45 protein-coding genes, 1 pseudogene and 1 riboswitch (2 of these 47 cut by a window edge) are annotated in these 57671 nt (G+C 71.9%); of the genes and pseudogenes, 13 read left to right on the forward strand and 33 right to left on the reverse strand.

Annotated elements, in window-relative coordinates; translation table 11 throughout:
- Positions 1-536: the 3' portion of an N-acetylmuramoyl-L-alanine amidase gene (locus PZB77_RS08450; protein WP_275491946.1), read on the forward strand. The gene continues 151 nt to the left of window position 1, outside the view; the window shows 536 of its 687 coding nt (coding positions 152-687); its start codon lies beyond the left edge, outside the window; it ends in the stop codon at positions 534-536.
- Positions 537-558: 22 nt separating this feature from the next.
- Here PZB77_RS08450 and PZB77_RS08455 read toward each other — a convergent pair whose 3' ends face one another.
- The 3 genes from PZB77_RS08455 to PZB77_RS08465 all read right to left on the reverse strand — a co-directional run bounded on the left by PZB77_RS08455 (position 559) and on the right by PZB77_RS08465 (position 2324).
- Positions 559-1728: a cysteine desulfurase family protein gene (locus tag PZB77_RS08455; RefSeq protein WP_275491947.1), complete on the reverse strand. Its 1170-nt coding sequence runs from the start codon at positions 1726-1728 to the stop codon at positions 559-561.
- Positions 1729-1741: 13 nt separating this feature from the next.
- On the reverse strand, positions 1742-2092 hold the full coding sequence (locus PZB77_RS08460) for a DUF4190 domain-containing protein (protein ID WP_275491948.1): 351 nt from the start codon (positions 2090-2092) through the stop codon (positions 1742-1744).
- 85 nt (positions 2093-2177) lie between these two features.
- Positions 2178-2324: a hypothetical protein gene (locus PZB77_RS08465; RefSeq protein ID WP_275491949.1), complete on the reverse strand. Its 147-nt coding sequence runs from the start codon at positions 2322-2324 to the stop codon at positions 2178-2180.
- A gap of 183 nt (positions 2325-2507) precedes the next feature.
- Between PZB77_RS08465 and PZB77_RS08470 the strand changes: the two genes are divergently transcribed.
- On the forward strand, positions 2508-3140 hold the full coding sequence (locus PZB77_RS08470; RefSeq protein ID WP_275491950.1) for a TetR family transcriptional regulator: 633 nt from the start codon (positions 2508-2510) through the stop codon (positions 3138-3140).
- A 126-nt stretch (positions 3141-3266) separates the two neighbouring features.
- Here PZB77_RS08470 and PZB77_RS08475 read toward each other — a convergent pair whose 3' ends face one another.
- From PZB77_RS08475 to PZB77_RS08525, 11 genes and pseudogenes are all read right to left on the reverse strand, one after another.
- Entirely contained in the window at positions 3267-4733 is a 1467-nt protein-coding gene (locus PZB77_RS08475) for an MFS transporter (protein ID WP_275491951.1), read from the reverse strand.
- A 225-nt stretch (positions 4734-4958) separates the two neighbouring features.
- Complete coding sequence (locus tag PZB77_RS08480) at positions 4959-5858, reverse strand: thioesterase family protein (RefSeq protein WP_275491952.1); 900 nt, start codon at positions 5856-5858, stop codon at positions 4959-4961.
- A 123-nt stretch (positions 5859-5981) separates the two neighbouring features.
- Positions 5982-6653, reverse strand: coding sequence for a trimeric intracellular cation channel family protein (locus PZB77_RS08485; protein ID WP_275491953.1), 672 nt, complete (start codon positions 6651-6653; stop codon positions 5982-5984).
- Between the two features lie 18 nt (positions 6654-6671).
- The gene (locus PZB77_RS08490) at positions 6672-7964 is read right to left on the reverse strand and encodes a dipeptide ABC transporter ATP-binding protein (RefSeq protein WP_275495966.1); all 1293 of its coding nucleotides are present in this window, start codon (positions 7962-7964) and stop codon (positions 6672-6674) included.
- Between the two features lie 80 nt (positions 7965-8044).
- Positions 8045-9142: an ABC transporter ATP-binding protein gene (locus PZB77_RS08495; RefSeq protein WP_275491954.1), complete on the reverse strand. Its 1098-nt coding sequence runs from the start codon at positions 9140-9142 to the stop codon at positions 8045-8047.
- A complete protein-coding gene (locus PZB77_RS08500) occupies positions 9139-10137 on the reverse strand; it encodes an ABC transporter permease (protein ID WP_275491955.1) in 999 nt (332 codons plus the stop codon). Before PZB77_RS08500 ends, PZB77_RS08495 begins: the two co-directional genes overlap by 4 nt.
- Before the next feature lie 116 nt (positions 10138-10253).
- Positions 10254-12050, reverse strand: a complete 1797-nt coding sequence (locus tag PZB77_RS08505; RefSeq protein ID WP_275495967.1) for an ABC transporter substrate-binding protein — start codon at positions 12048-12050, stop codon at positions 10254-10256.
- 57 nt (positions 12051-12107) lie between these two features.
- Positions 12108-13109, reverse strand: a complete 1002-nt coding sequence (locus tag PZB77_RS08510) for an ABC transporter permease (RefSeq protein ID WP_275491956.1) — start codon at positions 13107-13109, stop codon at positions 12108-12110.
- Positions 13110-13640: 531 nt separating this feature from the next.
- Positions 13641-14426 carry an enhanced serine sensitivity protein SseB C-terminal domain-containing protein gene (locus tag PZB77_RS08515; protein WP_275491957.1) on the reverse strand — a complete coding sequence of 262 codons (786 nt, stop codon included), beginning with the start codon at positions 14424-14426 and terminating at the stop codon, positions 13641-13643.
- 176 nt (positions 14427-14602) lie between these two features.
- Positions 14603-15382 (reverse strand): enhanced serine sensitivity protein SseB, encoded by a 780-nt coding sequence (locus PZB77_RS08520; RefSeq protein ID WP_275491958.1) that lies wholly within the window; start codon positions 15380-15382, stop codon positions 14603-14605.
- 185 nt (positions 15383-15567) lie between these two features.
- Positions 15568-16212, reverse strand: a pseudogene (locus PZB77_RS08525) (AAA family ATPase); the annotation flags it as partial.
- Positions 16213-16382: 170 nt separating this feature from the next.
- Positions 16383-16480: riboswitch (glycine riboswitch) on the forward strand.
- Positions 16481-16628: 148 nt separating this feature from the next.
- Between PZB77_RS08525 and gcvT the strand changes: the two are divergent.
- The 4 genes from gcvT to PZB77_RS08545 all read left to right on the forward strand — a co-directional run bounded on the left by gcvT (position 16629) and on the right by PZB77_RS08545 (position 21087).
- Complete coding sequence (gcvT, locus tag PZB77_RS08530) at positions 16629-17744, forward strand: glycine cleavage system aminomethyltransferase GcvT (protein ID WP_275491959.1); 1116 nt, start codon at positions 16629-16631, stop codon at positions 17742-17744.
- Between the two features lie 112 nt (positions 17745-17856).
- Positions 17857-18234, forward strand: a complete 378-nt coding sequence (gene gcvH / locus PZB77_RS08535) for a glycine cleavage system protein GcvH (protein WP_275491960.1) — start codon at positions 17857-17859, stop codon at positions 18232-18234.
- An 18-nt stretch (positions 18235-18252) separates the two neighbouring features.
- The gene (glyA, locus tag PZB77_RS08540; protein WP_275491961.1) at positions 18253-19515 is read left to right on the forward strand and encodes a serine hydroxymethyltransferase; all 1263 of its coding nucleotides are present in this window, start codon (positions 18253-18255) and stop codon (positions 19513-19515) included.
- 189 nt (positions 19516-19704) lie between these two features.
- Positions 19705-21087 carry an L-serine ammonia-lyase gene (locus tag PZB77_RS08545; RefSeq protein WP_275491962.1) on the forward strand — a complete coding sequence of 461 codons (1383 nt, stop codon included), beginning with the start codon at positions 19705-19707 and terminating at the stop codon, positions 21085-21087.
- Between the two features lie 537 nt (positions 21088-21624).
- On the opposite strand, the gene PZB77_RS08550 is transcribed toward PZB77_RS08545, so the two are convergent.
- The 3 genes from PZB77_RS08550 to PZB77_RS08560 all read right to left on the reverse strand — a co-directional run bounded on the left by PZB77_RS08550 (position 21625) and on the right by PZB77_RS08560 (position 26163).
- Positions 21625-23184 (reverse strand): MFS transporter, encoded by a 1560-nt coding sequence (locus PZB77_RS08550; RefSeq protein WP_275491963.1) that lies wholly within the window; start codon positions 23182-23184, stop codon positions 21625-21627.
- A gap of 110 nt (positions 23185-23294) precedes the next feature.
- Positions 23295-23768 carry a MarR family transcriptional regulator gene (locus tag PZB77_RS08555; RefSeq protein WP_275491964.1) on the reverse strand — a complete coding sequence of 158 codons (474 nt, stop codon included), beginning with the start codon at positions 23766-23768 and terminating at the stop codon, positions 23295-23297.
- 214 nt (positions 23769-23982) lie between these two features.
- Complete coding sequence (locus PZB77_RS08560) at positions 23983-26163, reverse strand: SpoIIE family protein phosphatase (RefSeq protein ID WP_275491965.1); 2181 nt, start codon at positions 26161-26163, stop codon at positions 23983-23985.
- A 670-nt stretch (positions 26164-26833) separates the two neighbouring features.
- On the opposite strand from PZB77_RS08560, the gene PZB77_RS08565 reads away from it, so the two are divergent.
- From PZB77_RS08565 to PZB77_RS08575, 3 genes are all read left to right on the forward strand, one after another.
- The gene (locus PZB77_RS08565; protein ID WP_275491966.1) at positions 26834-27811 is read left to right on the forward strand and encodes a terpene synthase family protein; all 978 of its coding nucleotides are present in this window, start codon (positions 26834-26836) and stop codon (positions 27809-27811) included.
- A gap of 341 nt (positions 27812-28152) precedes the next feature.
- A complete protein-coding gene (locus PZB77_RS08570; protein ID WP_275491967.1) occupies positions 28153-30513 on the forward strand; it encodes an N-acetylmuramoyl-L-alanine amidase in 2361 nt (786 codons plus the stop codon).
- A 359-nt stretch (positions 30514-30872) separates the two neighbouring features.
- On the forward strand, positions 30873-32360 hold the full coding sequence (locus PZB77_RS08575) for a carboxylesterase family protein (protein ID WP_275491968.1): 1488 nt from the start codon (positions 30873-30875) through the stop codon (positions 32358-32360).
- A gap of 137 nt (positions 32361-32497) precedes the next feature.
- Here PZB77_RS08575 and PZB77_RS08580 read toward each other — a convergent pair whose 3' ends face one another.
- The 5 genes from PZB77_RS08580 to PZB77_RS08600 form a co-directional block, all read right to left on the reverse strand.
- A complete protein-coding gene (locus tag PZB77_RS08580) occupies positions 32498-32713 on the reverse strand; it encodes an EF-hand domain-containing protein (protein WP_275491969.1) in 216 nt (71 codons plus the stop codon).
- 468 nt (positions 32714-33181) lie between these two features.
- The gene (locus PZB77_RS08585; RefSeq protein ID WP_275491970.1) at positions 33182-33709 is read right to left on the reverse strand and encodes an ATP-binding protein; all 528 of its coding nucleotides are present in this window, start codon (positions 33707-33709) and stop codon (positions 33182-33184) included.
- A gap of 257 nt (positions 33710-33966) precedes the next feature.
- Positions 33967-34734, reverse strand: coding sequence for an enoyl-CoA hydratase-related protein (locus tag PZB77_RS08590; protein WP_275491971.1), 768 nt, complete (start codon positions 34732-34734; stop codon positions 33967-33969).
- Between the two features lie 358 nt (positions 34735-35092).
- The gene (locus PZB77_RS08595; RefSeq protein ID WP_275491972.1) at positions 35093-36358 is read right to left on the reverse strand and encodes an Ig-like domain-containing protein; all 1266 of its coding nucleotides are present in this window, start codon (positions 36356-36358) and stop codon (positions 35093-35095) included.
- Between the two features lie 210 nt (positions 36359-36568).
- On the reverse strand, positions 36569-37792 hold the full coding sequence (locus PZB77_RS08600) for an Ig-like domain-containing protein (RefSeq protein WP_275491973.1): 1224 nt from the start codon (positions 37790-37792) through the stop codon (positions 36569-36571).
- A gap of 151 nt (positions 37793-37943) precedes the next feature.
- Between PZB77_RS08600 and glgX the strand changes: the two genes are divergently transcribed.
- From glgX to PZB77_RS08620, 4 genes are all read left to right on the forward strand, one after another.
- Positions 37944-40238 (forward strand): glycogen debranching protein GlgX, encoded by a 2295-nt coding sequence (gene glgX / locus PZB77_RS08605; protein ID WP_275491974.1) that lies wholly within the window; start codon positions 37944-37946, stop codon positions 40236-40238.
- A 200-nt stretch (positions 40239-40438) separates the two neighbouring features.
- Positions 40439-42253, forward strand: a complete 1815-nt coding sequence (locus tag PZB77_RS08610) for an ABC transporter ATP-binding protein (protein WP_275491975.1) — start codon at positions 40439-40441, stop codon at positions 42251-42253.
- The gene (locus PZB77_RS08615; protein ID WP_275491976.1) at positions 42250-44163 is read left to right on the forward strand and encodes an ABC transporter ATP-binding protein; all 1914 of its coding nucleotides are present in this window, start codon (positions 42250-42252) and stop codon (positions 44161-44163) included. Before PZB77_RS08610 ends, PZB77_RS08615 begins: the two co-directional genes overlap by 4 nt.
- An 81-nt stretch (positions 44164-44244) precedes the next feature.
- A complete protein-coding gene (locus PZB77_RS08620; RefSeq protein WP_275491977.1) occupies positions 44245-45576 on the forward strand; it encodes an aminotransferase class I/II-fold pyridoxal phosphate-dependent enzyme in 1332 nt (443 codons plus the stop codon).
- 98 nt (positions 45577-45674) lie between these two features.
- On the opposite strand, the gene PZB77_RS08625 is transcribed toward PZB77_RS08620, so the two are convergent.
- The 11 genes from PZB77_RS08625 to PZB77_RS08675 form a co-directional block, all read right to left on the reverse strand.
- On the reverse strand, positions 45675-46922 hold the full coding sequence (locus PZB77_RS08625) for an MFS transporter (RefSeq protein WP_275491978.1): 1248 nt from the start codon (positions 46920-46922) through the stop codon (positions 45675-45677).
- On the reverse strand, positions 46919-48178 hold the full coding sequence (locus PZB77_RS08630) for an ATP-grasp domain-containing protein (protein ID WP_275491979.1): 1260 nt from the start codon (positions 48176-48178) through the stop codon (positions 46919-46921). The genes PZB77_RS08625 and PZB77_RS08630 overlap by 4 nt, the downstream gene beginning before the upstream one ends.
- Positions 48179-48546: 368 nt before the next feature.
- Positions 48547-49539 (reverse strand): asparaginase, encoded by a 993-nt coding sequence (locus tag PZB77_RS08635; RefSeq protein ID WP_275491980.1) that lies wholly within the window; start codon positions 49537-49539, stop codon positions 48547-48549.
- The gene (locus PZB77_RS08640; protein ID WP_275491981.1) at positions 49536-50345 is read right to left on the reverse strand and encodes an HAD family hydrolase; all 810 of its coding nucleotides are present in this window, start codon (positions 50343-50345) and stop codon (positions 49536-49538) included. Before PZB77_RS08640 ends, PZB77_RS08635 begins: the two co-directional genes overlap by 4 nt.
- Before the next feature lie 174 nt (positions 50346-50519).
- On the reverse strand, positions 50520-51782 hold the full coding sequence (locus PZB77_RS08645) for an ATP-grasp domain-containing protein (RefSeq protein ID WP_275491982.1): 1263 nt from the start codon (positions 51780-51782) through the stop codon (positions 50520-50522).
- Positions 51783-51784: 2 nt separating this feature from the next.
- The gene (locus PZB77_RS08650) at positions 51785-53416 is read right to left on the reverse strand and encodes a thiamine pyrophosphate-dependent enzyme (protein WP_275491983.1); all 1632 of its coding nucleotides are present in this window, start codon (positions 53414-53416) and stop codon (positions 51785-51787) included.
- The gene (locus PZB77_RS08655) at positions 53413-54621 is read right to left on the reverse strand and encodes a pyridoxal-phosphate dependent enzyme (RefSeq protein ID WP_275491984.1); all 1209 of its coding nucleotides are present in this window, start codon (positions 54619-54621) and stop codon (positions 53413-53415) included. The genes PZB77_RS08650 and PZB77_RS08655 overlap by 4 nt, the downstream gene beginning before the upstream one ends.
- Positions 54621-55031: a hypothetical protein gene (locus PZB77_RS08660; protein ID WP_275491985.1), complete on the reverse strand. Its 411-nt coding sequence runs from the start codon at positions 55029-55031 to the stop codon at positions 54621-54623. Before PZB77_RS08660 ends, PZB77_RS08655 begins: the two co-directional genes overlap by 1 nt.
- Before the next feature lie 49 nt (positions 55032-55080).
- The gene (locus tag PZB77_RS08665) at positions 55081-55227 is read right to left on the reverse strand and encodes a hypothetical protein (RefSeq protein WP_275491986.1); all 147 of its coding nucleotides are present in this window, start codon (positions 55225-55227) and stop codon (positions 55081-55083) included.
- Between the two features lie 15 nt (positions 55228-55242).
- The gene (locus tag PZB77_RS08670) at positions 55243-57081 is read right to left on the reverse strand and encodes a carbamoyltransferase (protein ID WP_275491987.1); all 1839 of its coding nucleotides are present in this window, start codon (positions 57079-57081) and stop codon (positions 55243-55245) included.
- Positions 57081-57671 carry the final stretch of an iron-containing redox enzyme family protein gene (locus PZB77_RS08675; protein WP_275491988.1) on the reverse strand. It continues 1563 nt past the right edge of the window, so only the last 591 of its 2154 coding nucleotides appear in the window; its start codon lies off the right edge, out of view — the gene reads right to left on this strand; it ends in the stop codon at positions 57081-57083. Before PZB77_RS08675 ends, PZB77_RS08670 begins: the two co-directional genes overlap by 1 nt.

The raw sequence follows: 57671 nt of genomic DNA on the forward strand, positions 1-57671 counted from the left end.
TGCCGGGCGCGCAGCGGGCGCGTACACCGGGGGAGCTCGACTACGCGGGCGCGCTCTGGACGGCCGCCTCCGAGGCGAACTGGCGCCGTGCGGACCGCCCCGACGACTACGCCATAGACCGGGTGGTCGTGCACGTCACCCAGGGCAGTCTGGCGAGTGCGGTGCGGGTCTTCCAGGACCCGTCGCACCGGGCGGCGGCGCACTACCTGGTCGGCAAGGACGGGTCGGTGACGCAGATGATCCGGGAGCTGGACGTGGCCTACCACGCGGGTGACCGGGCGTACAACGAGCGCAGCGTGGGGATCGAGCACGAGGGGTTCGTGGACCGCCCGGCGGACTTCACGGCCGCGATGTACGCCGCGTCGGCCCGGCTGACGGCGTCGGTCTGCGGGCGCTACGGCATCCCCGTCGACCGCGAGCACGTCGTCGGGCACGTGGAGGTGCCCGGGACCGACCACACCGACCCCGGCCCGCACTGGGACTGGGACCGCTACATCGAGCTGATCCGCCGGGCGTCCGCCGCGCGCCCGGCCTGAACCGCGCCGGGGCCCGGGTTCCTCAGCTGAGTCCGGCGGTGCGGGCGCGTTCCACGGCGGGGCCGATCGCCCGCGCCACGGCGGCGACGTCCTCGGCGGTCGAGGTGTGGCCGAGCGAGAAGCGCAGGGTTCCGCGCGCCAGGTCGGGGTCGGTGCCGGTGGCCAGCAGGACGTGGCTGGGCTGGGCGATCCCCGCCGTGCAGGCGGATCCGGTGGAGCACTCGATGCCCTGCGCGTCCAGCAGCAGCAGGAGGGAGTCGCCCTCGCATCCGGGGAAGCTGAAGTGGGCGTTGGCCGGGAGGCGGCCCCCCGGGGCCGGGTCGCCGCCGAGGACGGCGTCCGGGACGGCCCCGAGCACCGCCGCGACCAGGTCGTCGCGGAGCCCGCCGACCCGGCGGGCGAACTCCTCGCGGTGACGGGCCGCGTGCTCCCCGGCGACCGCGAAGGCGCTGACGGCGGGCACGTCGAGGGTGCCGGAGCGCACGTGCCGCTCCTGGCCGCCGCCGTGCAGCACGGGCACGGGGGTGTGGGCACGGCCCAGCAGCAGGGCGCCGATGCCGAACGGTCCGCCGATCTTGTGGGCGCTGACCGTCATGGCGGCGAGCCCCGAGTCGGCGAAGCCGACCTCCAGCTGGCCGAAGGCCTGTACCGCGTCGGCATGCATCGGTACCCCGAACTCGGCTGCCACAGAAGCGAGTTCCCTGACCGGCATGATCGTGCCGATCTCGTTGTTGGCCCACATCACGGTGATCATCGCGACGTCGTCGGGGTCGCGGAGGATCGCCTCGCGCAGCGCCTCGGGGTGCACCCGGCCGTAACGGTCGACGGGGAGGTACTCGACGGTCGCGCCCTCGTGTTCGGCGAGCCAGTCGACCGCGTCGAGCACGGCGTGGTGCTCGACCGGTCCGGCGAGTACCCGGGTGCGGCGCGGGTCGGCGTCCCGGCGGGCCCAGTACAGGCCCTTGACGGCGAGGTTGTCGGCCTCGGTGCCGCCCGAGGTGAAGACCACCTCGCTGGGGCGGGCGCCGAGGGCGTCGGCGAGGGTCTCGCGCGACTCCTCGACCGTACGGCGGGCCCGGCGGCCGGCGGCGTGCAGGGAGGACGCGTTGCCGGTCGCGGCGAGCTGCGCGGTCATCGCCGCGATCGCCTCCGGAAGCATCGGCGTGGTCGCGGCGTGGTCGAGGTAGGCCATGGTGCGTCCGATTCTACGAGCCCCAGGCGACCACCCCGTGAGCGGTGACCACCAGCGCGAGGACGGCCAGGTCGGCGACGCCCAGCGCGAGGCCCAGGAAGGCCCGTCCGCGCCGCGATGTGGAGCGGGCGAGGGCGAGCAGCGCCATGACGACGGCGGTGGGACCGAGCACCAGGTTGAAGGCGAGCAGCCCCACCAGTCCGAGGACGAACGAGGCGACGGCGAGGCTGTCGGCGTCACGGGTGCGCACCCGGGCGGCCGTCCGCTCGTCCGGGGCGACCGGCGCGGCTTCGGTGCGCCGGGTGGGGTGGGTTTCCGGGCGGCGCGGGCGGAGGACCGGGGCGACGAGCGAGGAGAGGGCCATGGGGTGAGCTCCTTCGGTCGGACGGTGGATCTCTGCGGGCGGGTGCGGGCGGTGTCCGGTGAGACGTACCGGCACCGGCCCCGTCTCAGTGGGACCGGCGCTCGCGGACGGCGAAGCCGATCAGCCAGCAGCCGATGGCGGCTGCGAACACCAGGGTCAGCTCGACCGGGAGGTGCGCGACCGGGCCGAGCAGGATGCCGAAGAGGAGCAGTGCGGCGACGAGGGCGAGCATGGCGGCCTTTCTGGTCGTCGTGGGCGATGCGCCCGGGGAGCACCATCCGCGGGAGCGGGAGGCGGTCGCCGGGTCACGCGGGTGCGGGCGACGGATCCTGTGGGAGTACGACTGTTCACTGACCATCCAGTCTAAACCTCTCCTCCCTTCCGCCAGTCGGAGAACAGTTGTTTACTGAATGGCATGAGTCACACCCCGGGGGCCCGCCAGGCCCAGAAGTTGAGGACGCGTCAGGCCCTGCTGGACGCCGCCCTCCTGCTGCTGGAGCACCAGAGCCTGAGCGGTCTGGGGCTGCGGGAGGTGACCCGGGCGGCGGGAGTGGCGCCCACCGCCTTCTACCGCCACTTCGAGGACACGGCGGCGCTCGGCGTGGCCCTGGTGGAGCAGACGCTCGGGAGCCTGCACGGGATGATCGGCGCGGTCCTCGCCGAGGCCGGCGAGAGCGAGGAGCGACTGGAGCGGAGCATCGCGGTCATCGCGGGCCACGTGGCGGCGCATCCCGCGCACTTCCGTTTCCTCGCCCGCGAGCAGCACGGCGGGGTGGCCCCGGTGCGCGCGGCCATCGCCGCACAACTCGCCCTGTTCGCAAGGGAGGTGGCCGACGCGCTGGCCGGCGAGGCGGAGTCGGCGGGGTGGAGCCGCGAGGACCTGCTGATGCTGGGCGGGCTCCACGTCGACCATATGGTGGTCACCGCCTCCACCCTGCTGGACGCGGCGCCCGGCACCGGGGAGGAGGTCGTCCGCACGGCCCGGCGGCGCCTGCGCCTGATCACTCTGGGGCGCCGCCACTGGCTGGACGGAACGGCGCCGGGGTGAGCCGCGCGACGGGGCGGCTGCCGGGCCGGGTCACGGGGCCGCGCCCGGAGGCGGCCGCCCGGCCGGGTCGCTCGCGGCCGGGCGGTGAGGACCGTCCGCGCCGGACGGCGGCCGGACCGCGACGCGTCAGCCCTTCTCCGGTTCGCGCGCGGAGAGCGGGGTGGCGATGTCCTCCAGCGACTTCTGCTCGGCGGGCACCGCGCAGAAGACCGCGACCAGGCCGGCGACGACCATCAGCGCGGCTCCGATGCAGAACGCGATGACCGCGTCGCCCACGACTCCGCTGGCGGTGAGCCCGGAGAAGATCAGCGGGCCGGAGATGCCGCCGGCGGCCGTACCGATGGCGTAGAAGAAGGCGATCGCCATCGCCCGGGTCTCCATCGGGAAGATCTCGCTGACCGTCAGGTAGGCCGAACTCGCCCCGGCCGAGGCGAAGAAGAGCACCACGCACCAGCACAGGGTCATGGTGGTGGCGGTCAGCACGCCCGCGCCGAACAGCGCCGCGGTGCCGAAGAGCAGCAGCCCGGAGAGGATGTAGGTGCCCGAGATCATCGGGCGGCGGCCCCAGGTGTCGAAGAGCCGGCCGAGCAGCAGCGGGCCGAGGAAGTTGCCGAAGGCGATGACGGCGAAGAAGTACCCGGTCGTGCCGCTGGAGACGTCGAAGAACTTCACCAGGATCGAGCCGAACCCGAAGGTGATGGCGTTGTACAGGAACGCCTGGCCGATGAAGAGCGCGAAGCCGAGCGTCGCCCGCTTCGGGTAGTCGCGGAAGAGGGTACGGGCGATCTCCACGAATCCGATGCTGCGGCGCTGCTCGATGGTGATCGCGGTCTCCGCCTCCGGGAGCGGGTGGCCCTTCTCCTCCTCGATCTCCTTCTCCACGCCGTCGACGAGCTGTTCGGCCCCTTCGGAACGCCCGTGGATGAACATCCACCGGGGGCTCTCGGGCACGTGGCGCCGCACCAGCAGGATGACCAGGCCGAGTACCACGCCGAGGCCGAAGGTGAGCCGCCAGCCGATGTCCTTCGGGAAGATGTCGGTGTCGAGGGCGAGGACGGAGAGCAGCGCGCCGCCCATCGCACCCAGCCAGTAGCTGCCGTTGATGATCAGGTCGACGCGGCCCCGGTACTTGCTCGGGATCAGCTCGTCGATGGCGGAGTTGATGGCCGCGTACTCCCCGCCGATGCCGAAACCGGTGAAGAAGCGGAAGAGGAAGAACCACCAGACGGAGAAGGAGAGCGCGGTCAGCGCGGTGGCCACGAGGTAGACCGCGAGCGTGATGAGGAAGAGCTTCTTGCGGCCGAAGCGGTCGGTGAGCCAGCCGAAGAAGAGGGCGCCGGTGCACGCCCCGGCGACGTAGAGGGCCGCGGCGAGGCCGGTGACCTGGGAGTCGGAGATCGGCAGTCCGCTGCCGTCCTCGGAGAGCCGGCTGGCGATGTTCCCGACGACGGTCACTTCCAGACCGTCCAGGATCCAGACGGTACCGAGGCCGATCACGATCATCCAGTGCCATCGTGACCAGGGCAGTCGGTCGAGGCGGGCCGGGACCTTGGTGGTGATCGTCCCGAGACCTGTGCCGTCGCTGTGGTTCATGGGCATTGCCTCCTGGGGTGCGGCGTCGCTGCACCGCCGCTCGGCGCGGAGTCCGGGTACCCGGGAGCGCCAGGGGCAAACGGCACGTCAGGACGGTGCCCGGCGTGCTCTCCCCGCGGGGCGGCGTCCGGCGGTTCAGGAACCCGGCCATGATCCGCCGGACACCGCCCGGAGCGCGCGCGACCCGCCCGGTGCTCCACCGGACGGGTCGCGGGTGGGCGCGGATCAGCCCCGCGGTGCCCGGGCGAGCTGGCGGGACTGGGCGACGAGCCGGTCCGCGCTGTCCCACACCTCGGCGTCCTCCTCCAGCAGGCCGCCCGCCAGGTTGCGGGTGGTGATGGAGACCCGCAGCGGGCCGGGGGCCGGGCGGCAGCGGACGTGGGTGGTGAGTTCGACGGTGGGGGTCCACCCCTGGAGGCCCAGCTCGAACGAGGTCGGCGGCAGCGCGTCGACGGTGAGCAGCAGCGAGAGCGCGTCCGCGTCACGGCCGTCCGCCAGGCCGAACCAGCCGCGCATCTCGCCCGTGCCGGACGGCTTCCCGAGGGCCCAGCCCACGGTCGCGGGATCGAGCCGGATGTCGAGCCGCTCGGTGATGGCGGAGCTGCCGGGGATCACGTCGCCGCCCGCCTCGGTGCCGAGGCACCGGTCGCGCGGCGGGATCGCCGGCGGGAGGGCGGTGGTGCGCACCTCGTCGGTGAGGGCGTCGAGGTCGCCGTAGGTGGCGAGCACCCGGATACGGGCGACCTCGCTGCCGTCCTCGGCGTACTGGTAGAGGGTCGCCTGGCCCGTGGAGAGGGTGCGGCCGGCCCGGACCACCTCGGTGCGGATGACGGCGGGACCGGGCACCGAGGCGGTGAGGTAGTGCGCGGTGACGGAGAACGGGTCGGGGTGCGGGAGCGCGTCGCCGAGGGCGCGGCCGAGGAGGGCCAGCAGGTAGCCGCCGTTGACCGCGTGGATGATGGTCCACCCGGCGGAGAGCTCCGCGTCGTAGACGCCTTCCTCGCGCCGGACGACCGCGGTGTCCCGGTCGAACTCGCTGTCCCCGATGGTCGCCCGGCGGAGGATCGCCGCCTGCCCGCCGGTCGTCTGCCCGGTCGGTGCCGGGTGCGCTGCTGCCTGTGCCATGGGGTGCAGGCTACACCGGAGCGTTACTGAGCGGTAGCTTTCTAGGTGGGGAATGCCTGCCCGGGCCGGGCCCGCCGGCCGATGGCCGGCCACTCCCCCGGGCCGCCGCCACCGGCAGGCGCCTCAGGTGGCCGCCGACCGGCTCTCTCCCCGGGCCGAGCGCCGGTTGTACGCGCGCGGCGCCCGCCAGTGGAAGCGCATCGCCAGCAGCCGCAGGACGAACCCGGTGACGACGGCGACGCCGCTGGTCCAGCCGTCGAGGACGCCGAACTGGATGCAGAGCGCGGCCATGGAGGCGCCGACGATCGCGGGCACCGCGTACAGGTCCCGGTCCCAGCGCAGCAGCGAGGGCACCTCGTTGGCCAGGACGTCCCGCAGCACACCGCCGCCGACCGCCGTGACGAGCCCGAGTGCGACGGAGGAGGTCAGGGAGAGTCCGTAGTCGTGCGCCTTGATCGTGCCGCTCACGCAGAAGAGGCCGAGCCCCGCCGCGTCGAAGACGTTGACGCCGACCTGGATGCGCTCGACGTGCGGATGGAGGAAGAAGACCAGGACCGCGGCGAGCAGCGGGGTGAAGAAGTAGCCGAGGTCGCTGAAGGCGGCCGGCGGGATCGCCCCGATGATCACGTCACGGAAGAGCCCTCCGCCCAGCGCGGTCACCTCGGCGAGAACGGCGATGCCGAAGACATCGAAGTTCTTGCGTACGGCGAGCAGAGCGCCGGAGATCGCGAAGAAGAAGATCCCGACGACATCGAGCGCGTGCTGGACGGAGGGCGTGAACAGTTCGGTGAGCACCGGGCAATTGTGCCGGTGCTACTTCTCGGCGCCTTCCCCCGTGTCCTCGGTGGCCCCGGACGCGTCCGGCGTACCGGCGGTGCCGGTCCGCGGAGGCGTCGCGGCCTCCGGTGCGGCGGCCTCCGGCGTCCGGGGAACGACCGCCGCCGGTGCGTCGGCCTCCGGTGCGTCGGCCTCCGGCGTCCGGGGAACGACCGTCGCCGGTGCGTCGGCCTCCGGTGCGTCGGCCTTCGGCGTGACGGTCACGATCGCTTCGCGCGCCTCGGGCAGCACCGCCTCGCCCGGAGCCTGGTCCGGCGCGTTCTCCGGGTGGTGGCAGGCCACCTGGTGGCCGGTCCGCAGCGCGATCAGCGGCGGCTCCTGCGTGGTGCAGACCTCCGTCGCCTTCCAGCACCGGGTGTGGAAGCGGCAGCCGCTCGGTGGCGCGATCGGCGAGGGCACGTCGCCGGTGAGCAGGATCCGCTCGCTCTTGGTGTTCCGGCGCCGGGGGTCCGGGATCGGCACGGCGGAGAGCAGGGCCTTGGTGTACGGGTGCATCGGCGCCTTGTAGAGCGACTCGCGGTCGGCGAGCTCCACGATCTTGCCGAGGTACATCACCGCGATCCGGTCCGAGACGTGCCGGACCACCGACAGGTCGTGGGCGATGATCACGTAGGTGAGGCCCAGCTCGGCCTGGAGGTCGTCGAGCAGGTTCACCACCTGTGCCTGGATGGAGACGTCCAGGGCGGAGACGGGCTCGTCGGCCACGACCAGCTTCGGGTTGAGCGCCAGCGCGCGGGCGATGCCGATGCGCTGGCGCTGGCCGCCGGAGAACTCGTGCGGATAGCGGTTGTAGTGCTCGGGGTTGAGGCCGACCACCTCCAGCAGCCGCTGCACCTCCTTCTTGACGCCGCCGTCGGGGGAGACGCCCTGGAGCTTGAAGGGGGCGCTGACGATGGTGCCGATGGTGTGGCGCGGGTTCAGCGAGGAGTACGGGTCCTGGAAGATCATCTGCATGTCGCGCCGGAACGGGCGCATCCGGCCGACGCCGAGGTGCGTGATGTCGGTGCCCTCGAACTCGACGGTGCCCGCCGTGGGTTCCAGCAGCCGGGTGATCAGCCGGCCCATCGTCGACTTGCCGCAGCCGGACTCGCCGACGACGCCCAGGGTCTCCCCCGCGCGCACCTCGAAGTCGATCCCGTCGACGGCCCGTACGGCTCCGCTGGTGCGCTGGAGCAGGCCCTTCTTGATCGGGAAGTGCTTCTCCAGCCCTTTGACCCGGAGCAGCACCTCGCCCTGGGCGACGCCCTTCCCCGCGCGGGGTGCGGGCACCTTCGCGCTCTCGGCCGTCGTCGCTCCGGCGACCGTCGCTTCCGGCTCGTGCGGCCGGCTCGTCACTGCTTCGTCGTCGCTCACAGCTTGGGCGCAATCTCTTCGGTCCAGATGCGCTCCCGCTGCTCCGCGGGGAGGTGGCAGGCCGCCCAGTGCCGGCTCTCCACCTCCAGCAGCTCGGGCCGCACGGTACGGGTGACGTTGTCCTTGGGCACGTCCGCGTAGGGACAGCGCGGGTTGAAGGCGCATCCGGACGGCAGGTTGATCAACGAGGGCGGGGAGCCCTTGACCGGGATCAGGCGGTCGGTCTGCTCGCGGTCCAGGCGCGGCATCGAGCCCAGCAGGCCCCAGGTGTAGGGGTGCCGCGGCTCGTAGAAGACCTTCTCGGCCGGTCCGCGCTCGACGCAGCGGCCGCCGTACATCACGAGGATGTCGTCGGCGAGCTCCGCGACGACGCCGAGGTCGTGCGTGATGACGATGACGGCGGAGCCGAACTCCTTCTGCAGGTCCCGGATCAGGTCGAGGATCTGCGCCTGGACGGTGACGTCCAGGGCGGTCGTCGGCTCGTCCGCGATCAGCAGTTCGGGGTTGTTGACCAGCGACATCGCGATCATGGCGCGCTGGCGCATCCCGCCGGAGAACTCGTGCGGGTAACTGTCCACCCGCTTGTCCGGCTGCGGGATGCCGACCCGGTCGAGCATCTCGACGGCACGCCTGCGGGCCGTCTTCTTGTCCACGTCGTGGTGGACCCGGTACGCCTCCACGATCTGCTTGCCGATCGTGAAGTACGGGTGCAGCGCGGAGAGCGGGTCCTGGAAGATCATCGCCATGTTGCGCCCGCGCAGCTTGCGGACCTCGTCCGGGTCGCTGGAGAGCAGCTCGGTGCCGTCCAGCCAGATCTCCCCGGACAGCCGCGCCTTGCGCTTGCCGTACTGGCCGGCCGTGTGCAGGCCCATGATGCCGAGCGAGGTGACGGACTTGCCGGAGCCGGACTCGCCGACGATGCCGAGGGTCTTGCCCTTCTCCAGCGTGAAGCTCAGCCCGTCGACGGACTTGACCAGTCCGTCGTCGGTCGGGAAGTGCACCTTGAGGTCGCGGACGTCGAGGAAGGCGCCGGGTGCGCGCGAGGCGGCGGCTGCCTCCGGCGCGGCCGTCCCGCTCTTGCTCAGCTCGGTCATGACAGCCTCACTCGGGGGTCGATCACGGCGTACAGGACATCCACGAGGAGGTTGGCGACGATCACCGCGAGTGAGGTGATCAGCGTGACGCCGAGGATCACCGGGAGGTCCCGCTCGTTGATCGCCTTGAGCACCGCCTGGCCGAGGCCGGGCAGGCTGAAGGCGGTCTCGGTGAGGATCGCGCCGCCGACGAGGGCACCGAGGTCCATGCCGAGCATGGTGAGGATGGGCGTCATGGTGGAGCGCATGGCGTGCTTGCCGATGACCACCGGTTCGCTCAGCCCCTTGGCGCGGGCGGTGCGGATGTAGTCCTCGCCCATCACTTCGAGCATGGTGGCCCTGGTGATGCGGGCGTACATCGCCGCGTAGAGGAAGGCGAGGGTGACCCAGGGCAGCAACAGCCCCTGGAACCAGCCGCCGACGCTCTCCTCCAGAGGGACGAACCCGGAGTCGATCCAGCCGAGGCCGTAGTCGAAGATGCCCAGCGACAGCATGGCGGTGAAGAAGATCGGCAGCGAGACGCCCGAGAGGGCGACGACCATGGCCGAACGGTCCCAGACCGAACCGCGCTTGAGCGCCGAGAGCACACCCGCCGAGACGCCGGCCAGCAGCCACAGCACGGCCGCGCCGAGGGCGAGCGAGAGGGTCACCGGCAGCCGGTCGGTGATGACCGGCCAGATGGCCTGCTCACTGCGGAAGGAGTAGCCGAAGCAGGGCGCGGCACAGTCGGTGACGTCGCCGCCGCCGGAGTAGGTGCGCCCGACGAAGATGCCCTTGAAGAACTCCCAGACCTGAACGTAGATCGGTTCGGCCAAGTGGAGCTTCTGCCGTATGCCTTCGACGGCCGCGGCGTCCGACGTCTTGCCCACGTACATCGTGGCCGGGTCGACACCCGTCCACTTGGGGATGAGGAAGAAGATGCTGAAGACCACCACGATGATGACGATCAGCATCACTGCGGCGGCCAGCAGCCGCCTGATGAGGTATGTGAGCACTGCTCTCGGCCCGGCGGGGACCGCGGGCCACCGGAGGTCGTCCGGTGGCCCGCGGTCTTACCGCTCCGGCCTTCACCTGCCTTTCGTGCCGTTCGGCGGGTGTGCCGGGGGAATGATTACTTCTCGACGCCCAGGCTGGCGAAGTCGTACATACCGCTGTACGCGTCAGTGGTGTAGACGTTCGTCAGGCGCGAGGAGCGGAAGTTGATGAACTTCTCGAAGACGAAGGGCAGGTAGTAACCGCCCTCCATCACCTGGTGGTTGATCGCGGTGGAGAGCGCGGTCTTCTTCGCGTCGTCGAGCTCGACGGAGTACTTGTCGAAGTTCGCGTCGATCGCCTTGTCGTCGATCATGGCGAAGTTGTTGTTACCGCTCTCCAGGATGTAGCTGCTGTCCCAGAGGGGCTGGCCGAAGCCCTGGACCGAGGGGAAGTCGGGACCCCAGCCCATGATGATGATGCCGTAGCCCTTCTGCTTCACCACGGTCGGGTTTCCGATGATGCCCGAGGTCTGCGCACCGTCGAACTGGTCGATGTCGACCTTGATGCCGACCTTGGCCAGGGACGCCTGGAGCGACTCGGCGGTGGCCACCTCGACGGGCTTGTTGTTGCGGACCGCGATGGTGGTGGAGAAGCCGTTCGGCTTGCCGCAGGCGGCCAGCTCTTGCTTGGCCTTGGTGACGTCCGCGGCGCCGTCGTTGGCGGTGAAGCCGTACGGGTCGTACTTCTGGCCCTCGGAGCCGGGCACCGACGGGGGCAGCATGTTGGTGCCGATGTCGCCACCGGCGACCGGGCCGCCGCGCGCGGTCTGGAGCGACTTGTGGTCGGCTCCGTAGATCACGGCCTTGCGGCAGTGGATGTTGTCGAACGGCGCGACGGTCTGCGGGAAGACGGCGTAGCGGATGTAGCCGGAGACCGGGTTGTCCAGGTTCTCCTTGTACTCCTTGAGCGCCTTGGTGCGGCCCTGCGGGGAGAGACCCGTCTGGTTGATGTCGAGGTCGTACTCGCCGCTGAGCAGCTTGTTGTCCATGTCGTCCGCGTTGGAGAACAGGGTCAGCGAGACCTTGTCCGGCAGCGCCTTGCGGACCGGGTCGGACGCCTGCTTCCAGTTCTCGTTGCGCACCAGCACGACGGACTTGTTCGGGGTGTACGACTGGAACTTGTACGGGCCCGAGGAGAACGGCTTGAGGCCGTACTTCGACTTGGTGTCCTTGTCCTGCCGGACCGGCGAGGACGAGGTCAGCGCGAGGATCTCCTCGAAGTCGCTGTTGGCGGTCGGCAGGTGGAAGACGATCGTCTTCTCGTCGGGCGTGTCGATCGCCTTCAGACCCAGGTGGTCGGCGGAGGTGTCCTTGTACGGACCCTTGTACTCGCCCTTGGGGTCGAGGATGTCACGCAGGTAGACCGGGCCGCCGGAGAGCACGTCCTGGGCCCACTGGCGCTCGATGCCGTACTTGACGTCCTGCGCGGTGATCGGCTTGCCGTCCTCCCACGTGACCCCGTCGCGCAGGGTGTACGTGTAGGTCTTGCCGTCGTCCGTGATCTTCGCGCGCTCGGTGGCGAGGTCCGGGGTGAGCTCGGTGCCGCCGGCGCCGGGAGCCGTCTTGCTGGTGACCAGCTGGCGGCTGTAGTAGCGCATGAAGTTCCACACGAAACCGTAGTAACCACGCGTCGGGTCCCAGGAGTCGGCGTCCTGGACACCGGCGAACTTCAGCTCGCCGCCCGCCTTCGTCGAAGCGTTGGCGACCTTGTTGTTCGCCGCGTCGAAACCGGCCGCGGACGCGGAACCGCCGCCGTCCTTGCCGTTGTCGTCGTCGCCCCCGCCGCCGCAGGCGGCCGTCGAGAGCAGGGCCGCGACCACGGCAGCAGCGGCCACGGCCTGCTTGCGCCGTGTGTTCCGTCGAGTCGTCACGATTCGGATCCTCCGTGTGTAGATCGGCCCGTGCGGTGCACGGGCTCCGTGGTACGGCAGTCAGCGAGAACCCTTCGGGTCGAGCGCGTCACGCACGCCGTCGCCGAAGAGGTTGAAGGAGAGGACGGTGATGAAGATCGCCACGCCCGGAATGATCATGTACATCGGGTCGGACTCGTAGTAGCTCAGAGCGGACGACAGCATCTGGCCCCAGGAGGCGGAGGGCGGCTTCACTCCGACGCCCAGGAAGCTCAGGGCCGCCTCGGTCAGGATGTTGGTGGGGATCATCATCGTGGCGTAGACGACGATCGGCGCCACCAGGTTGGGCAGCAGCTCCTTGAAGAGGATGTAGAACCGCCCGGCGCCCAGACTGCGCGCCGCGTCCACGTACTCCCGTTCGCGCAGGGAGAGGGTCTGCCCGCGCACCACCCGCCCGACGTAGGGCCAGCCGAAGAACCCGATGACGAGGATCATCACGAAGAGGCGGACGCCGGAACCGGTCAGCCCCAGGAGCTCGTTGGGCATCACGGACACCAGGGCGATGATGAAGAGCAGCTGCGGGAAGGAGAGCAGCATGTCCATCACGCGGCTGATGAGCGCGTCCAGCCAGCCGCCGAAGAATCCGGCCAGCACGCCGAGCACGGTGCCGAGCACGACCGCGACGACGGCGGAGAGGAAGCCGACGAGCAGCGAGACCCGGGCGCCGTAGACGATGCGGGCGAAGATGTCACGGCCGTTGACCGGCTCCACGCCGAACCAGTGCTCGCCGCTGATCGCTCCGTAGGAGCCGGTGGGCGTCGAGAACAGCGGGTCGATCAGGTCTTCGTGGTGGTCGTACGGGGACTGGCCGACCAGGTGGGTGATCAGGGGCGCCAGCAGGGCGACGACGACCAGCAACAGCACCACGACGCCGCCGCCGAGGGCCAGCTTGTCCCGCTTCAGCCGCTCCCAGGCGATGCGGCCCAGGGAACGGCCCTGCACCGCCTTTTCGGGCGCGATGCCCGCTTCGTGTCCCGCCGGGGGGGCCGCTTCCGTCGTCGGCTCGTGCAGTGGTGCCGTCATCGTGGCAGGGACCCCTCTCAACCGGCGGTGGCCGGCACACACTTGCCGCGGTGGCGGCGGTACTCGTCCGTGGTGACGCGGGACGGATCGCCCCTTGGAGCGGGAGTCTTCATCCCCGCCGTGATCTGTTGCCAGACTTGACGGCGAATGGATGCCTAACCGTGATCCGAGGTGGTCGATCCGTTATCCGGACGCCGGTGAACGACCCCCGGACGCAACATAATTGAAAAGAAAATGGGTACGGATGCGCAACAACACCGCTTCGGCTGCCACGAGTGGGCAGAGCGGGACATGGCGCGCATGAGGACGATGTACCCATCAAGCACCGCGTTCACCGTCCCGCGGCGGAACAGCACCGGAACCACACACAACCGCCGTTGACGGACAGGGCAAGGGCGCGTCCCGACGGGGCCAGGGACCGCAAGTGGCTGAAAAGCAGCAGGTCATGGTTCCCGTGCCGGGGGTGCGCGGGTCCACGGCGGGGCGGGGCACCGCCGCGCGGGCGGGGAGCCGCGGGGCGGGGGTGACCCGTCAGTAGGCGGGCGGGTAGCCGTAACCGGGGGCGCGGGAGGGCGGCGCGACGGGCTGCGCGTGCGCTTCCCGGTCGTAGAACGGACGGGAGTTGGCGCGGAGCCACATCGCGACCGGGTCGTAGTCGTCGGACATCGCGACCGTGGAGACGGGGAGCCCGTCCGGGACGGCGCCGATCGTCTGGCCCATCATCGCGCGCGCCGACTCCACCGCCGTCCGCCCGGTGTCGTAGAGGTCGAGTCCGATGGCGAGGTACGGGGCCCCGAGCGCCGGCCGCACCCAGGCGCGGCGCAGCGAACGGACGGCCGGGGTGCGGTGGGCGTTCTGCGACAGCAGCGCGTAGAACTGCGGGATGTCGACGGCCGGTTCGGAGAGGGTGAGCGGGCCGGCGGGGAGCCGGTCGAGGCCGGTGGCGATCCGGCGCAGATCGAGCCAGGGGATGCCGACGCCGCCCCCGGGGGTGTGCGGATTGAGCCAGATGCCCCAATGGTCGGGGAAGAGGGAACGGGCGATCTCCCGGCCGGTGATCACCTCGTGCGCACGGTTCCAGCCACTGGCCGCGAGCTCCTGGGCGGAGGTCACGCAGGGGGCGTAACCGAGGCCGCCGACCTCGATGTTGCCGTACTGGGCGTCCGGGGAGCCGGCCGTGCCGTGCCAGAGCAGCATCCAGACCTGGCCGTCCGAGAGGGCCCTGAGCAGCTCCTCGTACGCGTCGAAGCGCCCGGGGGTCACCTGGCGCAGCATGTGCTCGACCTGCCCGGCCGCCGCCGTGCCTGACGCACTCACCCTGGGTCCCGCCCCTCGTCGATCCATCGTGTCGCGCGGTCGCCCCCGGGCCCGCGGGAGCGACCTCGCCATCAAACCAGCTTATGCGCCCTCACTGACACCGACTTGACGTCACCGTGCGACATGCCGGGCGCGGCGGGCCGCGGTGCGGGGCGCGGCCGGCCGTGCGCCCCGGGTCAGTCGGCGTCCTGCTGGAAGAAGGGCCGGACCTTCTCCACCATCCAGTCGGCGACGGGGTCCTGGGCCGCGTCGAGCAGGACGAGGTTGACCGGCCACGCCACCCCCACGTGGCCGAGCGCGCGGCCCAGCGCGTCCATCGGCACGCTCTGCGCGGCCTCCTCCCAGGCCGCGCCCCGGACCCCGGTGACACCGACGAAGAGGACGGGGTCGCCCCCCTCGATGCTGGCCAGGGCCCGTCGGGCCGTGGCGACCGCCCCGGTCCGCCGGAACTCCGCCGACACGGCGGCGAGGAAGTCGACCGGCTCCTCCTTCCAGTCCGGCTCCCACAGCCGCACCCGGCCACCGCCGGCGGGCCCGTCCAGCGGGGTCCGCCCGGCGCGGCAGAGCTCGGCGACGGCGGCGGGGGGCAGCGGCAGGCCGACCGCGCCGCCGGGGTTCACCGCGATGCCCACCTGCGGGGGGAGTCCGCGTGCGAACTCCCGGGCGGGGGCGACGGCGAAGGAGAGGTGGGTGCCGACGCAACCGAGGAACTGCGCCTCGGAGCTGAAGACGGGGACGAACGCGGCTCCGTCGAGTTCGATCGTCGGCAGGTCGAGGTCGGCGTCCGCGGGGCTGCCGCCGCCCGGCAGCGGAATCCAGAGCTGGCTGCGGCCGAGCACCTCGACCAGCCGGCCACCCGCCTCGGGGACGCCCAGCGAGGCGCTGAGCACTTCTTCGAACTCGTTCGCCGGCCACCCCTGGAGCGGGTGGGGCTGCGTCGGTGCCGGGATGTCCACTGCCTCTGCGTCCTCTGGTCGACCGGGGTCCTGCGGCAGAAACCCTAACCGGCGCGGGGCCCCGGCGTCCCGGTCACGCTGCCGTCCCCGGCGCTCTCCCGCATTCCGGGCACCCCGGCCGCCACCTCCCCCACGCCCGCCTCCACCACCGGCACCCCGGCAACCGGCGCGTCGACGGCCACCGGGAAGGCGATGGACCGCAGCGCCGCGGCCGCCCGGCGGTCCAGCAGCACTGCGGCGGCGCAGCCCGGCGGCAGCCGGCCGTCCTCCGCGTCGCGCAGCAGCCGGGCGATCGCGCGCCGGTGCCGGGCGAAGGCGTACCCGGAGACGCCGCGGCCCCGTTCGCGCTGGCCCTCCCTGGCCGTCTCGGGCGTCACGTCGAGGAGCACCAGATGGAGGGTGCGGCCCCGGCGCACGGCGTGGCGCGCCAGGCGTCGGCGCACCCAGGCCTGCGTACCGCAGTCGTGCACGACGACCGCCTCGCCGGACCGGAGCGCGCGGAAGAGCCCGTAGTAGTGGGAGACCCGGACCAGGGGACGGTAGAGGGCGTACGGAAGTAAGCGGGGCAGGAGCGCCGCGAAGCGGTCCCGGCTGTCCTGGGAGTCGATGGCGCGGGCGGTCACCGTGCGCCGGATCAGCGTGGATTTCCCGCTGCCGGGCAGCCCGGAGACCACGACGACGTCACCGGGGGAGAATTCCAGTCGGCGCGCCCCGTCCCCCGTCCCGCCCCGCAGGTCCCGCACGGCCGACGGCCCGCCCTTCACGGCGGGCGCCGCCCACCGCGCCGGGACCGCCCGCCGCACCACCCCCGCGTACGGTCGCCACGACATCGGCACTCCCCCTGTCGAGTCACCCACACCTGATCACAAAGTGTAAAGAAAAGGTAATGCGGAGCAACCGCCCGGAGCGGGAGGCCGGGCAGGGGTACTGCAGGGGTACCGGGCACCGCAGCCGTCCGCCCTGCGTGCGATGATGGGCCCGCAACTGCATACCGGCCGTTTGAATCCACGCGGGAGAGCTCCGGCCACCGTGTGTGCCGGGCGCCGAAGGAGCAAGTTCCTCCCTTGAATCTCTCAGGCCCCGTACCGCGTGGATGAGGCAGATCTGAAAAGCGAGCCGGTCTCCGGCTCCACCCAAGGTGCAAGCCGACCCGTCAGGGGCCTTTCGGCGAACCTCTCAGGTTCCGATGACAGATGGGGAGGGACCGTCCTCGTCGTCATGCCCTTCGCCCTGGGAGCCACACCCTATGAGCACTCTCCCCCGTACGACCGCCCTCGATGCGCTGCATCGTTCCCTGGGCGCGACCATGACCGACTTCGCGGGGTGGGACATGCCCCTGCGCTACGCCAGTGAACGGGACGAGCACCACGCGGTCCGCACCCGCGCCGGGCTCTTCGACCTCTCCCACATGGGCGAGATCACCGTCACCGGACCCGGCGCGGTCGGTTTCCTCGACCACGCGCTGGTCGGCAACATCGGTACCGTCGGCGTCGGCCGGGCCCGCTACACGATGATCGTCCGTGAGGACGGCGGCATCCTGGACGACCTGATCGTCTACCGCCTGGCGGAGACCGAGTACCTCGTGGTCGCCAACGCCGGCAACGCCCAGCGGGTCCTGGACACGCTGACCGAGCGCGTCGGCGGCTTCGACGCCGAGGTGCGCGACGACCGCGACGCGTACGCGCTGATCGCCGTCCAGGGCCCCGAGTCCCCCGCCGTCCTCAAGGCAGTCACCGACGCCGACCTGGACGGGCTGAAGTACTACGCGGGCCTGCCGGGCACGGTCGCCGGCGTCCCCGCGCTCATCGCCCGCACCGGCTACACCGGCGAGGACGGCTTCGAACTCTTCGTCGCGCCCGAGCACGCCGAGCAGCTCTGGCAGGCCCTCACCGAGGCCGGCGCCCCGCACGGCCTGATCCCCTGCGGGCTGTCCTGCCGCGACACGCTGCGCCTGGAGGCGGGCATGCCGCTGTACGGGCACGAGCTGACGACCGCGCTGACCCCGTTCGACGCGGGTCTCGGCCGGGTCGTGAAGTTCGAGAAGGAGGGCGACTTCGTGGGCCGGGAGGCCCTCGCCGCGGCCGCCGAGCGTGCCGCGACCGCCCCGCCCCGCACGCTCGTCGGCCTGGTCGCCGAGGGTCGTCGGGTGCCGCGCGCCGGGTACCCCGTCGTCGCGGACGGCAAGGTGATCGGCGAGGTCACCTCCGGCGCCCCGTCGCCGACGCTGGGCAAGCCGATCGCCATGGCGTACGTGGACGCCGCCTTCGCCGCGCCCGGCACCGAGGGTGTCGGCGTGGACGTCCGGGGCACACACGAGCCGTACGCGGTCGTGGCCCTGCCGTTCTACAAGCGCCGGAAGTAGGCCTGGTGGGGCCAGCGCGCCCCCGCCCGGCCGGCCGGACGTGACGCAGTCGCGTCTCACCCCGTAAGACCCCGTACACCAGCACCCATCCACGTACAGGAGAATTCAGGTCATGAGCAACCCCCAGCAGCTGCGGTACAGCAAGGAGCACGAGTGGCTGTCGGCCGTCGAGGACGGCGAGGCCACCGTGGGCATCACCGAGCACGCGGCCAACGCACTCGGCGACGTCGTCTTCGTCCAGCTCCCGGAGGTCGGTGACACGGTGACCGCGGGTGAGACCTGCGGCGAGCTGGAGTCGACCAAGTCGGTCAGCGACCTGTACTCGCCGGTCACCGGCGAGGTCACCGCGGCGAACCAGGACGTGGTGGACGACCCGTCCCTGGTCAACTCCGCCCCCTTCGAGGGCGGCTGGCTGTTCAAGGTACGCATCGCGGGGGAGCCGGGGGATCTGCTCACCGCCGACGAATACACCGAGTTCTCCGGCAACTGAGACCCAAGGGACCGCCTGATGTCGCTTCTCAACTCCTCCCTCCACGAGCTGGACCCGGACGTCGCCGCCGCTGTCGACGCCGAGCTCCACCGCCAGCAGTCCACCCTCGAGATGATCGCCTCGGAGAACTTCGCTCCGGTCGCCGTCATGGAGGCGCAGGGCTCCGTCCTCACCAACAAGTACGCCGAGGGCTACCCGGGCCGCCGCTACTACGGTGGCTGCGAGCACGTCGACGTCGTCGAGCAGATCGCGATCGACCGCATCAAGGCGCTCTTCGGCGCCGAGGCCGCGAACGTCCAGCCGCACTCCGGTGCGCAGGCCAACGCCGCCGCGATGTTCGCGCTGCTCAAGCCGGGCGACACGATCATGGGCCTGAACCTGGCCCACGGTGGTCACCTGACCCACGGCATGAAGATCAACTTCTCCGGCAAGCTCTACAACGTCGTCCCATACCACGTCGACGAGACCGGCGTCGTGGACATGGACGAGGTGGAGCGCCTCGCCAAGGAGTCCCAGCCGAAGCTGATCGTGGCCGGCTGGTCCGCCTACCCGCGCCAGCTGGACTTCGCCGCCTTCCGCCGCATCGCGGACCAGGTCGGCGCGTACCTGATGGTCGACATGGCGCACTTCGCGGGTCTGGTCGCCGCGGGTCTGCACCCGAGCCCGGTGCCGCACGCCCACGTCGTCACCACCACCACGCACAAGACCCTCGGTGGTCCGCGCGGTGGCGTGATCCTCTCCACCCAGGAACTCGCCAAGAAGATCAACTCGGCGGTCTTCCCGGGTCAGCAGGGCGGTCCGCTGGAGCACGTGATCGCGGCCAAGGCCGTGTCGTTCAAGATCGCGGCCTCGGAGGAGTTCAAGGAGCGCCAGCAGCGCACCCTGGACGGCGCCCGCATCCTCGCCGAGCGCCTGATCCAGCCGGACGTCACCGAGGTGGGCGTCTCCGTCCTCTCCGGCGGCACCGACGTGCACCTGGTCCTGGTGGACCTGCGCAACTCCGAGCTCGACGGTCAGCAGGCCGAGGACCGGCTCCACGAGATCGGCATCACGGTCAACCGGAACGCCGTCCCGAACGACCCGCGCCCGCCGATGGTCACCTCCGGCCTGCGTATCGGTACGCCGGCCCTGGCCACCCGCGGTTTCCGGACCGAGGACTTCACCGAGGTGGCGGAGATCATCGCCTCGGCGTTGAAGCCCGCGTACGACGCCGAGGACCTGAAGGCCCGCGTCGTCGCGCTGGCCGAGAAGTTCCCGCTGTACCCCGGCCTGACGAAGTAGGGAGCCGCCCGGTCACGGGCGGTGCCACAGCGTTCTTCGCAGGTCGGGCGGGGCATCGCGCACACTGGAAGGTGAGCGCGGTGCCCCGCCCCGTTCCGCGGCCGGGTCCCCTCACGCCCTTTCTCGGCACACCCCCCTCTTTCGTTTCGCCGGTGGACAACGGCGTCCACCCAGCTAGGAGTCCCCACCGTGGCCATTTCCGTCTTCGACCTCTTCTCGATCGGTATCGGGCCGTCCAGCTCGCACACGGTCGGCCCGATGCGGGCCGCGCGCATGTTCGCCCGCCGGCTGAAGAACGAGGGCCTGCTCGCGCCGACCGCCTCCATACGCGCCGAGCTGTACGGCTCCCTCGGCGCGACCGGCCACGGCCACGGCACGCCGAAGGCGGTCCTCCTCGGCCTGGAGGGCGAGTCCCCCCGCACCGTGGACGTCGAGGCCGCCGACGCCCGGGTGGAGCAGATCCGTACCACCGGCCGCATCAACCTGCTGGGCGCCCACGAGATCCCGTTCGACGCGGACGAGCACCTGGTCCTGCACCGCCGCAAGGCGCTCCCGTACCACGCCAACGGCATGAGCATCCACGCGTACGACGAGACCGGCGCACTGCTGCTGGAGAAGACGTACTACTCGGTGGGCGGCGGGTTCGTCGTCGACGAGGACGCCGTCGGCGCCGACCGGATCATCCCCGACGACACCGTCCTCGCCCACCCCTTCCGCACCGGCGACGAACTGCTCCGCCTGGCCCGGGAGACCGGTCTCTCCATCTCCTCGCTGATGCTGGAGAACGAGAAGGAGTGGCGCACCGAGGAGGAGATCCGCACCGGCCTGCTGGAGATCTGGCGCGTCATGCAGGCGTGCGTCAGCCGGGGCATGTCCCGCGAGGGCATCCTCCCCGGCGGCCTCAAGGTCCGCCGCCGCGCCGCCAACACCGCGCGCCAGCTGCGGGCCGAGGGCGACCCGCAGACCCACGCGATGGAGTGGATCACCCTCTACGCCATGGCGGTCAACGAGGAGAACGCCGCCGGCGGCCGGGTCGTCACCGCCCCCACCAACGGCGCCGCCGGCATCATCCCGGCGGTCCTGCACTACTACATGAACTTCGCGGCCGGCGGCGCCACCCCGGAGGAGAAGGAGGACAGCGTCGTCCGCTTCCTCCTCGCGGCGGGCGCCATCGGCATGCTCTTCAAGGAGAACGCCTCCATCTCCGGCGCCGAGGTCGGCTGCCAGGGCGAAGTCGGTTCCGCCTGCTCCATGGCCGCCGGCGCGCTCGCCGAGGTCCTGGGCGGCTCCCCCGAGCAGGTCGAGAACGCCGCCGAGATCGGCATGGAGCACAACCTCGGCCTCACCTGCGACCCGGTCGGCGGTCTCGTCCAGATCCCCTGCATCGAACGGAACGGCATGGCCGCCGTCAAGGCCGTCACGGCGGCGAAGATGGCCCTGCGCGGGGACGGCACCCACAAGGTGTCCCTGGACAAGGTCATCAAGACCATGAAGGAGACCGGCGCCGACATGTCCGTGAAGTACAAGGAGACCGCTCGGGGCGGGCTCGCGGTGAACATCATCGAGTGCTAGGCAGAGGGGCCCCGACCAGCTGGTTCTCCTCCGCGAGCAGGGTCGGGGCCTTCCTGCGCACCTGAGTTTCGCCGTGCCCGGTCGGGAGGGGAACCCGTTCGCGGTCCGGCTGCCCGGTGCGGCGCGTCATCGCCGGCCCGCACGGGGCGGGCCCCGTCAGCCGGCGGATCGGGTCACCTGACGGCGGCGCTGCCCGCGTACCGCCGGGGCCCGGGAGGCCGGAGGTTTCCGCCCTGGGCCCGACGACCGCGACCTGCCCGTCGAGCAGGTCCTCTTGTGCGATCGTGAGGTGGAGTTCCCACCGGCAGGGTCCCCCTCCGTGTGGGGACGCCCGCGGCCGGCACGCGGCCCGGCCTGGCGTGGGTTCCCGTTCCGGGGCCGGCACGTGGGCTGTTCGCGGAGCCTCTTCCTGCTGCCCCGGGCGATCACGAGGCGGCGGCCCGGCGCGCGGGCACGCGGAAGGGCCCGGCCAAAGATGCGAGCGGCGCGTCCCCCGCGCATGCTCGCGACTCCGGCCGGGCCCCGCCCGTCGGCCCTTTAGTGGCCGGCGGCCTCGGGGTTGCGCCGTACACCCGCGGCCGCGACGACCGCGCCGAGGACACACAGCACGCCGGTGACGAGTGAGGCGGTGTGCACCCCGTTCATGAACGCCTGCCCGCTGCCCTCGATCACGGCGGACTTCAGCTGGGCCGGCATCTCGCCGGAGACGGGTGAAACACCCATCGACACCGCGTCCTTCGCCTCCAGCAGTCCCTTCGCCACGGGTGCGGGCACCCCGGCGGTGCTCAGCTCGCCGGTCAGTGTCGAGCCGACCTTGCTGCTGATGAGGGAGATCAGCACGGAGGTGCCCAGCGCGCCGCCGATCTGCAGGGCGGTGGCCTGCAGGCCACCGGCCACTCCGGCGTCCTTGACCGGCGCGTTGCCGACGATGGCTTCGGAGGAGGCGGCCATCACCATGCCGACGCCGAGCCCGAGCGCGATGAACGGCGGCCACAGGGCGGAGTACGAGGAGTGCACGCCCCAGCCGAGCATGCCGAAGGCCGCGCCGGCCTGCAGCACCATGCCGAGGGGCATGGTGAGGCGGGCACCGTACTTCTCGGTGAGCTTCGCCCCCACGGGCGAGGCGACGACGGAGGCCAGGCTCAGAGGCAGGGTGCGGATGCCGGCCTCGACGGGCGTGAAGCCGTGCACGTTCTGCAGGTACAGCATCACGAAGAAGATCACGCCGAGCAGGGCGAAGAAGTTGATGGCGGTGATGACCGTACCGATGGCCAGTGCGGGGTTGCGGAACAGCCGCATCGGCAGCAGGGGATGCCCGATGCGGGTCTCGTACCAGCCGAAGGCCGCCAGGGTCACGAGACCACCGCCGATCGTGCCCAGCGTGGAGCCCGAAGTCCAGCCCCACGCCTCGCCCTTGACCACACCGAAGACGAGAACCAGCATGCCCAGCGCCAGAAGGACGACGCCGACGAGGTCGAAGCGGTGATGACCCGTCGAGTTCTTGCTCTGCGGCAGGACGAGCGCGCTGACCACGAGCGCGACGACGCCGATGGGCGCGTTGATGAAGAAGACGGACTCCCAGCTGACGTGCTGGACGAGCAGACCGCCGACGATGGGGCCGAGTGCGGTGGACACGGACGAGACCATCGCCCAGATCCCGACCGCCATGCCGAACTTCTTCGGCGGGAAGACCGCACGCAGCAGTCCGAGCGTGTTCGGCATCAGCAGGGCGCCGAAGAAGCCCTGTACGGCACGGAAGGCGATGACTCCCTCGATCGAGCCCATCAGGCCGATGGCCACGGACGCGGCGGTGAATCCGGCCGCGCCGATCATGTAGAAGGTGCGCCGGCCGAAGCGGTCGCCCAGCTTGCCGCCGAGAATCAGCGCGGCGGCCAGGGCGAGAAGATAGGAGTTGGTGACCCACTGGAGATCAGCGGTGGATGCGCCCAGATCCCGGCCGATCTCGGGATTGGCGATCGACACGACACTGCCGTCGAGCCCCACCATGAACAGGCCGAAGGCGACCGCTGCCAGCGTCAGCCAAGGGTTGGACCGGCGGCCGCGGGGGGCGGCGTCCGGCGGGGAGTGCGCGGGCATGGCGGAGTGATCCACAAAAGTGGACGAGGACGACGAGGACATGGAAGTGCCTTGTTTCTCAGAGGAGTTGATACATGTCCCGGCGCGTCAGCGGTCAGCTGTGCGCGGGATCAGTGGCCTGCGGGGTGAATGTGCCCCGCCAGCGCGCCGAGGGCTCCGACGGCGGAGCCGAGAGCTCCGAGGTCGCCTTCGGTGAGGGTGCTCAGCGCGGCGACGACGTACTCGTCCATGAGCGCTTGGACCGCTTCGACCCGGCGCGTCGCCTCGGGCGTCAGATGCAGGTGCGCGACCCGCTTGTCGGCGAGATCCTGCGTACGTTCGAGCAGACCCTCCCCGATCAGCCGGGAGACCATCGCACTCAGGTTGTTGGGCCTGACGAGCAGCACGTCGGCGGCCTCGCGCACGGTCACCCCGTCGCGCTCGCCGACGAGCCGCAGCAGCGCGAGGTGCCCCTCGGGCGGCTTGGGGTGTGCGAAGTCCTGGGCGAGGCGTCGCTCGAGAGCCCGGTTCAGCGCCGGCAGGACGGCCGTGATCGCGGAGGCGATGCGGCTGAGGTCCTGAGCGGACGCGCTGACGGCGGGCATACGGACAATATAAGTATCGCACTACAGCTATGTCAACATACCCATCAGCCGCACGGCCGCCGTGCTCGACGCGCCCGCGGTCCCGGCGGGCCCCCGGAGCCGAAGAGATCGGGGAGCAGCGGCGCCGGGACCCTCACGACCGCCCGCGGACCCGGCGGTCGGGGCGCCGGGACCTTCGCGTGGCCCGGCTCCGTGCCCGGAGAGGAGTCCTCCGCTACAGCTCCACTTCCGCCCAGATGATCTTCGCGTCGTGGGAGTAGCGGGTGCCCCAGCGGGAGGCGAGCTGGGACATGATGAAGAGGCCCCGGCCGCCCTCGTCACCGGCGCGGGCATGGCGCAGGTGGGGGGCGACGAGGCTGGCGTCACGGACCTCACAGGTGACGGTGTGGGTGCGGACCAGGCGCAGCACCAGCGGTGGGGTGCCGTAGCGCACGGCGTTGGTGACCAGTTCGCTGACGATGAGCTCGACCGCGTACAGCGCGTCCTTGGGGATCTTCCACGCGGCGAGGTGCGCGCGGGTCGCGGTCCGGGCCTTCGCCGGGGCGCCGGCGTCGTCCTCGAGCGCGACGGTGGCCACCTGTGCGGGGCCGGCCTCGGCAGGGCGCGCGAGGAGCAGTACCGCGCCGTCCGGGTGGGCGGCGGGCGGGTAGTTGTACACGATGGCGTCGCCGATCTCCCGCAGGCTCCGATCGGGCGGCGAGAGCACCTCGTCGACGGAACGGCGGCCGGGACGGTCGTGCAGGTTGCCGCCGCTGTGCAGGACGAGCAGGGTGCCCGGCTCCAGGGCGATCTCGGTGGTGACGAAGGGGGCGCCCTCGGCCGCCGCGAGCGTCGGCCCCTCGGGCAGGTCGAAGGGTTGCGCCGTGCCGTCGGGACGGACGATGCGGGGCACCGGCCGGCCCGCCCGGGCGACGGTCCAGAGCCGGGTGAAGGGGTCGTACTCCCCGTAGAGGCAGGTCGCCGTGAGCGGGCGGTGGCGCAGCGTGTCGCCGACGGGGAGTGCGGCCCGCTCCTCGGCGAGCTGGACGGCGACGTCGTTGAGGCGGGCGAGCAGTTCCTCGGGCGAGAGGTCGAGGGCGGCGAGCGTGCGGACGGCGGTGCGCAGTTGACCCATGGTGCTGGCGGTCTGGACGCCCTGGCCGTCGACCCGGCCGACGACGAGGGCGGTGCGCGCGCCGGAGAGGGAGATGGTGTCGAACCAGCTGCCGCTGTTGCGGCCGGGCAGGTAGACGTGGGCGGTCTCGAGGGCCACCGGCGACGTCGGGCCCGGGGGCAGCAGGCGGCGCTGGACGGTGGAGGCGACGGTGTGGTCGCGTTCGTAACGCCGCGCGTTGTCGACACTGAGCGCGGTGTGGGCGGCGAGCGTCACCCCGAAGGCGAGGTCACTCTCGTCGTACGGTGCGCTCCCGCCGCACCGGTAGAAGCTGACCACGCCGAGTGCGGTGCCGCGCAGCGCCAGCGGCGCCACGATGAGCGAGTGCGACCCGAACTTCTCGATGGAGGCGGCGCGGTCGGGGTCGGTCGTGTACCAGGGCAGGCCGGGGGCGAGCTGGACGAGGCGGGGGCGGAGGTCGCCGAGCGAGAGGGAGTACGGGGTCGGGTGCGGCATCTCCCGCACGTCGCCGACCGGGTGGGCGGCCCCGCCTTTGCCGAGAGGGCCCCGGAACGCGATGCGGCGCAGCGGGGTGCCGCGGGCCGGCGGGCCGGTCGGCGTGTCGGCGCCGCGCAGGACGTCGTCGACGATTTCGACGACCGCGATGTCGGCGAAGCCGGGGACCAGGGCGACGACCAGCTCCTGGCAGGTGGCGGCGAGGTCGAGGGACTGGCCGACCCGTTCGCGTACGGCGTCGAGGGCGGCGGCCCGTGCGACCGTGCGCTCCTGCGCGGTGATGTCGGCCGCCAGGACGAGCAGTCCCGCCGGGCCGGGGCCGGAGGCGTCCGGGGGACCGCCGGTGCCGGCGTCGGACGCCAGGGGGTGGAGCGCGACGGCGAAGGTGCGGTCGGTTCCGGCCGTGTCGGTGCGGTGGGCGCGGACGACAGCGGCGGGGCCGCTCCCGTCGTCGCCGGAGGGGGTGGCGTGCTCGGGCAGGGCGGGGCCGGCCGGCGGCGGGGTGGCGGACGCCGGCGGGCCGGGCGTCTCCGGGACGCCCGGGAGGTTCCGTCGCAGGACGCGCGCGGGCGCCGCGGGGTCCTCCAGCCGGAACACCTCGGTGAGCAGCCGGCCGGCCACCCGCTCCGGGGGTTCGCCGAACGTCAGTGTGCCGGTCCGCAGGATGCGCAGGTCCCGGTCGACGACGTACGTACGGATGACGGGGGCGGTCACGAGGGCGTGCAGCAGAGCCGGGGGTGTCGGGCCCCCCGAGGGGGCCGCCGACGGAAGGTCGTCGTCCGGCACCGCTCCACCACCGCCCTTCGAACACGACTTCGCCTCTCCCCACCTTGGGACGGGCGCCGCGCTCGCGCCATCGGGGGGCGTACGGACGGAGGACGGGTGCCGGGCGGGCGGCGGGGTGGTCCCGGAGGCCGGAGACCCCAAGGATTTCGGGCGCGGGGGCGGGGTTCCGGGCGGTGGGCCGAGGGATCGCGAGCGGTGGACGGCGACGCTCCGGGGAAGTCTCCGGCGGCCGGCCGCGTCCGCGTCACCGAACTCAGCAAGGCGGCAGAGTGGACTGGGACGGTCATCAACTGCTCATAAAGTCACCAGCGTTCGGCGGCACCATACAATTTCGGTCACGGGCGACTTCCCTCAGCCGCTCGCCCGGGGTTGACTGGGCGTCACACAAGGTGACGCGACGACGCGAAGTCCGGTTCCACCCGACTTTCGGATACACCCGTTCGGCGGCGCCGGGACGGCACGTAAAGGAAAGGGAGAGCACCATCCCCACCGTCCCACCTCGCAGAGTGATTCCATGGCCAAAGCAAACGCATCCGGAACGCCCGATTCCCGCGGCTTTCCCGGGGCGCCGCACTCTGCGTACACCGAGCCCGGTCGCCGATCCCACCCTCCATCCACACCGTCTCGACGAGGGGTACCAATGAGCCAGATCGCTTTACCGGTGTTTCACATGCCGTTCGCCAGCGCCGGGTGCAATCCGGGTCTGGAGAGAACCAAGGAAGCCGCCTGGAAATGGGCGGACTTCCACGGCGTGGAGCTTTCACCGGTGGCCCGGAAGAAGATGATCAGAACTCGGCCGGAACTGTGGATCTCCCTCATCTTCCCGACCGCGTCGCAACAGCATCTTGACCTTTTCTGTCAGTGGCTCTTCTGGGCCTTCCTGGTGGACGACGAGTTCGACGACGGGCCCGCCGGACGCGATCCGCGGATGTGCGGGGCCGCCATCACCCGCCTCGTGGACGTGCTCGACCAGGCCGCACCGAACTCCCCGATGGAGTGGGCGCTCGAGGATCTGCGCAACCGCACCTACCGGGACCGTTCGGTCGCCTGGGTACGGCAGTTCCGCCGGGACACCGTGGCCTGGCTCTGGACGTACTACGCCGAGGCGGTCGGGCGTGCCGCGGGGCAAGTGCCGTCCCGCGCGGAGTTCGTGAAGCACCGGCGGGACTCCGTGGCGATGCAGCCCTTTCTCGATCTCCACGAGATCACCGCGGGCATCGACCTCACGGACGCCGCCCGGAGCCTGCCCGCGTACGTCGCGCTCCGGGACGCGGTGACCGATCACTCGGGTCTCTGCAACGACATCTGCTCCTTCGAGAAGGAGGCGGCGATGGGCTACGAACACAATGCCGTCCGGCTCATCCAGCGCGACCGCGGGTGCACCCTCCAGGAGGCCGTCGACGAGGCCGGCATCCAGCTGGCCCGGATAGCGGAACGGGTCCGGCGCGCGGAGCGGGAACTGGCCGGGGAGATGGACGCGGCCGGCATGGTGGGCGCGCAACGCGTCGCCCTGGAGCGGTGCGCGCGGGACTACCGCGGTCTCGTGCGGGGCGACTTCGACTACCACGCGCGGGCCGAGCGCTACACCCGGCCGGATCTGGTGGAGCCCGAGGAACGGCACGAACTCTCCCGGTTCTTCGCGGCGTGACGCGCCTCGTCCGGCCCGGTCACCCGGCACCGCGGCGCCCTGGGGTGCCTGAGGAGTAGCGCTCCGACGGACCCCGGCGCGGCATCGCGGGGCGCTCCTGGCATGCGGCTTCCGGACTTTCGGCGGCGGAAACCCCGGAAGCCGCATCCCGCGACCGCCCCGTCCCGGCGGCCGTGCGACAACTGATCGAACCCTCACCCGTGCGAGTGATTCCCGTGCGAGACTGACCCCTCTGGCACCGTCGGCAGGTACCTGGGCAGGGAGCGGCGCACCAGCCGCGCCCCAGGACGAACCAGGCCGATGGAAGACCTCTCCATCAACGTCCTCGGGGAACATCACACGTGAGATCGAAGCGAAGAATATGGGTCACGGCGGCGGTCGCGACCGCCGCCGTGGCGGGCGTCCTGGTGTTCCAGGGCGTCACGGGCACCGACCCGGCCGGCGGGGGCGTGGACGCCGCGTCCGCTCCGGCGCGGGTGGACGTGCACGAGAATGCGCTCCGGGTGTCGGCGGACGGGACCACCGCCGCCTTCGAGCAGAAGGAGACCGAACCCTTCAGTCTGCTGGGCGTCACCTGGACGGACCCGGCGGCCAAGGTCTCCGGCACCGTCGAAGCGCGGACCCGCTCCGCGGCCACCGGACAGTGGACGGGCTGGCTGCCGCTGGCGACCGACGTGGACGGGCGCACCGAGACCGGCCGCCCGGGCGTCCGGGGCACCACCGAACCCCGCTGGGTCGGGGCGTCCGACGGCGTGGAGGTCCGGGTGTCCTCCCGGGGCACCACCTCCGCCGGTCTGCCCGCCGGGCTCCGGCTCGACACCGTGGACCCGGGCACCTCCGGGCTCGACGCCGAGACCGCGGCGTACTCCCGGGACATGACGGAAGGTTTCTCCGCGGAGGGTGAGGACGAGGAGCCCACCCCCTCGGACACCACCACGACCACGCCGGAACCTCCCGAGGGCTCCACGGGCGGCAGCACGCCGGCCCCCGAGTCCCCCGGGCCCACGGCGACGGACGACTCCGGGCAGATAGGCGGGCTGCCCGGTACGGCGGAGCCGTCGGCGACCCCGACGACGGCGGAGCCCACCACGGCGGCGCCGAGCGTGACGCCGACCTCCCCGACGCCTACGCCGGACCCGACGACCGCCGCTCCCTCACCGACCCTGACGCCCCCACCGGTGTCCACGATGCCGAAGCCGCCGATCGTCAGCAGGGCCGGTTGGGGCGCGGACGAGAAGCTGAACGACGAGGCGCCTGAGTACACGACGTCCGTCAAGGCCGTGTTCGTGCACCACACCGCGCAGACGAACGACTACTCCTGCGCGGACTCCCCCGCCATCATGCGGGGCCTGCACGCCTTCCACGTCCAGTCGAACGGCTGGAAGGACCTGGGCTACAACTTCATCGTCGACAAGTGCGGGACGATCTTCGAGGGCCGCAAGGGCGGGGTCGACCAGCCGGTGTTCGGCGCCCACACCTACGGCTTCAACCGTGAGACGGCCGGTGTCGCGGTCATCGGAAGCTACACCGACACCAAGGCCGCGACCGCCGCGACCACGGCGGTGGCCCGGATCGCCGCGTGGAAGCTCGGCCAGTACAAGGGCAACCCCGCGGGGACGACGACGCTGACGGCCGGCGCGACGCAGAAGAGCGGCACCGGCATCGCGTACACCGCCGGGACGACCTACACGTTCCAGCAGATATCCGGTCACCGCGACGGTTTCAACACCGAGTGCCCCGGCACCGCGCTCTACGGGCAGTTGGGCGCGATCCGTACGGCGGCGGCGGGTCCGGTGACCGGCCTGGCCATCTCCTCGGTCACCGGGAGCAGCACCTCGGGCTCGACGACCTACACGCAGTCGAGCGTGAAGGTCGCCTGGAAGGCGACGACCCCGACCGCGCTGATCGCCAGGAACGAGCTGCTGGTGGACGGCAAGGCAGTCGCCACGACGAGCGGCACCGCCACCTCCGCCTCGGCGGTGCTCGCCGTCGGCACCCACACGGTGCAGGTCCGCGCCACGCACCAGTCGGGCAGGACCGCCCTCTCGGGCAGCGCGACGGTGGTCGCCGAGAAGACCGCGCCCACGTTCTCCACGAAGCCCTCGACGGCGCTGCGCACCGGCACGGTGAACACCACGGCCGTCCCGGTGACCCTGAAGTGGAAGGCGGCGGACGGGATCGCGCTCAAGGAGGTCCGGCTCACCGCTCCGGCGGCCGCGACCTACGGGCCGACGACGACGAGCGCCAACCTCACCGCGAAGTCCGGGGTGGCGACCACCTGGAAGATGACGGCGTACGACCGCGCGGGCAACACCGCCGCGGCGTCCGTGGCGAGCACCCCGGTCATTCTCCAGGAGACCTCGGCCACGCGGACGGGCACCTGGACCACGAAGTCCTCGTCGAGCTACCTCGGCGGGAAGTCGTACTCCAGCAGCGCCAAGAACGCGAGCCTGACGTGGACGTTCACCGGCCGGTCGGCCGCGCTCGTCGTCTCGCGCGCCTCGACCTCGGGGCAGGTGTACGTCTACGTGGACGGCAGGAAGACCGCCACGGTGGACCTGAAGTCCGCCACCACCAAGTACCGCGACGCGCTCTGGGCGACCACCTGGGCGAGCGCCGCGAAGCACACGGTGAAGCTGGTCGTGGTCGGCACCGCCGGCCGGCCCGCCATCACCACGGACGGGCTGGTCTACCTCAAGTAACCCTCGTACGGCAGCCCTCGTGACGGCGCGCCCCGGCCGGGAGTCATCCGGCCGGGGCGCGTCGTCGTGTTCCCCCTCGTCCAGGCGTCGCGGGCCCTGCGGCGCACGCGTCCTCCGCGGCGTCTCCTGCCCCGGCCACCCCTCCTGCCGCAACCGCCACCCGGTCGCCGCCCGCTCCCCCCGGCACCCCCGGCTTTCCCGCCGGGCACGGCGGCTTCGGCGGACGGGGGGCCGGACCCTCGTGGCCGGCCCGGTACCCCTCGTCCAAGGCGTCGCCCCCCAGGAGGTTCCGGACTACGGGCTGCCTCCTGCGGGGAAGTACCTCATCCTGGAGGGCACCCGCGAAAGGGCCGACGCACATGCGCGAGACACGTCCGCAGGACCGCCCGACCGCCACCACCACCCACGGCACCGTGCGCGGCGTCCGGGAGAACGGGGTGGCGGTCTTCCGGGGGGTGCCGTACGCGGCGGCCCCGGTCGGCTCCCGCCGGTTCCGGGCCCCCGAGCCGCCGGAGCCGTGGGCGGGGGTGCGGGAGGCCGTCGTGTTCGGGCCGACCTCCCCCAAGCGCCCGTACGACCCGCCCCTGGACGCCCTCCTCCCGGACCCCGAGGTGCCCGGGGACGAGTGGCTCAACCTCAACGTCTGGACACCCGGCCCGGCCGCGGGCGGACTGCCGGTCATCGTCTGGATACACGGCGGCTCGCTGCTGCACGGCTCCTCCGCCGTGCCGGTGTACGACGGGACCGCCTTCGCCCGGGACGGGGTCGTCCTGGTGTCGGTCAACTACCGGCTGGGGATCGAGGGGTTCGGCGTCTTTCCCGACGCCCCCGCCAACCTCGGACTGCTCGACCAGCTCGCCGCCCTGGAGTGGGTACGGGAGAACGTCGCGGCGTTCGGGGGCGATCCGGAACGGGTGACGGTGGCCGGTGAGTCGGCCGGGGCGGTGAGCGTCGCCGCGCTGCTCACCGCGCCGAGGGCGACGGGGCTGTTCCGGCGCGCGGTGCTGCAGAGCGGGGCGCCGGACGCGCCGGCGCCCGAGGCGGGTCGCCGGACGACGGAGCTCGTCGCCCGGCGCCTCGGGGTCCCGGCGACCGCCGCCGCCCTGGCCGCCGTCGAACCGTCCGCGCTGCTGGCCGCGCAGAGCGCGGTGACCCGCGGCGGGAATCCGCTGACCGGCCGCGACGCCTTCCACATCGTGGTCGACGGTGACCTGCTCCCCCGCGATCCGGCCCAGGCGCTGCGGGACGGCGTGGGGAGCGGGGTGGACCTGCTGATGGGGGCGAACACCGAGGAGTACCGGCTCTGGTTCGTGCCCAGCGGGCTCACCGAGCGTCTCGGCCGGATCCGGCTACGGCTGGCGCTGCTGAAGTTCGGAGTGCCGGGAGCCACGGCCCGCGTGTACCGGGCCAACCGCCCGGCCGCCACGCCCGGCGAGCTGCTCGGGGCGCTCGCGACGGACCTGCTGCTGCGGGTGCCGCTGAACGTCCTCGCCGACGCCCGCGCGGGAGCCGGGGGCGGTACGTACCTGTACGAGTTCGGCTGGCCCTCTCCCGTACGGCGGCTGGGCGCCTGCCACGCGCTGGAGCTCGGCTTCGTCTTCGACACCCTGGCCCACCCGGACGTGGTGGCGCTGGCCGGCCCGCACGCGCCGCAGCGGCTGGCGGACGCGATGCACGCCGCCTGGGTCCGGTTCGCGGCCACCGGCGACCCGGGGTGGCCCGCTTGGGACGCCCGGCGGCCGGTGATGGCCTTCGGTCCGGGCGCCCCCGCCGTGGTGGAGGCGCCCCGGGACGACGAACTGCGCGGCTGGCCCCCGTACCGCGCCGCCGGCCGGGGCCGTGTCTGACCGTGCGCGGGCCGAGCGCCGCCCGCCCGGCGGGACGGGCCGGGCGAGACACGGCCGGAGCCGTCCTGTGACGGCCGGGGCGCCTCGCCCTCCGCGGGTTCGGGCCCGCCCCGGGGCGGTGCCGGCCCGTCCGGAGGTCAGGCCTTGTTCTGCGAGGCCCAGAACTCGTCGAAGGTGAGCAGCCCGTCACCGTTCGCGTCGTGGTGGTTGATGATCGCCTGCGCGACGGTCTCGGTGACGAACGGGTCGCCCAGCTGAGCCATGGCGCTCTTGTACTCGGCGGCCGTGATGAGACCGTCGCCGTTCTGGTCGAAATGCTCGAACGCCTTGCGCGCCGACTCGATGTCCGCCACTTTTCCGCCCCTACCGTTGGTCCGATTGACGGTGGTCAGATTAACGGGCCGACGCGCCCACGCCTGCGGCGGGCGGTCGAGGGGCATGCGGGCGGCCCGGACAGAGGCCGGTGACGATCTTCCACCGAACGGGTCGGTCTGCGAATCATTCAGTGAATCTCATATTCATTCACTGAATGCCAGGAGTTCAGTGGAAATATCCAACGATTCACACACCGAATCGACATGTTAGGACCTAATTGTCCTGTTTTGCACCTTTGGTTTCCCGGAGCGGATGTGCCATAGTCGGGTCCACGACCTCCTCCGACCCGAGCCAGGTCCTGCACGCGGCCGTGAACTCACCCCCCACGTCACGGCCCGCACAGAAGCCCCCAGGTCGCCGCACAACGGCGGACGGGGGCTTTCGTGCGTTCCGGGGTCCGGCACCGCGCCCGACCGCAGGCCGCCGCGGGCCGGTCGCGGCGCCCCCTACCGGTCCGAGCGGTCGGAGATCCTCATCTCGAACCAGGTGACCTTGCCGCGCGGCAGCAGGTCGACGCCCCAGCGGTCGGAGAGCCGGTCGACGAGGAAGAGGCCCCGCCCACTCACGTCCATCTCCCGCACCGGCATGAGGCAGGGCAGGCCGCGCGAGGGATCACGGACCCCGATCCGGATCATCCCCCGGCGGCGCTCCATGCGCAGACCGAAGTACTGCGCCCCGGTGTGCCGGACGGCGTTGCCGACGAGTTCGGAGACCAACAGGACGGCGTACTCGGCGAGTTGCGGAGAAAGCTTCCACTGCCCGAGCACCACCGCCGACGCGATCCGGCGGGCCGTCGCCGCGGACTCCGGGCGGGACGGCAGGCGCACCCCCGCCTCGTCGGTCGGGTTGCCGTACAACTCCAGTACATGGAAAGCCTGTTCGTCCTCCGACGCCGATACTCGCCGTGCCGCCGTCGCACTGCCGTGCGTGCGCGGCCGATCCCCACCCTCCAGGCCCGCCATGCCCCCCATCATGTCGGCAGCGGGTCTCCCCCGAAGCCCATCCGAGGGAATCCCTCCCCCGGAATGGCTGATTCCGGTGGGGCGGTTGGCATATGCCGCAGACATAAAATCGGTCCGCGTGACCTCTCTGACCTGCGACGGAGGACGAACGCTGCTGCCGACCGGGGCGGGCCGGTTCGACCGGCCGTCGCCGTGCCGCGTCCGCCGGAGGCGCCACGACGCCGCCCGCACGGATGAATCCGCACCGGCCCGCGCTCAGCGCCCGGCGCTCAGCGGAAGTGGGCCTTCCCCGGCCCGTCCTCCATGAAGCTGCGCATGCCCGTCTCGCGGTCCTCGGTGGCGAACAGCCCCGCGAACAGGTTCCGCTCGATGGTGAGGCCGGTGTCCAGGTCCGTCTCCAGCCCCGCGTCGACCGCCTCCTTCGCTGCCCGCAGCGCCAGCGCCGGCCCCTTCGCCAGGGCCGAGGCCCAGGCGTGCGCCTGCTGGTACACCTCTGCGGCGGGCACCACGCGGTCCACCAGACCGATGGCGAGTGCCTCGTCGGCCCGGACGTGCCGGCCGGTGAAGATCAGGTCCTTGGCCCGGGAGGGCCCGACGAGTCGGGCGAGGCGCTGGGTACCGCCCGCCCCCGGGATCACCCCGAGGAGGATCTCCGGCTGCCCCAGCTTGGCGTTGTCGCCGGCGATCCGGAAGTCGGCGCAGAGCGCCAGCTCACAGCCGCCTCCGAGGGCGTAACCGGTGACGGCGGCGACCACCGGCTTGGGGATGCGGGCGACGGCCGTGAAGGAGTCCTGGAGCGCCCGGGACCGCGCGACCATCGCGGCGTGGTCCATGTCCCGCATCTCCTTGATGTCCGCTCCCGCCGCGAACACCTTCTCGCCCCCGTGGACCACCACGGCCCGCACGTCCTCCCGCCGGGCCGCCTCGTCCGCCAGTTCCCGCAGCCGGTCCTGGGTGGCCATGTCCAACGCGTTCATCGGCGGCCGGTCCAGCCGGATGGTGCCGACGCCGTCCCGCACTTCGAGAGTCACAGTCATGGGGGGCAGGTTAGTGGCGTGGGGAGGGTCAGGGTCCCGGCCGCTGCCGTGATTCACCGGACACTCCCGACGGGCCTGCGGCCGCACCCGCCGGTGGAGCGACGGGTGCGGGAGGGGACGGGGCGGGGCGACGGGCGCGGAAGGGCGAGGGAAACCGGCACCGCGACCGGCACGGGAACCGGCACGGGAACCGGCACGGCGACCGGCGCGGAACGGCACGGGAACCGGCACCGCGACCGGCGCGGAACGGCGACGGTCCCCGCACCTCCCACCGATCGTGAGTGGTCCGGGGACCGTGCGGACCCGCGCCGTCGTCCGCGGCACCGGGCCCTTCGCCCGTGTCACGTGCCCGGGGTGGTCACTTGATCCACTCGGACCACTCCATGTTCCAGCCGTTGAGGCCGTTGTCCGGAGCGATGACCTTGTCCTTGGAGTTCTTCACCACGACCACGTCGCCGATGATCGACTGGTCGAAGAACCAGGCGGCCGGCGTCTTGCCGTCGTACCCACCGCGCACGTCCCGCAGTCCCACGCAGCCGTGACTGGTGTTGGTGGTGCCGAAGATGCTGGAGTTGCCCCAGTAGTTGCCGTGCACGAACGTGCCGGAGGTGGAGAGGCGCATCGCGTGCGGCACGTCCTTGATGTCGTACTCACCGCCGAAGCCGACCGTGTCGCCGTTCATCCGGGTGACCTTGAGCTTCTCGCTGATGACCATCTGACCGTTGTACGTGGTCGTGGACGGGGCGCCCGCCGAGATCGGGATGTCCTTCAGCTGCTCGCCGTCGCGGACGACGACCATCCGGTGGCCGGCCGCGTCGACCGTGGAGACCTGGCTGCGGCCGATCGTGAAGTGGAAGGTCTTGGCCTGCTTGCCGTAGACGCCCGGCCGTCCCTCCACGCCGTCGAGGTTGAGCTCGACCGTCACCTTGGTGCCGGCAGCCCAGTACTTCTCGGGGCGGAAGTCGAGGCGGTCGTTGCCGAACCAGTGGCCCTCGACGGGCACGTCGGGCTCGGCCGTGACCGTGATGGCCTTCTCGACGGCGGCGGGGTCGGTGATGCCCCGGGTGAAGTTGATGGAGACCGGCATGCCGACGCCGACGGTCGAGCCGTCCTCGGGGGTGTACTGCCCGATGAAGGTGTTCTGCGGGACGAGGGTGGTGAAGGTGGTGTCCTTGGCGGACTGCCTGCCCTTCGTGTCCTCCGCGACCGCGTGCACCGTGTACTTGGTGGCCGCGGCGAGGTGGCGCTCGGGCGTCCAGCCGGTGCCGTCGGCGGAGAGGCTGCCCTCCACCTCACCGCCCTGCGCGTCGGCGACCTTGACCGTGGTCAGCTTGCCCTTGGCGGCCGATATCTTCAGCGCTCCGCTGGTCTCGACCGAGGAGGCGCCGTCCTGCGGCGCGATGGTCACGACCGCCTCGGAGGCGGTCGTGTCCTCCACCGTGCCGCTGCCGTTCTCGGCACCGCTCCCGCTGCCCGAACCGCTCCCGCTGCCACTGGTGCCGCCGCACGCCGTCACCAGCAGAAGCAGTGCGCCCAGCAGCAGCGCGAGGATTCCGGGGCCGCGGCGCCCGCGCGTCTCCCCGCCGGTCCCGGCCGCACGTCCCCGTATCGGTATCCCGCTCATCGTGGTCGTCTCCCCTCGTGCGGCCTGGCCCCAGCCGGCCCCGCACACCCCGCGCGTCGTCGAACATGCGCGCCTGTCGAGAAGAGAACCACACGGCTCCCGGCAGGAAGGTCGTGCGGATGTCACCGTTCAGTCCCAAGTTGGACCGGCACATGCGCAGGTGGCACGGGGTACGGCCGATGTCCGCGGGGAGCCGCCGCGACCCGTCTCTCAGCGCAGTGCGGAACCCGCCTTCCACCGCTTCCAGTCGAGGTTCCAGCCGCTGAGTCCGTTGTCCGGGGCGACCTGCCGGTCCTCCGAGTTGACGACCTCCACCACGTCACCGACGAGGGTGCGGTCGAAGAACCAGCCGGCCGGGGCGGAGGCGCTGCCGCCCTTCTCGTCCCGCAGCCCGATGCAGCCGTGGCTGACGTTCGCGGAGCCGAAGGTGTCCTCGGGGGCCCAGTAGTTGCCGTGCAGGAAGGTGCCGGACTCGGTGAGCCGGATGGCGTGCGGCACGTCCTTGATGTCGTACTCGCCGCCGAAACCCACGGTCCGCCCGTCCATCCGGGTCACCTCGTGGAGCTCGCTGACCACCATCTTCCCGTTGTACGTGGTGGTCTTCGGGGCCCCGGCGGTGATCGGCACGGTGGTGACCGGCTCGCCGTCGCGGCGCACCTCCATGGTGTGCTCGGCCGCGTCGACCAGGGAGGTCTGGGAGCGGCCCACGGTGAAGCGGACCCGCTTGCTCTGGCTGCCGTACACCCCCGGCGCGCCCTCCACGTCCCGCAGCCCGATGTCGACGGTGACCTCGGTGCCCGGTTCCCAGTACTTCTCCGGGCGGAAGTCGAGCCGGTCCCTGCCGAACCAGTGGCCGGACACCTCCACGGCGGGGTCGGCGGTGACCTCGATCGCGCGCTGCACCGCCGCCCGGTCGGTGACGGGGCTGCTGAAGTCGAAGGAGACGATCATCCCGGTGCCGACCGTGGAGCGGTGTTCCGGTTTGAAGTAGCCGATGAAGTGGTGCCCGGGGATCAGCGTGGTGAAGGTGGTGTGCCGGGCCGAGCGGCGCCCGGCTCCGTCCACGGCCACCGCGTCGACGCTGTACTTCGCGGCGAGCCGGAGCTGCCCCTTGCCCCCCGCGGGGGACCATCGCCGGCCGTCCGCGGAGATCCGGCCGGTGACGCGGTCGCGCCGGGCGTCCTCGATCTGCGCCACCTCGACGCTCTCCAGGTGCCCGTCCGGAACCTCCACCTCGATCCGGGTGGAAGCGCCGACGTTCTTCGCGCCGTCCGCCGGGAGGACCCGGATCACGTCCTCGGGGGCGCGCGCCTTCCCGTTGACGAAGGGGATTCCTCCGGTGCAGCCGGTCAGTACGGCCGCGACCGCCAGTAGTCCTGCCCATGTCAGCACGGCGGCCGGACCGGTCCGTGCTCTCTTCGCTGTGTGAGTCACGCACCCCCAACGACCGGAGCCGCTCAGGGGAAACGTGAGTGTGGGCCTCCCGGTGGGCAGAACAGGGGGGAGGACTTCACCGGGAGGCCGCGGCCGGGACGCCGTGCGGCTCCCGGACTTGCCCGTCCCCACGAGCCGCAGGAGGCCGGGAGTGTCGAGCGCAGCCGAGCAGGAAGCCGTGCAGGAGCCGGTACGTCCGGGGCGTGCGGGCGACGGGCCGCCGCCCGGCTCCACCCGTGTGCCGCACTCCGGCACCTCCGCCGTGCCCCGGGCCGCGGCCGCGCCGCCCCCGGTGTGGCCGGGCGCGCCCATGCCGCTGGGCGCGCGGTTCCGGGTGGGCCCGGACGGGGTGGCGGGTACCAACTTCGCCCTGTGGGCGGGCGGGGCGGAGGCCGTCGAACTCTGCCTCTTCGACGAGGCGGGCCAGGAGACGCGGTGCCGGCTGACCGAGCTGACCCACGAGATCTGGCACGGTTTCGTGCCGGGGGTGCGGCCGGGCCGGCGGTACGGCTACCGCGTCCACGGCCGCTGGGACCCGTGGACGGGGGCCCGCTGGAACGCCGCGAAACTGCTGCTCGACCCGTACGCCCGCGCCGTGGACGGAACGTTCACCCTGCCGCCCGAGGTCTACGGCCACATGCGCGACTGGCCGCAGCAGCACGTCGCCGACACCGTGCGCGACGAGCGCGACTCCGCCCCGTTCGTGCCGAAGGGGGTCGTCGTCCACGACGACCTCGCGGGCGGTGAGGACGAGTGGATGGACGACCGGCGCCCCAAGACGCCGTGGGCCGACTCCGTCATCTACGAGCTGCACGTGCGCGGCTTCACCAAGCTGCACCCCGGCATCCCGCCCGAGCTGCGCGGCACGTACGCCGGCCTCGCCCATCCCGCCGCCATCGAGCACCTGAAGCGGCTGGGGGTGACGGCGGTGGAGCTGCTGCCGGTGCACCAGTTCGCGCACGAGGACCATCTGCTCCGGCGCGGGATGCACAACTACTGGGGCTACAACTCGATCGGCTACTTCGCCCCGCACGCCGACTACGCGGCGAGCGGTACCGCCGGGGCGCAGGTCGGCGAGTTCAAGGGGATGGTGCGCGCCCTGCACGACGCGGGGATCGAGGTGATCCTGGACGTCGTCTACAACCACACCGCCGAGGCGGGCGAGTTGGGTCCGACCCTCTCCATGCGGGGGGTCGACAACCGCGGCTACTACCGCCTGCAGGCCGACGCCCGCCGGTACGCCGACTACACCGGTTGCGGCAACACCCTGCACGTGGTGCAGCCGCACGTGCTGCGCCTGATCACCGACTCGCTGCGGTACTGGGTGACGGAGATGGGCGTCGACGGGTTCCGCTTCGACCTGGCGGCGGCACTCGCCCGCTCCATGCACGACGTGGACATGCTCTCGCCGTTCCTCGCGGTGATCGCCCAGGACCCGGTGCTGCGCCGGGTCAAGCTGATCGCCGAGCCGTGGGACGTGGGCAACGGCGGTTACCAGGTGGGCGCGTTCCCGCCCCTGTGGACCGAGTGGAACGACCGCTACCGCGACGCCGTGCGCGACTTCTGGCGGGGCGCGCTGGGGGACGTGCGCGACCTCGGCTACCGCCTCTCCGGCTCCAGCGACCTGTACGCGTGGGGCGGGCGCCGCCCGTACGCCTCGGTCAACTTCGTCACCGCGCACGACGGTTTCACCCTGCGCGACCTGGTGAGCTACGAGCACAAGCACAACGAGGCCAACGGCGAGGGCAACCGCGACGGCACCGGTGACAACCGGTCCTGGAACTGCGGTGCGGAGGGCGAGAGCGACGACCCGGAGATCAACGCGCTCCGCCGCCGGCAGTTGCGCAACCTGCTCACCACGCTGCTGCTCTCCACCGGGGTGCCGATGCTGGTGGCGGGCGACGAGATGGGGCGTACCCAGGGCGGCAACAACAACGCCTACTGCCAGGACAACGAGATCAGCTGGGTGGACTGGTCCCTGCTGGAGGACCCCGGATGGCGCGGGCTGACCGAACTGACCGCCCGGGTGCTGCGGCTGCGCCACACCCATCCGGTGCTGCGCCGCCGGGCGTTCTTCTCGGGCCGCCCGCAGGCCGCGGACGGGCTGCGGGACCTGGCCTGGTTCACCCCGCGGGGCGAGGAGATGACGGCCCAGGACTGGTACGCGCCCGCGGCGACGCTCGGGCTCTTCCTCTCGGGGCGGGACATCCCGGGCCGGGACGCGCGGGGCGAGCAGATCGTGGACGACAGCTTCCTGGCGATCCTGCACGCGGCGGACCGGCCGGCCGACTTCCTGCTGCCGGGCGCGCCCTGGGCCGACGCCTACTCCCTCGTCCTCGACACCTCCCGGGAGGACCAGTCGGCGGAGCCCGGCACGGTCCACGCGGGCGGCACGGTACTGAGGGTGCCGGGGCGCTCGGTGCTGCTCCTCCGGGTGACGGACTGACGGACCGGCGGGGCGGACGGGCGGACGGGCGGACGGGCCGTCCACCCGGGCCGACCGGGCCGCCTGGGACTCCCGTGCCGCCTGGGCCGTCCGGGCCGCCCGCCCGTGCTCCGCGGAGCCGGGCGCCCCGGGCGCGAGGGACCGGACGGCCGGAAAAACCCTGTGGGGGATGTCAGCGGTGAAACATAGGATCACCCCTGATGCCCGAAAATCCCGCCGAGCGCACGAACCGGTCCACCGTGCGCTCACTCACGCGTCTGTGGCCCTATCTCCGTCCGGTACGCGCCCGTTGGCTCGCCGCCGCCCTCGTCGCCGTGGTCGCGTCCTGCCTCGGGCTGGTCATCCCGTTCGTCCTCAAGTGGATGGTGGACGGCCCGGTGGCCGACCGGGACCCGGGCGGCGTCTGGCTGGGGGCGCTGTGGCTGCTGCTCCTGGGCATCCTGGAAGCGGTCCTCTTCGGATTGCGGCGCTGGCTGGTGGCGCGCCCGCTGGCCGGGGTCGAGGCCGGTATGCGGGCCGATCTCTACCACCGCCTGCAGCGGCTCCCGATGGCCTTCCACGACCGCTGGCCCTCCGGTCAGCTTCTGTCGCGCGGCACCACCGATCTGATGCTGGTGCGCATGTTCCTGGCGTTCCCGCTGACCTTCCTGCTGGTCAACTCGGTCACGATCGCCATCGGATTCGTCATCCTGTTCCTCCAAGAGTGGACGCTCGGGCTGGTGCTGCTCGCCCCGGCGGTCCCCCTGATGGTCCTCAGTTCCGTCTTCGAGTCGAAGTACTCCCTGGTGGCCCGCACCGCCCAGGACCAGGTCGGTGACCTGACGACGGTCGTCGAGGAGAGCGTGCTCGGCATCCGGATCATCAAGGGCTTCGGCAGGCACCGCAGCCAGGCGCGGGCGTTCACGTCGCTGTCGCACCGGCTGCGCTCCACCGAGCTGACCAAGGCCCGGCTGCTGGCGGGGATCTGGGCGCTCATCACCGGGGTTCCGGAGCTGGCGATCGGCGCCGCGCTGGTGCTCGGCACCGTCCAGGTGGCCGACGGCGATCTCTCGGCGGGGACGCTGGTGGCGTTCCTCTCGACGGCCCTCGCGCTGCGCTGGCCGGTGGAGTCGATCGGCTTCCTGCTCGCGATGAGCCAGGAGGCGGCGACCGCGACCGACCGCTACTTCGAGGTCATGGACGTGGCGCTGGAGAGCGAGCGCGGAGCCGTCGCCCCCGCCCGGAGCACCGGGACCGGGACCGGGACCGCCGGGATGGTCTTCGAGGACGTCTCCTTCCGCTATCCGGACGCGGCCCCGGACGCCGTGCCCGTCCTCGCCGGGATCGACCTCCACGTGCGGCCCGGCGAGACGATGGCGCTGGTCGGTGCCACCGGCTCCGGCAAGACGACGCTCACCGCCCTGGTGCCCCGGCTCCACGAGCTCACCGGCGGCCGGATCACCCTGGACGGCGAGGACATCGTCCTGATGGACCGCGCGCGGCTCCGGTCGCTGGTGTCGGTGGCGTTCGAGGAGCCGACGCTCTTCTCGGCCACGGTCGGGGAGAACGTCCTGATGGGCGCGGACGGCGCCGGCGACGAGGACCTGCGCCGGGCCCTGGACGTCGCCCAGGCCCGGTTCGCGCACGGATTGCCCGAGGGCACCGGCACCCAGGTCGGCGAGCAGGGGCTCAGCCTGTCCGGCGGGCAGCGCCAGCGCCTCGCCCTGGCGCGCGCGGTGGTCGGCCGCCCCCGCTTCCTGGTGCTGGACGACCCGCTCTCCGCGCTGGACGTCCACACGGAGGCACGGGTGGAGGCGGCGCTGCGGCACGTACTGGAGGAGACGACGGCGGTGATCGTCGCCCACCGGCCGTCCACCGTGATGCTCGCCGACCGGGTGGCGCTGCTCTCCGGCGGCCGGATCACGGCCGTCGGTACGCATCAGGAACTGCTGCGCACGAGCGCCGAGTACGCCTGGCTGATGTCGGGCGCCGAACGGCCGGGCATCACGGTCACCGAGGAGGTCACGACCCCATGACCAGTACCACCACGTCCGACGCCCCGTCCCCCGGGGGCACCGACGGCCCCGGCGGCACCGACAGCACCCCCGCCGCACCCGCCCCCGGGAAGACCGGCCCGGACGTCTCGCCGGAGTCCGGTGACGCGTTCGACCGCGACGTGCTGCCCACGTCGCCGGGCGCCACCCGGGCGCTGCTCGCCTCGTTGCTGCGGCCGTTGCGCGGACGGGTGCTGACGACGGTCGTCCTGCTCCTCGTCCAGCAGGCCGCCGTCCAGGCGGGCCCGCTGCTCGTGGCGTACGCGATCGACCGCGCGGTGCCCGCGTTCCGGGAGTCCGACCACGGTCCGCTGATCGCGGTGGGCGTCGCCTACGCGCTCTGCGCGGCGGGCGGCGGCCTCCTCCAGTACGCCTTCATCCGGGGCTCGGCCCGTATCAACCAGGATGTCCTGCTGGACCTGCGCGGGCGGATCTTCCGGCACGCGCAGGCACTGAGCGTCGACTTCCACGAGCGCTACACCTCGGGCCGGCTGATCTCCCGGTCGACGACGGACGTGGAGTCGCTGCGGGAACTGCTCAGTGAGGGGCTGCAGGAGCTGATCACCGTGGTCCTCTCCTTCGTCTTCATCTCCGGCACGCTGCTCTGGCTGGACGCCGGCATCGGCTCGGTCGCGGTGCTCTCCTTCGTGCCGCTCTACCTGCTGGTGCGGCTCTACCGGCGGCGGGCGGGCCGGGCGTACGCGGTGCGCTCCACCGCCACCGCCGCGGTGATCGTGAAGTTCGCCGAGACGATGAACGGCATCCGGCCGGTGCGGGCGTTCCGCCGCGAACGCTCCAACGACGCCGCGTTCGACGTGCTGAACCGCCGCCACGAACGCGCGAACGGCGACACCCTGCTGGAGATGGCCCGCTACGTGGTGTGCTCCCGGCTCGTCGCCAACATCGCCGTCGCGGGGATGGTGCTGTGGGGCGCCTACCGGGTCGCCTCGGGGACGCTCGCGCTGGGCGTGCTGGCGGCGGCGGTGCTCTACCTGCGCCGGCTCTACGACCCGATCGACCGGCTGGCGATGTTCCTCAACTCCTGGGAGTCCGCCGCCGCGTCGCTGGAGAAGATCGCGGGCCTGCTCGCGCAGACCCCCTCGGTGCCGGAGCCCTCCGCCCCGGTGGAGCTGCCCGCCCTGCGCGGGGAGCAGCCGGGGCGGGAGGTGGTCTTCGACGGGGTGCGGTTCGCCTACCGGACGGGCGGCGAGGTGCTGCCGCGCTTCGACCTGACCCTGCCCGCCGGGCAGACGGTGGCCGTGGTCGGCTCGACGGGCGCGGGCAAGTCGACGCTGGCGAAGCTGCTCGCGCGGTTCTACGACCCGAGCGACGGCCGGGTGCTGCTGGACGGCGTCGACCTGCGGGAGCTGGCCGCGGCGGAGCTGCGCCGCGGTGTGGTGATGGTGACGCAGGAGGCCTTCCTGTTCTCCGGGACGGTCGCGGAGAACATCGCGATCGGCCGGCCGGACGCGACACGCGAGGAGATCGAGCGGGCGGCGAAGGTGATCGGGGCGCACGAGTTCATCGAGAGCCTGCCCGAGGGGTACGACACCGACGTGCGCAAGCGGGGTGGCCGGATCTCGGCCGGTCAGCGCCAGTTGGTGGCGTTCGCGCGGGCGCTGCTGGCCGACCCGGCGGTGGTGATCCTGGACGAGGCGACCAGTTCCCTGGACATCCCCGGCGAGCGGGCGGTGCAGCGGGCCATGGACACGGTGCTGCACGGCCGTACGGCGGTGGTGATCGCGCACCGGCTCTCCACGGTGGAGATCGCGGACCGGGTGCTGGTGATGGAGCACGGCCGCATCGTGGAGGACGGCTCCCCGGCCGAACTCATCGGCGGGGAGGGCAGGTTCGCAGGGCTGCACCGGGCGTGGCGGGAGAGTCTGGCCTGAGCGGGGCGGGCCCGTGGCCTTCGCCCGCCCCGGCGCCCACGCCCGTACGACGCGGCCCCCGTGCTGGCGTAGAGTCCTTTTGTGCTAGGTGAATACGCGATCACGGGTGGCCGCGCGGCCGACATCGCGGCCAGCGTCGAACGGGGCGTCTCGTCCGGTGAACTGCTTCCGGGCGTCGCGCTGCCGCCCATGCGGGAGCTGGCGGCCGAGCTGGGAGTGAACCCCAACACGGTGGCCGCCGCGTACCGGATCCTGCGCGAGCGCGGCCTGATCGAGACCGACGGCCGCCGCGGCAGCCACGTGCGGGCCAAGCCCGCCACCCTCGCCCGCGAGGCCATCCGTACCGAACTGCCGCCCGGCGTACGGGACATCGCCACCGGGAACCCGGATCCGGCGCTGCTGCCGTCGCTGACCGAGGCCCTCGCCGCCGCCGCCCGCCGGTACGCGGGCCGCCAGGGCCGGTACGGCGACGAACCGGTGGTCCCGGAGCTGGAGGACGCCGCCCGGGCCGCCTTCGGGGCGGACGGCCTGCCCGACGGCCCCGTCGCGCTGGCGTCGGGCGCGCTCGACGCCATCGAACGTCTCCTCTCCGCGCACCTGCGGCCCGGCGACGCCGTGGCCGTCGAGGACCCGGGGTGGGCGGGCCTGCTCGACCTGATCCCCGCGATGCGTCTGAAGGTGCTGCCCGTCGCGCTCGACGACGACGGGCCGCTCCCCGAGAGCGTGGCCGCGGCCCTCGGCAGGGGGGCCCGCGCGCTGATCGTGACCGACCGGGCCCAGAACCCCACCGGCGCCGTCCTGACGGCGGAGCGTGCCACCGCCCTGCGGGAGCTGCTCGCCCACCATCCGGACGTCCTGGTGATCGACGACGACCACGGGCACGCCATCGTGCACCAGCCGCTGCACACCCTCGCGGGGGCCACCCGCAGCTGGGCGTCGGTCCGGTCCGTGGCGAAGGCGTACGGCCCCGATCTGCGTCTGGCGCTCTTCACCGCCGACCGGGTGACCGCGGACCGGGTGCAGGGGCGGTTCCAGCTCGGACCGGGGTGGGTGAGCAAGCTCCTGCAGTACGCGGTGGTGGACCTGTGGGAGCGCGGCACGCACGACACCGCCGCCGTCGCGCGTTCGTACGGCACGCGCCGGGACGCCCTGATCGCCGCCCTGGGCGAGCGCGGGGTCGCGGCGCGGGGGCGCAGCGGCCTCAACGTGTGGGTGCCGGTGGCCGACGAGACCGGCGCGGTGGCGCGGCTCCAGGCGGCGGGATGGGCGGTCGCGCCCGGTGCCCGGTTCCGGGTGGCCTCGTCGCCCGCGGTGCGCCTGACCGTCTCGCAGGTGGACGTCTCCGAGATGGAGCGGCTCGCCGACGCGGTCGCGGACGCGGTCCGGCCGGGCCCGGGGACCCGGTACGCCTGACCGGCTCCCCGTGCGTACGGCCCGGGGCGCGGTTTCCCGGAACGCGGTCCGACGGACCGCGTTCCGGGAAACCGCGCGGGGCGAAGAAGGGCCGTCCCTCAGACCGGGGCGGCGGCGTTCGTCTCCCGGCCCGCTTTCACGCCGGCCCGGTGGCGGGTGGCGAACGAGGCGACGTAGAGGATCGCGGCGAAGCCCGCGCTCAGCGCGACGAGCCACAGCCAGAACTGCCGTTCCGGGGCGCCCTCGTCCGTGGACAGCAGGGCGGCCAGCCCGTTGGCACAGGCTCCGCCGACGGCCATGGCGGTGCCGATGAAGCCGAACGCCATTCCGCGCCGGTGCGCGGGGACGGTGTTGGCCATCTCGCTGTCGATCCGGGGATCGATCAGCACCTCCGCGGCGGAGAAGAGCAGGACCGACGCCACGAGGCCTCCCACCGATCCCGTCGAGGCGGCGGCGAAGCTGGTCGTCATGAACAGCAGGGCACCGCAGATGACCAGCGCCGAGCTGCTGATCCTGCTGGTGTACTGGTTCAGCGGCACCTGGAGCAGCACCACCGCGATCGCGTTGACGGTGAAGAGGACACCGACCAGCGACGAGCTCTGCACACTTCCGGTGAAGACCGGCAGCGCGTACTCGAGCTGGATGTAGCAGAACCCGAAGGCGAAGGCGCAGGCGAGCACCCAGGCGAGTTTCCGGCGGTCCGTCGAAGCCGCCGCGCCCCCCGCCCCGGCCGGGGTGTCCGCGTTCTCTCCGGCCGGTTCCTCGGCGCCCGCCAGGGAGCGCAGGCGCAGCAGCAGGAGGGCGAGCGCCACGTAGATGGCGCTGGTGACGACGAAGCCCACCCGGGGGTCGGCGAAGAGCAGCAGGAGGCTGCCGACCAGGGGGCCGACGGCGCACCCCACGTTGTTGGCGGTGCTCCGCAGGGCGAAGACCGTCCTGAGCTGCTCCCCCGTGCCCAGCAGGCGCACCAGCGCCGCCTTGGACGCCGGCACGTAGATCGCCCCGCCGAGTCCCAGGAGCGCGCACGCGGCGACCACCTGGACGGATCCGGAGGCGGCCAGCAGCAGGAGGTACGACACCGCCCTGACCAGGAGCCCGCCGCACATGGCGGCGACGGGGCCCGTGCGGTCGGCGATCCAGCCGCCCAGCATGGACAGGCCCTGCTGCGACCAGAACTTGACCGTGATGGCCATCGCGACCACGACGGGGCTGAGGTGCTGTTCGCGCGTGAGGTAGACGGCGAGGAACGGGATCACGATGTTGCTGCCGAACGCGACGGCGAAGTTGCCGATCAGCAGCATGAGGCAGCCGGGCGTCCGCCGGGCCAGGCGCAACGTCTCGATCACGGCGCGAGGTCCGGCTCGCCGGTGGGCCGGATGACGGTGGAGCGCTCGAACCACGCCTGGGCGTCGAGGAGGGCGGCCTCGACCTCCTTGCGCGAGTCGCCGGTGGCGAGCACGGCACCGATCTTCTCCACGCTCAGCTTCGCGAGGGCGAGTTCGGTGCCCGGCTCGGCGTACCTGCGGTACTGGGTGATGCCGGGGACCGGGCACTCCTCGGGGATCTCCACGAGGGTGCCGGGACGCGGCGGGAACAGCGAGAGGCCGGCTATGCGCAGGGGCGCCGCCGGGACGTCGAGCGGCTGGTGCCCACTGAGGAAGCGGACCATGACCTCGGGCAGGAAGACGCCGAAGCCGAGCTTGAGCACGTCCTCTATCATCCCGCCGCCCATCCGGCTGGCGACCTCGTTGAACACCATGCGCCCGTCCCCGGTCAGGAAGATCTCGGCGTGGAAGATGGAGGTGTCCGGAGTCGGCAGCGCGGCCAGCGCACGGCGCGTGAGCTCCTGGGCGGGGGCGAGCAGCTCGTCCTCCGGGTCCATGAGGCAACTGTGCAGCGCGTGCCCCTCCTTGATGTCCAGGCAGGTGCTGTCACCCTGGGTCGAGGCCCAGAGGAGTCTGATCTCGCCACCGAGGACTATGCCGTCGACGTGCAGGAGTTCGTGCTCGATGTACTGCTCGGCGATGAGCTGGGCGCCGTCGTCGGTGCCGAGGTCGCGGTGGGAGGCGAGCAGCGGGTCGATGTCCTGCTCGCCGCGCAGGACGTGCACGTCCATGGAGCCGCCGCCCCGCCGGGGCTTGACGACGATCGGGTACCCGTTGCTCTCGACGAAGCCGACCAGATCGGCGAGGTTCGACACGGGCGCGTACCGCGCGAGCGGGACGCCGGCCCCGGAGAGGATGCGCTTCATCTCGAGCTTGTCGCGGAAGGCGGTCGCGCAGGCGACGTCCTGCCCCGGTGCGCCGAACAGCTCCCGCAGGCGCGCGGCGCGCAGGATGTCGAACTCCGAGAGCGCGAGCACGCGGTCGAAGGCCGACCGCCGGTGCATCGCGAGGGCCAGGCTCTCCACCAGCGGGTTGAAGTGGAAGTCGTCGATGAACTCCACGTGGACGTACCCGGCGAGCTGAGCGGTGCGTTCCCGCGGGTCGGTCGAGACGGCCGCGGTGTCGGTCAGCAGGACGGCCTCGTCCTCGGTGCCGATCCAGTCGGGGAAGCGGAGTCCGGTGGTGAGCGGAGTCCGGTTGAGTACCAGGTACCTCATCGGGCCTCCTCCGTCGCCTCGCGGAACGGCGAACCGGTGACGCGTTCGCCCCGGGTCGGGTCCGGTCGGCCGGCATTCCTCGTGTGCGGGATCGGAGTTCTCACAGGTTCGCTTCTCTCGAATGGGATCGGGCTCGTCGGGGGTGTCCCGTCCGGTCCTTCACGCGGTCGCGTTCCCGACCGGTGGGAGGGATGAGCGCGCGTCAGGGGTACGCCGTGTGCCGGCGTCCCCGCGTCCCCACCGGGCCGGAGCCGGCCCGGTGGGACGGCGGACCGCCCCGGCCCGCGGGGCGGCGCCACGGTCGACGGCGTTGTCGGTGACAGCTCGCCATTTAACCCGATCGGCCGCCGGCGCGCGCCGAGGCCCCGTCACAGCAACGTGCGGATGTGGCCGACCCGTCGGCCACCGCCCTGGATCTCCGGGCGGATCAGCTTCGCCACGGCCTCCTGGGCCGAGGGCGGCACCGTCAGGTGGCCGAGCGTGGTGAACGCGGCCAGCGCGACCGGCATGGACGCGCGGTTGGCGCCGTCGTCGACCTTCACCGCGACGGCTCCGGCTCCCGGCGCGGCCAGCAGGTGCAGTCCCTCCGCCCCGAACTTGGCCAGCAGGCCGGGGACGGCCTCCATCGCCAGCACGTCCGTGCGGCCGGTGCCCTCGACGAGGCGGGGGTGGGCCCGCATGGCGTCGGCCACCGCACGCTCGTCGGTTCCCTCGGGTGCTTCCACGAGGCGCGTCATCGCGCGTGCCAGGCCGGTCAGGCCGACCGCGAAGATCGGCACCCCGCATCCGTCGACACCGGTCGCCACGATGGTCTCGCCGGTCAACTCCTCGATCACCGAGGCGGCGTGCCGCTGCAGCGGGTGGCCGGGTTCCAGGTAGGTCCCGGTGTCCCAGCCGTTGACGGCGCACGTCGCGACCATCGCCGCGTGCTTGCCCGAGCAGGTCATGTAGACCCGTCGGGCCTCGCCGCCGGCCGCGACGATCGCACGGGAGGCGGCCGGGTCCATGGGGAGGTCCGGCGGGCACCGCAGCGCGTCGCCGTCGAGCCCGGCGTCCGCGAGGATCTTCTCCACCCGCTCCACGTGCATCGGCTCGCCGCAGTGGCTGGCCGAAGCGACGGCCAACTCGGCTTCGTCGCAGGGCTTCCAGCCGGCACGCAGCATCGCGACGGCGAGCACCGGCTTGATGGCCGAGCGGGGGAAGACGGGGGAGACCGCGTCGCCGACACCGGCGATCAGAGTGCCCGACGAGTCGGTCACCGCGACGGAGCCCCGGTGGAAGCTCTCGGTGAAACCGGAGCGGACCGTCTCCGCGATCGGGACTCCGCCGCGGTACACGGCGTCGGTGGGTGCGGAACTCATGACGAGCACTCCTCGGGGTGATGGGTGGTGGGCCGGAACGCGGGTGAGCGCGGGGTCCGGCCGGGGCTTTCGGCCGGTGCCGCGGGCGCCGGGCGGCGGTACCCCTGACGCGGCCCGGTGACGGCCCCCAGGTGGAGGCCGTTCTCCCGGCGCTCCAGGGGGAGGTCGAGCGAGGTGACGCAGGTGCCGGCGTGTGCGCAGCGCCCGCCGGACCGGTTGACGTGCACGCCTTGCAGGCCCGCGTTGCCGGCGCCCACGATGTCGGCTTCGTACTCGTCACCGATGTGCACGACGGCGTCCGCCCCGCCCAGCGCCGCGAGTCCGTCGGCGAACGCCTCCTTCGCGGGCTTGCGGTGCACGCCGTCTCCGCAGTACGTGACGTGGGTGAGGTGGGTCTCCAGACCGAGTCGCCGGACGATGTCCTCGCGCAGCACGGCGAACGAGTTGGAGACGGCGACGCAGGTGATGCCGTGCGCCCGCACGGAGGCGAGGAACCGGACGGCGTCGGGGAAGAGGCGCACGTGGGTGAGGACGGCGTCGCGGCGTCGGTCGACGAGGTCGCGCAGTTCGGACGCGGAAGGGCTCCGGCCGTGGCACGCGGCGTGGAACCGGCCGATCCGCTCGTCGTCGTACTCCGCCGCGGGCAGGGCGCCCCGGTTCATCTCGCGGTCCGCCCGGGCGGAGGCCTCGTACCACCGCGGCAGGTCCGAAGGGCGCCCGCCGATCGCTTCGAGCGCCCGCACCGAGCTCACGGAGTAGTCGATGAGGGTCTCGTCCAGATCGAAGGAGATCGCGTCACACCGCATGCGTCATCACACCCACCACACCCACCACAGCTGACAGATTTCTCACCCACGGGGCGGCGGCGCACCGGCGCCCCCGGGGTGCGGCCGCGCCCACCGCTGCCGCATCCCGGACGCCGTGCACACCGCCGCCGACGCCGGCGCTCCCCCGTCGGCCCGGGAGAGCGCCGGCGCGGATCAGCGGACCTGGAAGCGGAGCACCTCGTTGACCTGACGCTGCTTCTCCAGGATGTCGTCGCGGGACGCGCCGGTGAAGATCACGTGGCCGTGGGCCTGCCAGACCCGCGGCGGGACGTCGATCGCGTCACCGATCTGGCTGTAGATCATGACCTCGGAGACCGTCTCGTCGGCCTCCAGGGTGTCGATGCCCTCGACGGCCGCGAGCTCGCCGGGCTGCTCGCCGAAGTGCAGCGAGAAGCCGACGTGGCGGGCGTTCTCGCTGTTCACGAAGACGTCGACGGTCTGGCCGAGCGACACCTTGGTGAGGACCTCGACCATGTCGATGCCGGTCGAGAGCAGCACGCTCTGGTAGACCGGGCCGCCGCCGAGGCGCGCGCCGGTCTCCAGGATGTAGGGCTCACCGGCCGGGGAGACGCGGTACTCGGTGTGGGTCGCGCCCTGGGTGATGCCGAGGCCCTGGTGCGCCAGCGCCGTGTACTTCTTGACCTTCTCCAGCGTCTCGCCCGTCAGCACGGTCGGGGTCGCGTAGAAGGTCTCCTCGAAGAAGGGACCGTCCATCGGGGTCGGCTTGTCGTGCACGGCGACGACGACCGTCTCGCCGTTCTGCACGTAGCTCTCGACGCTGATCTCGTTGCCGACGAGGAACTCCTCCAGGAGGATCCCTTCCGAGTAACGGGACTTGAGGAAGAACAGCGGGTCGTAGTCGAAGCCCGCCCACGCGCCCTTCCGGATCTCCTCGAAGTGCTCGGCGAGCTCCTCGGGGGTGTCGACCCTGCGGACGAACATGCTGCCGCCGCCGATGATCGGCTTCATGACGAGCGGGTACTCGATCGTCTCGGCGGCCTTCTGCGCCTCCTCGACCGAGGTGGCGAGCGCGAACCGCGGCTGCGAGACGCCGACCGAGCTGAACGCCTCGCGCATGCTCAGCTTGTCGCGGCTCTTGGTGGCGGTCTCGGAGGAGATGTACGGGAGGCCGAGCGCCTCGGCGACCGCGGCGGCGGCGGGCACGCTGTGCTCGACGAACGCGATGACGCCGGAGATGGGCTCGGACTCCTCCTTCGCGATCTCCAGGCACCGGGCGACGGTGGCTTCGAGGTTGCCGGTGGGCGCGGAGTAGACCGCGTCGACGTACTCCAGCTCCCAACTGGGCTCCTCCACCACGACGATCGCCCGGTGGCCCAGCGCGTGGGCGGTCTCCGCGGCCTTGGCGAGGTGCTTGCGACGGCTCGCGTTACGGGTGTGCAGGATCATCAGGGTCATGTTCAGTGTGCCTTTCGAATTGCCATTGCCATGTCCGGCGAGACTTCGTCGACCGACGTGTCGAGCACGAGGACGGCCGGGCCCTGCCGGGAGAAGAAGGACGCGATCTCTGCCCCGTCGCGTTCCGGGTCGTCGCACGTCATCACCGGCAGACCAATCGCCGCACAGATGACCGACCAGTCGATCCGGTGGAAGTCGCGGCTGACGGCCTCGGCCCGGTGGTGGTGGATCGCGTGCTGGTCGATCAGATTGAGCCGTCCGTTGTCGAGGACGGTGATCTTCACGGGGAGACCGAGGCGCGCGATGGTCTCCAGCTCGCCGATGGACATGGTGAGTCCGCCGTCGCCGACCAGGGTCCACACCGTGGCGTCGGGCCGGGCGAGGGCCGCGCCGACGGACGCGGGGACCGCGTAGCCGAGGCTGCCGGTGCCCCGCGGGGTGATGAGGCGCTGCGGCGGCGCGAGGCGCAGCAGCGCGCCGAACCAGCCACTGGCGACGCTGGCCTCGCCTACGCAGACGTCCCGCTCCGACAGCTGCGCGTTGACCGTCGCCACCAGCGAGGCGGTGCCGGTCTTCGACCAGTCGCCGGCGGTGGTGGTCGACGGGCGGGGGCCGGTGTACGACCACTCCCCCAGCTCGTCCGAGAGTGCCCCCAGGCCGTCGGCGATCTCCTCGCGCAGCAGGCTGCCGCGCGCCGGGTCGGTGTCCTCGATGTCCGGGTCGTGGTCGATCCGGACGAGGAACTGACCGGGAGAGGGCCAGGCGTACTGGTGGGTCGACTTGTCGCCCATCTTGGAGCCCGCGTAGAGCACGACCTCGCAGCCGCTGATGTACTCGTTCGCCGGGGTGTCGCCCTTGGAGCCGACCACACGGGGGAGGTCGGTGCCGACCTCGGAGAGGACGCCCTTGCCGTTGAGGGTGGTGAACACCGGGATGCCGAAGCGGCCGGTGAACTTCTCCAGGGCGTCGGCGGCGCCTGCCGCGTGGCAGCCGCCACCGGCGATCAGCGCGACGCCGGCGCCCCGCCTGACCGCCTCGGCGGCCCGCGCGACCGCGCCGTCGGCCGTGGCCGCCGGGCTGGTCCCCGTCACGGCCGCCGCGGTGGACACCGCGTTCAGCAGCGCCGGGTCCGCCTCGGCCTCCAGGACGTCGGGGGCGATCTCCACGACGACCGGACCGCGCCGGGGCCCTTCCGCGAGGGCGAGGGCCGCGTCGACGACGCCCAGGGCGCCCCGCTGCTCGCGGACCACGTGGACGTGCTTGGCGACGCTGTCGAAGAGCCGGGTGTGCTCGATCTGCCCCGTCGCCCACGGCCGGGGGGTGCTCTTGCTCGGCCCCGAGGTGATCAGCACCAGCGGCGTACCGCTGTTGTACGCCTCCAGGAGGGCCGGGGTGACGTAGGGGGACCCGATGCCGCCCGGGGCGTCGCAGACCGCGACGCCGCCGCTGATCCGGGCGTACGCCTCGGCCGCGTACGCCGCTCCGCGGGGGCACCTGCCGACGACGTGGGTGATCTCCTCGCTCCGCTGGAGGGCGGCGTACAGCGACAGCGAGGTCTCGCCGGGGTATCCGAACACGTGGGAGACGCCGCGGTCGGCCAGTCTGCGGGCGATCTCGTCCGCGACCGTCGTCACGAGGCGACGCTCAGGATGTTGGTCGGCGTGGGCAGCATGGGCCGCTCCGTGCCGGTGAGATTGATCAGCAGGTCGCTGTCCTCGCCGAGGGTGCCCTCCTGGGCCATCCGCATCGCGCCGGCGAGGCAGGCGGCGGCCGCGTAGCAGGCGTCGAAGCCGAGCGACTTCAGCAGCCCCTTGGCCAGGTGCATGTCGTGCGTGTGCGCGGCCACGATGGCGCCGCCCGTGTTCTGCGCCATCGCGCGCAGGTACGGGTAGGTGTTGGTCGGGTCGCCCCGCTGGATGGCGTGGGCCAGCCCCTGCGGGTTGTCGACGATGTCCTCCTGAGCGATCCTGGCGCGGCCCGCGTTCCAGGCGCTGACCATGGGGGCGCAGGTGTCCTCCTGCACGCCGACGAAGGCCGGCACGCTCTCCAACAGGCCGACGCGGTTCATCTCGACCGCGCCCTTGTAGCCGCCGAGCAGGCCCATGCCGCTGCTGATGGCCTGGAAGACGTGCGTCGGGGCGGACGGCATCTGCTGGTAGGCCTCGATGTAGGACATCTTGAGGCCGTCGCGGCGGGCGTAGTTGAAGAAGCCGCCCTCCCAGAAGTAGCCGTTGTCCTCGGCGAACTTCTGCGCGATGTCGCCCGCGCCGACGAAGGAGCCGGCGACGGCGTGCGTGGCGATGTGGGGGTGGTCCGCGTAGTTCAGGCGGTACGCGAACTGCTCGCCCACGAAGATGTGCAGCTTGAAGCCGCGGACGAGGCTCATGGAGTTCGCGTAGGCCATCGAGCTGTTGCCCGTGGAGGCCATCACGAACTCGCTGACGCCCAGGCCCTTGAAGCGGCTCAGGGAGGCCGAGGCGATGCGGTCCTTGGTCGAGCGCGTGGGGTTGCGCGTCTCGTCCTTGACGTACAGGGAGCGGACACCGAGGAGACGGGCGAGCGCGGGCACGTTGGTGCAGGGGGTGTTGCCCTCCCCCAGCCAGGTGATGTGGTCCTCGTCGGCGATGGGCAGGACGTCCTTGTAGCGCCGCAGCGGGTTGGGGTTCGAGTCCATCGCCCCGAAGCTCACCCGGTCGAGCGGGTACAGGACGTCGATCGCGCCCCTGCAGGACGGACAGCGGTGGGTCCGGTCGTCCGTCTCCTTCTCGCACTCGAGACAGAGGAAGACGGGCCGGCCCGATGGTGTGTGGTTCGCGTAGAGCTTCTGGTAGTCGAACATCAAATCCCCCCGGATCGCTTGGATTCTCGCGGGCAGGTGATGACGGCCGTCCCGGCCTTCAGCCCGATCACGTGACCGTTTCGCAGGTCCGTGCTCTCGACGAGAATGTTGTAGTGGTTCGGCATGTGCGTTTCGTCGAAGCCGCTGATGGTGCCGAGCGTGCGCCCGTCGCTGACCAGGGTGTCGCCGACCGCGAGGACGCCCGAGGTCTCGAAGGTGGCGAAGCCGTAGTACTCGACGTGGTCGACGGGGTAACGGGGTTCGGGGCCCACGTTGATGAACTCGTGCACCTCACCCGCGCGTATGCACCGCGTCTGCCACGCCGAGGGCTCTATGGCGCGGTCGCGGCGGGTGTGGTCCATGACCGCGGCCCAACGCAGCCGGAACGGTTCTCTGCTGGTAAACATCATTCCCTGCTTCTCGGACGGTCCTGCGGGAGAGTTCCGTGAGCGAGCGCCGTCAGCGCTGATCGGCCGCACGGGGGGAGTCCCACGCCGAGGGGCCCTGGTGGAAGCGCGGACCGAAGCGGCTCGATCCCCGCAGCCGCCGGTACAGCGAGATCGGGACGAAGACCGCGACGAAGACCGCGGATGCTGCAAAACGCATGGGGACCATTCCTTGTCAGTCGAGCGGGATCTCGTCGCGCCAGTCGACGGATTCGGCGAACGGCGGCTGGTCGTCCTTGTTCAGCACGTGGCTGCCGAGGACGAGTACGTCCATCCCGGTGCGCATGAAGCACCGGTAGGCGTCCTCGGGGGTGTGCACGATCGGCTCGCCCCGCACGTTGAACGACGTGTTCACCAGGACCGGACAACCGGTCGCCGCCTTGAAGGCGCTGAGGAGCCGGGCGTACGGGGCGTTGTCGCGCTCGGTGACGGTCTGCACCCGGGCCGAGAGGTCCACGTGCGTGATGGCCGGCAGCTCCGAACGGGTCTCGTTGATGCTGCCCAGGCCGCGGCTCGGTCCGCCCGGCCGCAGCGAGGCCTCGGTCTTGATCCGGTCCGCGACCTCGGCGACGACCAGCATGTACGGGCTGTCGCCGACCAGGTCGAAGTAGTCCTTGGCGTCCTCGGCCAGTACGGCCGGCGCGAACGGCCGGAACGACTCCCGGAACTTGATCTTGAGGTTCATCCGCTTCTGCATGGCCTGGTCGCGCGGGTCGCCGATGATCGACCGGGCGCCCAGGGCCCGGGGCCCGAACTCCATGCGCCCCTGGAACCAGCCCACCACCGCGCCCTCGGCGAGCCGGCCGGCCACCTCGTCGTACAGCTCCTCCTGCGGGAACGTGGTGAAGGCGTAGCCGTTGTCCCGCAGGAACTTCTCGGTCTCCTCGTCGGAGAAGCCCGGTCCGAGCAGCGCGCCGGACATGCCGTCGCCGCCGGTGGCCAGGTGCGGTCGGCCGTGGGCCGGGACCGAGTGGTCGAGTGCGGCGCCCAGCGCGCACCCCGCGTCGCCCGCCGCCGGCTGGATCCACAGGTCGTCGACGATGCCGGAACGGCTGAGGACGCCGTTGGCGACGCAGTTCAGGGCGACACCGCCGGCCATCACGAGCGCTCGCTCGCCGGTCCGCTCGACCGCCGCCCGCGCCAGGCCCAGCACGATCTCCTCGGTGACCACCTGCACGGAGGCCGCCAAGTCGCAGTGGCGCTGCTCCAGTTCGCTCTCCGCGTCCCGGATCGGCGCGCCGAACAGCTCCTCGAAGGCGCGCCCCACCATGCGGCTGCCCTGGTGGAACTCGAAGTACTTCATGTTCAGCGTGAACGAGCCGTCCGGCCGGACGTTGACCAGCTCCCGGCGGATGATGTCGGCGAACCGCGGTTCGCCGTAGGGCGCCAGGCCCATCAGCTTGTACTCGCCGGAGTCGACCTTGAAGCCGCAGTAGTAGGTGAACGCCGAGTAGAGCATCCCCACCGAGTGCGGGTAGGAGACCGAGTCGACCAGCTCCAGCGAGTTGCCGCGACCGTGCCAGATGGTCGTGGTCTGCCACTCACCGACCCCGTCGATCGTGAGCACCGCCGCGTTCTCGTACGGCGAGGGGAAGAACGCCGAGGCGGCGTGCGAGCGGTGGTGCTGCGAGGCGATCGCCGGTACGGCCGTGCCGCGCCCCAGCGCCACGAGTTCGGCGTCCACCCGCTTCAGGACGTCGCGCTTCCAGCTGAGCCACTGGGGCAGGACCGCCGAGAACGGCCGCAGGCCGCGCGGGCCGGCGCTGGCGAACGAGGAGAGCACCCGCCCGTACTTCAGGCTCGGGTCCTCGTAGTAGACGACGGTGTCGAGCTCGGCCAGGGTGATCCCGGCGTGGTCCAGGCAGTACGCGATGGCGTCCGCCGGGAAGGCGGCATCGTGCCGGACCCTGCTGAAGCGCTCCTGTTGCGCGGCGGCCACCACGACGCCGTCGCGGACCAACGCGGCCGCGCTGTCGTGGTAATAAGCCGAAATTCCCAGCGTGTACATGGACATCAGGACACCCCCACCGGTGCGTGGTGGAACAGCGACCCGCCGTGCGATCGAGGTTTCCACGGAGTTGTGAGAAAACGGTCGCCGATCCGGTCGGCGATCGTGGAGGACGGCAGCGGGGCCAGCGACTCGTAGCCGATGCGGACCCGCTCCCATTCGGCGGCGAACTCCGCCGGGGTCGACCCCTTCGACACCGCCCGCAAGTGGGTGTCGATGGCGTCGGCGGCCCAGGCCGAGTGCCCGGTGGACACGTTGTCGATCGTGTTGTGCAGATCGACGAAGTGCGTGGAGAAGCCGTAGTGCTTGAGGAAGCCCCGGGCGGTGCGGTAACTGCCGCCGACGCCGGAGAGCTCCATCGCCAGGTTCATGCCGAGGATCTCCGGCAGGAAGGTGCGCGGCAGCTTGCCCAGGCACAACCAGTAGACCGGCCGCTCCAGCGACTCCTCGCGGAACCGGTCGTCGTAGGCGAACTCACGGCTGCCGGTGGGCGCGAGCTCGATACCCATCTCCCGCAGCACGTCGCGGTAGATCTTGGGGTGGTTGATCTCGATGTCGCCGTTGCCCAGCTCGTCCCAGTACGTCTCGAACAGCGG

The sequence above is a fragment of the Streptomyces sp. AM 2-1-1 genome, assembly GCF_029167645.1.
Taxonomy (GTDB): Bacteria; Actinomycetota; Actinomycetes; order Streptomycetales; family Streptomycetaceae; genus Streptomyces.

Coding starts and splice junctions, on each gene's coding strand:
- PZB77_RS08455 (WP_275491947.1), bottom strand. CDS start 1,728: ATGGCCTACCTCGACCACGCCGCGACCACGCCGATGCTTCCGGAGGCG.
- PZB77_RS08460 (WP_275491948.1), bottom strand. CDS start 2,092: ATGGCCCTCTCCTCGCTCGTCGCCCCGGTCCTCCGCCCGCGCCGCCCG.
- PZB77_RS08465 (WP_275491949.1), bottom strand. CDS start 2,324: ATGCTCGCCCTCGTCGCCGCACTGCTCCTCTTCGGCATCCTGCTCGGC.
- PZB77_RS08470 (WP_275491950.1), top strand. CDS start 2,508: ATGAGTCACACCCCGGGGGCCCGCCAGGCCCAGAAGTTGAGGACGCGT.
- PZB77_RS08475 (WP_275491951.1), bottom strand. CDS start 4,733: ATGAACCACAGCGACGGCACAGGTCTCGGGACGATCACCACCAAGGTC.
- PZB77_RS08480 (WP_275491952.1), bottom strand. CDS start 5,858: ATGGCACAGGCAGCAGCGCACCCGGCACCGACCGGGCAGACGACCGGC.
- PZB77_RS08495 (WP_275491954.1), bottom strand. CDS start 9,142: ATGACCGAGCTGAGCAAGAGCGGGACGGCCGCGCCGGAGGCAGCCGCC.
- PZB77_RS08510 (WP_275491956.1), bottom strand. CDS start 13,109: ATGACGGCACCACTGCACGAGCCGACGACGGAAGCGGCCCCCCCGGCG.
- gcvT (WP_275491959.1), top strand. CDS start 16,629: ATGAGCACTCTCCCCCGTACGACCGCCCTCGATGCGCTGCATCGTTCC.
- gcvH (WP_275491960.1), top strand. CDS start 17,857: ATGAGCAACCCCCAGCAGCTGCGGTACAGCAAGGAGCACGAGTGGCTG.
- glyA (WP_275491961.1), top strand. CDS start 18,253: ATGTCGCTTCTCAACTCCTCCCTCCACGAGCTGGACCCGGACGTCGCC.
- PZB77_RS08550 (WP_275491963.1), bottom strand. CDS start 23,184: ATGCCCGCGCACTCCCCGCCGGACGCCGCCCCCCGCGGCCGCCGGTCC.
- PZB77_RS08555 (WP_275491964.1), bottom strand. CDS start 23,768: ATGCCCGCCGTCAGCGCGTCCGCTCAGGACCTCAGCCGCATCGCCTCC.
- PZB77_RS08565 (WP_275491966.1), top strand. CDS start 26,834: ATGCCGTTCGCCAGCGCCGGGTGCAATCCGGGTCTGGAGAGAACCAAG.
- PZB77_RS08575 (WP_275491968.1), top strand. CDS start 30,873: ATGCGCGAGACACGTCCGCAGGACCGCCCGACCGCCACCACCACCCAC.
- PZB77_RS08585 (WP_275491970.1), bottom strand. CDS start 33,709: ATGATGGGGGGCATGGCGGGCCTGGAGGGTGGGGATCGGCCGCGCACG.
- PZB77_RS08590 (WP_275491971.1), bottom strand. CDS start 34,734: ATGACTGTGACTCTCGAAGTGCGGGACGGCGTCGGCACCATCCGGCTG.
- PZB77_RS08595 (WP_275491972.1), bottom strand. CDS start 36,358: ATGAGCGGGATACCGATACGGGGACGTGCGGCCGGGACCGGCGGGGAG.
- PZB77_RS08610 (WP_275491975.1), top strand. CDS start 40,439: ATGCCCGAAAATCCCGCCGAGCGCACGAACCGGTCCACCGTGCGCTCA.
- PZB77_RS08615 (WP_275491976.1), top strand. CDS start 42,250: ATGACCAGTACCACCACGTCCGACGCCCCGTCCCCCGGGGGCACCGAC.
- PZB77_RS08630 (WP_275491979.1), bottom strand. CDS start 48,178: ATGAGGTACCTGGTACTCAACCGGACTCCGCTCACCACCGGACTCCGC.
- PZB77_RS08635 (WP_275491980.1), bottom strand. CDS start 49,539: ATGAGTTCCGCACCCACCGACGCCGTGTACCGCGGCGGAGTCCCGATC.
- PZB77_RS08640 (WP_275491981.1), bottom strand. CDS start 50,345: ATGCGGTGTGACGCGATCTCCTTCGATCTGGACGAGACCCTCATCGAC.
- PZB77_RS08645 (WP_275491982.1), bottom strand. CDS start 51,782: ATGACCCTGATGATCCTGCACACCCGTAACGCGAGCCGTCGCAAGCAC.
- PZB77_RS08655 (WP_275491984.1), bottom strand. CDS start 54,621: ATGTTCGACTACCAGAAGCTCTACGCGAACCACACACCATCGGGCCGG.
- PZB77_RS08660 (WP_275491985.1), bottom strand. CDS start 55,031: ATGATGTTTACCAGCAGAGAACCGTTCCGGCTGCGTTGGGCCGCGGTC.
- PZB77_RS08665 (WP_275491986.1), bottom strand. CDS start 55,227: ATGCGTTTTGCAGCATCCGCGGTCTTCGTCGCGGTCTTCGTCCCGATC.
- PZB77_RS08670 (WP_275491987.1), bottom strand. CDS start 57,081: ATGTCCATGTACACGCTGGGAATTTCGGCTTATTACCACGACAGCGCG.